The sequence below is a fragment of the Psychrobacillus sp. 05T411 genome (assembly GCF_056396485.1).
This window is the reverse complement of sequence record NZ_JBFTLO010000020.1, coordinates 1-52,755: the sequence shown is the minus strand read 5'-3', so window position 1 is coordinate 52,755 and position 52,755 is coordinate 1. Positions and strand designations below refer to the sequence as shown.

Here is a 52,755-nt window from a genome sequence, read left to right as displayed (position 1 = left end):
AATAGAGAACTTAAAAAGCTCATGTTGTTTTGCTGGCATCATCATTAAATGATGTCAAAATTGTTTTGCTATCAAGTTAACCGAAGTTAATCTTTCAAGCTATATTTCTTAACGTTTTGCATGTTCAGTTTTCAATGTTCATGTTGTCGACTTGTTTTGGCGACTTCTATATAATATCAAGGTTTGTTAAATATGTCAACACTTTATTCATATAAAATAATAAACTCTTTCCTTTTCAATAGAAACAAGGAAAGAGTCCCTATTATATCAATCTAGAATACTCTCTATGTATAAAGCTCTTTTAGCAGTTAGGTCAATTATTTGACCAGTTTCTGTTAAACGAATCATTGGTCTCATTGGTGAATCTCTATGGGTAAATACAACTTCTCCTGTCCTTCCATCAGATAAAAGAACACGGGTGGAAATTGGTAGATCACCTACAAGTGATATTAAGGCATGTACCACTTCGATGTTATACTTGCCAAATTCTTCTTCCCTGATCATTTCTAATACTTTAAATGGAGAACTCTTTGCACGGTATATCCGTTCAGATGTCATTGCGTGGTAAACATCAGCTACAGCAATTATTTGTGAGTAAACAGATATGCTATCCAATTTTTCTCCTTTTGGATAACCACTACCGTCTAAACGTTCATGATGTTGAAAAATAGCTAGTTTAAGTTCAGATTTTAATAAAGGACTATCTTGGATCATTTGCAAACTATAAATAGTATGCTTTTTAATCTCTGAAAAATCTGCTTCAGTTAAATACGACCTTTTCTCTCTAATCTTCCCATCTACTTTTGACATTCCCACATCTGCTAATAAACCAGCCGTTGCTATTTGCTTTATCATTCCAGCAGGATGTCCTAACTTTTGAGTTATTGCACCAGAAATAATTCCTACAGCTATCGAGTGATGGGCAACATAGTTTTCTACAGAAGAAAAACTATTTAAGTGAGAAAATATTTTCTTGTCAGCCATAGCACTTTCAACTAAAGGCATGACTATACTACGTAATTTCCCAACGTCTACCTTCATTCCAGCTTCCCACGAAGTAAATTCTTTATAAAATGTTTTTACTGCATGATCATATAGCTTTACAAAACTAGTTTGGATAGCTGGTTCATTTTTATTTTCAATAATCATTGCTTTGTCTTCATTTAGTTTGCTTATTTCTTCTTCTGTTCTACCAAATACATTTTCCAATACAATTGGTACTTTATTAATATCAAATGCGCGTAATACTTGGATATGTTCCCTGGTTATTTTAGTATCTTTTCGAATAATGGGGTTTTTGGTGTTCACTAAAATATCTTCTGCTAGAATACTTCCTAATCTCAATTCCTCTAAGTTTTCTATAGTTTGGTGCATATTTTGTCCCTCCTTTTACTAAATGTTTCCTTGATTATACTAAATATTCTGGGTTACTGTATATATATGAAAAAAGCACTCTTAAACGATTTTGTTTAAGAGTGCCTTCATTTACTTATTCATTTGTTTCTTCTGTAGACGAAGATTCCGTATCAGTAGGAGAACTTTCTTCTACTTCTATGTCTTCTTCCTCTTCCTCTTTTTCTACTTTTGCGACTGTAGCTATTAACTCATCATCCGCAAGTCTCATTAATCGGACACCTTGTGTACTTCTACCAGTTATAGAAATATCATTTACATCCATTCGAATGAGCATACCATTGATCGTGATTAACATTAAGTCTTCTGTTCCATCTACTGCCTTAACAGCAGATAAAGGACCATTTTTATCGGTAATTTGACATGTTTTCACACCCATACCACCACGACTTTGCAAGCGATACTCGGATTCTGGCGTACGCTTTCCATAACCTTTTTCTGTAACAACCAAAATTTCTTGATCTGGTTCTATAATTTCCATGCCTACTACATAGTCATCGTCTTTTAAACGGATACCTCTTACTCCACCGGCAGTTCTACCCATAGAGCGAATATCGGTTTCTTCGAATCGTACCAGTTTCCCTTGTCTTGTTCCAATGATTATTTGTTTCTTACCATCCGTTAAACGAACAGCAATTAGTTCATCTTCTTCCCGCAACGAAATGGCGATCAAACCATTCGCTCGAATATGCGCAAAACCGGAAACAGGAGTACGTTTTGTTACACCGTGTTTTGTCGTAAAGATAAAATAACTCTCTTCCTCGAATGATGCCATTGGAATCATTGCAGTAACTTGTTCATCTTTTTCAACGCCTAGTAGATTAATAAGTGGTAATCCTTTTGCTGTTCGTCCGTATTCAGGAATTTCAAATCCTCTGGCACGGTACACTTTCCCTTTATTCGTAAAGAATAAAATAGTATCGTGTGTCGATGTGTACAATAGGTGTTCTACGAAGTCATCTTCGTTTGTTCCCATCCCTTGAACTCCTCGACCACCACGTTTTTGACTCTTATACGTATTCGCAGGCAATCGTTTAATATATCCTTTATTTGTCAATGTAAGTACAGAGTTTTCAACAGGTATTAAGTCTTCATCCTCTAAAACTTCTGCTCCTCCAGCGACAATTTCCGTTCTACGTTTATCCGCATATCGATCTTTAATTTCCATAATTTCTTCTCGGATAATTTCAAGTACTCGATATTCATTTGCTAAGATGAATTTTAGCTCTTCAATTAATTTTACTAAAGCTGTATATTCATCTTCAATCTTATCTCGTTCTAATCCAGTTAAACGTTGTAGACGCATATCTAAAATCGCTTGGGCCTGGCGTTCGGACAAGTTGAATTTTTCCATCAACCCATTTTTTGCTTCTTCTCCTGTTCGAGAAGCCCTGATTAATGCAATGATTTCATCGATATGGTCTAAAGCAATTCGTAAACCTTCTAAAATATGTGCTCGATCTTCTGCTTTGTTTAATTCGAATTGTGTACGACGACGGATAACTACTTTTTGATGTTCTAAGTAGTGATAAAGCATTTCTTTTATGTTCAATACTTTTGGTTGGTTATCCACGAGGGCCAGCATATTAACACCAAAGCTAGATTGCAAAGCTGTTTGTTTATATAAGTTATTTAAAAGTACATGGGAGTTTGCATCTTTTCGAACTTCGATAACAATTCGCATTCCATTACGATCTGATTCATCCGCTAAATGGGTAATGCCGTCAATTTTTTTATCGCGAACTAATTCTGCAATTTTTTCTATTAAACGAGCTTTGTTTACTTGATATGGTAGCTCTGTAACAATAATTACTTCTTTACCGCTAGCTTTTTGTTCAATTTCGACTTTTGCACGAATTAGTATAGAACCTCTACCCGTTTCGAATGCACGACGAATACCACTTTTCCCTAAAATAATACCGCCTGTTGGAAAGTCTGGTCCTGGGATTATTCCCATCAATTCTTCTATCGTAATTGCTGGGTTTTCAGACAATGCTAAGACCCCATCAATTACTTCTCCTAAATTATGAGAAGGAATATTCGTTGCCATACCAACTGCAATCCCAGAAGCTCCATTTACAAGTAAGTTAGGAAATCTACTTGGTAATACAACAGGCTCTTTTTCCTGTCCATCATAGTTATCTTTGTAATCTATTGTATTCTTATTAATATCACGTAATAACTCCATCGCAATTTTAGACATTCTCGATTCGGTGTAACGCATTGCAGCTGCTCCATCGCCATCTACCGAACCAAAGTTACCATGACCATCTACTAACATATAGCGGTAGCTCCAATGCTGTGCCATACGTACCATTGCTTCATAAATGGAGGAGTCACCATGTGGATGGTATTTACCCATAACGTCTCCTACAATACGAGCAGACTTTTTATGGGGTTTATCCGGAGTATTTCCTAATTCTTGCATTCCATATAAAATTCGACGATGAACAGGTTTTAACCCGTCTCGAACGTCTGGTAATGCACGGGATACGATTACACTCATCGCGTAGTCAAGAAATGATGTTTTCATTTCCTGACTAATATTGATCCCTTTAACACCTTTATTCGGTATTTCTGACATCCTAAAGACCTCCAGTCACACACATTCTTAAATATCTAAATTTTTCACATAGACAGCATTTTCTTCGATGAATAGACGTCTTGGTTCTACTTCTTCCCCCATTAGTTGCTCAAACACCGCATCTGCTTCCATTGCGTTATCTAAGTTTACTTGAAGTAAAGTACGTGCATCTGGGTCCATTGTTGTTTCCCAAAGTTGCTCTGCATCCATTTCCCCAAGACCTTTATAACGTTGAATATTCGGTTTGGAGGTTTTTGGTAGACGATCTATAATCTCTTTTAATTGTTCATCGTTATAGCAATATTCGACATGTTTTCCTTGTTTCACTTGATATAAAGGTGGTTGTGCGGCGTACACATAACCTGCTTCAATAAGCGGTCTCATGAAACGGAAGAAAAAAGTAAGCAATAAAGTTCGAATATGTGCACCATCAACATCGGCATCTGTCATAATAATAATTTTATGATAACGGGCTTTTTCTAATGTAAATTCTTCTCCAATACCAGTACCAAGTGCCGTAATCATTGCACGGATTTCAGCATTCCCTAAAATTCGATCTAAACGTGCTTTTTCTACGTTTAGAATTTTCCCTCTTAGTGGCAAAATCGCTTGGAAGTGACGATCACGACCTGATTTAGCTGATCCTCCGGCAGAGTCACCTTCTACGATATACAGTTCACTTTCTGCAGGTACACGAGAAGAACAATCTGCAAGTTTACCTGGAAGACTAGAAACTTCTAATGCAGACTTTCTGCGTGTAAATTCACGTGCTTTCTTTGCAGCAACTCGTGCTCTTGCAGCCATGAGTCCCTTTTCGATGACTTTACGTGCAACTTGCGGATTTTCTAGTAAAAACCGATCAAATCCTTCTGAAAACAAGCTATTTGTAATAGTACTTACTTCAGAGTTACCAAGCTTTGTTTTCGTTTGCCCTTCGAATTGAGGATCTGGATGTTTAACTGAAACAATAGCCGTTAATCCTTCACGCACATCGTCTCCGGTTAAATTGGCATCTGCTTCTTTTAACAAACCATTTTTTCTAGCATAGTCATTAATAACACGAGTTAGTGCTGTTTTAAATCCAGACTCATGTGTTCCACCTTCATAGGTATTAATGTTATTTGCAAAGGATAATATATTAGATGCGTAACCAGAGTTGTATTGCATAGCAATTTCAACAGCAATTCCATCTTTTTCTCCTTCTACAAAGATTGCTTCTTCCGTAATTGGCTCTTTTGATTTATTTAAATCTTCAACGTAAGATTTTATTCCGCCCTCATAGACATATTTAACCGATTTCTCCAGGCCTTCTCTTTCGTCAGCGATTGTTATTGATAAGCCACGGTTTAAATAAGCTAGTTCACGTACACGGTGTGCTAAAATATCAAACTCATATTCAGTAGTTTCAGTGAAAATCTCTGCATCTGCTTTAAATCTTGTCGTTGTACCAGTTATTTCAGCATCCCCTATAATTTCTAAAGGAGCACTTACAGCACCACGTTCAAATTTAATACAGTGAATTTTTCCATCACGTTTTACATATACTTCTGTAAACTCGGAAAGGGCATTTACAACCGATGCACCAACCCCGTGTAGTCCACCAGATACTTTATAACCACCGCCACCAAATTTACCGCCGGCGTGTAAAACGGTCATAATAACTTCAACGGCAGGTTTACCCATCTTTTCCTGTGTATCTACTGGGATACCACGTCCGTTATCTTCTACTCGAATCCAATTGTCTTTTTCAATGGTGACAATAATATGATCACAGTATCCAGCAAGTGCTTCGTCAATACTGTTATCAACGATTTCCCATACAAGATGGTGAAGTCCCTTTGAACTGGTAGTACCGATGTACATCCCTGGACGTTTTCTAACGGCTTCTAATCCTTCTAATACTTGTATCTGATCAGCATCATAAGATTTATCTAACTCTTTTTCTTCCATAGCCAACTTGCTCACCTACTCTTTCATCACTTCAATAATGGTGAATCTTGTTTTTTAAAAAAATAAAGGATTTCTAAGTTAATTAATAACTGCTCCTTGTTCCACATGAAACATCTTTGCATGTCGAATTGTGTCATGTGCAATTCCTTCTACACTTGTCGTTGTGACGAATGTTTGTACGTCACCTTGAATCGTATTTAACAAATGAGATTGTCTATAATCATCTAATTCAGATAAAACGTCATCCAGCAATAAAACAGGAGCTTCACCTACCTCCTGTTTTATCAGTTCGATTTCAGCCAACTTTAAAGATAAAGCCGTTGTTCGTTGTTGGCCTTGTGATCCATATGTTTGAACATCATAATCATTAACAAAAAATTGAAGATCATCTCGATGTGGACCCGTTAAGGTGACTCCACGATCCAGTTCTCTTTTTTGACTATCCGCCAGTTTTTTTTCGAGATGTTCTTTCATCTCATTTTCCGTCCAACCTGCTTGAATACCGGAAGTTGAATTATACGAAACAGTCAACTTTTCTAATCCTCTAGAAATACCAAAATGGATTGGTTCGGCCCATTTTTGTAGTAAGTCCATGAACTGAAATCGTTTTTGAATTACTTTCACTGCAGCATCTATATATTGTTCAGTATATACATCAAACATAACGTCCTTAAGAAAAGGTTTCCCTTGATTTTGTTTTAACATATGATTTCGTTGTTTTAATATCTTTTGGAATTGAAGTAAATCATGTAAATAAACAGGGGAAATTTGGCCGATTTCCATATCAAGAAATCGCCTTCTAACTTGTGGACTACCTTTTACTAAATATAAATCTTCGGGTGCAAACATAACCACATTGAGCTGACCAATATAATTACTTAACTTAGTTTGCTCTAAATGATTCACTTTTGCTTTTTTTCCTTTTTTCGACAATGTTAGTTCTAAAGGTAAATGACCATATTTTTTTTGAATAGCTCCTCTTATTTTACCATACTCTGCTTCCCAACGTATCAATTCTTTATCGTTGGAAGTTCTGTGTGATTTTGCCATGGATAGTACATAAAGGGATTCCATCAAATTTGTTTTGCCTTGTGCATTTTCGCCTATAAACACATTAATTTTGGAGGAAAATTCTAATTCAATTGATTCATAATTACGGAAATTTTTTAACTCTAAACGTTCAATATACATGTTAATCCCCGTTCTCTGGTCCAATCAATTGGAATCTTCCTACTCCTGGAATATTTACAACGTCATTATGACGAAGTTTACGACCCCTACGTTCTTCTACTTCGCCATTTACATAAACGGTATGTTCACTTAAAAACCATTTGGCCATTCCACCTGAATCTATTGCATTTGTCATTTTCAATAGTTGACCGAGTGTAATAAATTCTGTGTCAAAACGAATCGCTTCCAACAATAATTCAACCTCTTCTCATTTTCATTATCCCTTCATTTTACTCCAAATAACCGAATAAGTAAAAAAAAGCGTAAATGGCCTTTAAGTGTGTCTACAATTCAGGGTTTTCGATGAAGGATAATTTGTGGAGTATAGGGAAAGTTTTATACCTTAAATTGTTCGAAGAAAGTTATACACATGTTAATAAGCTTTTAATTCCTAAAGAACAAAAAGATAGCCACATGGGTGACTATCTTCTCTTTTTTATGTTTAGTTGATCACAGCTTAATAAGTTCTTACTGGTAAAATAAGTTGCAAAATCGAATCATCGTGAACAGATTTCAATACGAATGGTCGCATCGCTCCAGAAAATAGGATTTTCACTTCTTGTCCATCTATTGCTTTTAAAGCATCCATCATATATTTTGCACTGAAAGATAGTTTCAGTTCTTCCCCATCAATGGATTCTGCTTGAATTTGTTCTTCTACATTTCCTATTTCAGGCGAGTTAGAAGATACTTCCACAAACCCTTGTCCAATAGTCGAGAAACGAACGACATTATTTCTTTCTTCTCTTGCAAGTAAAGAAGCACGATCAATAGCCTGTAACAATGACTTTCCATTTACTAAAATTGTGGTTTTATACTCGTTTGGTATTAACCGAGATGTGTCAGGGTAATTCCCTTCCAATAATCTAGAATAGAACAATACATCTCCTGTTTTAAACAAAATTTGTTGCTGCGTCATGACAATTGCTACTTCAGAAGATGTTTCCTCCAAAATTTTGTTTAATTCATTCAAGCTTTTCCCAGGAATTACAACGCTATATTCTTCTTCTGGCAAATCCTTCAGTGCTGTTTTTCTTTTAGCTAAACGGTGACTATCTGTTGCTACGCAATGAAGTTCTCCTTCTTTGACTTGCCAATTCACACCTGTAAGTACAGGGCGACTTTCAGATGTGGATACAGCAAATACCGTTTCTTTAATAATCGATTTCAATAAGTCAGAAGCAATAAAGAACTGACGATCTTCTTCAATTTGCGGAAGTAAAGGATATTCCGAAGCATCTAATCCAATCAAGTTAAATTCTGATTTTCCTGACCGTATATGCGTTTGAAACTGATTCGTTACTTCGATCTCTACTTCGTTTGTAGGTAGTTTTCGTACGATCTCATTGAATACACGTGCTTGTAAAACAATAGAACCTATTTCGCTTACATTAATAATTTGTTCGCCATTTTTTTCAGTTGGTATATACGTTTGTATAGTGATATCAGAATCACTTCCAGTAATATAAAGTCCTTTTTCTGAAACCTCTAATTTAAGACCAGTTAGAATTGGGACTGTTGTTTTTGAACTTACTGCTTTCATTACATCATTTAATCCCTCTAATAAACTATCTCTCATTACATTGAATTTCATTTTTGTACCTCACTTATATAGTTATTATTTATTTAAAAGATTAATAGATATAGTAATAGGGCCTGTGGATATGTTGATAAGTATATTTTAACCCATTGATACCAATCTATCCACATGTGTACAAGTTGTTCTTAAGTCAAAGGAAAAGAGAACTACTTATCCACAAAGTTTTTATCTTCCTAAAATAGTTTTAATTTGTTTTAAATCATCTTGTAAATTTAAATCATCTTTGAGCATTTTAGAAATTTTCTCATGCGCATGAATAACGGTTGTATGATCTCGACCACCAAACTCTTCGCCAATTTTAGGGAGCGAAAAATCGGTTAACTCACGTGAAAGATACATTGCTATTTGACGGGGAAATGCAATTGATTTTGTCCGCTTTTTAGCTGTGAAATCTTCTAATCTAATGTGAAAATGTTCTCCCACCACTTTTTGAATGTCTAAAATGGTAATTATCCTCGGACGAGCGTTTGGCATAATATCTTTTAATGCCTCTGTTGCTAGTTCAGGGTTTATATCTTTATTTACAAGAGAAGAATAAGCTACTACACGTATTAATGCACCTTCTAATTCTCTAATATTGGAATCAATTTGGTTTGCTATATAGGCCATTACTTCATCTGAAATGTCCAATCCATCAGCTCTTGCCTTTTTGCGTAAAATCGCTATTCTTGTTTCTAAATCTGGGGGAGCAATATCTGTTATTAGTCCCCATTCAAAGCGAGAACGCAAGCGATCTTCCAGTGTTGGAATTTCCTTGGGAGGTCTATCACTAGAAATAACAATTTGTTTAGATTCTTCATGTAATGCATTAAAAGTATGAAAAAATTCTTCTTGAGTTGATTCTTTTCCTGCAAGGAATTGAATATCATCTATTAGCAGGACATCTATATTCCGATACTTATTGCGAAATTCAATGGTTTTATTGTCTCGAATAGAGTTAATGAATTCATTCGTAAACTTTTCAGAAGATAAATAAACCACTTTTGCATTGGGATCGTGTTCTTTAACATAATGACCAATCGCATGCATTAAGTGGGTTTTTCCGAGTCCTACTCCTCCATATATAAATAGAGGATTATATGCTTTTGCAGGTGCTTCAGCCACAGCTAATGATGCAGCATGAGCAAAACGGTTTCCTGAGCCAATAACAAATGTATCAAATGTATATTTGGAATTTAAAATTCCGGGTGAAAAGTCTGATTGATCCCCGTTATTCATAGGGATTTTAGGTTTTGGTATATCAAAGTCTTCTACATCTTGGTTCTTTGGTACAACAAAAGAAATAAGAAGTTCGTTACCAGTCACTTCCGTCAAAATTCCTGCAATTAGATGGACATAATGGTTTTCAAGCCAGTCCCTTGCGAAGGAATTAGGCGCAGCTATTGTAACAGTCTCTCCTTGATATGAAAGTAGCTTCGTCGACTTTAACCAAGTTTCAAAACTAGGTTTCGATGTTTTCTTTTCTACTTCAGAGAGAACCTTTGCCCAAAGTTCTTCTAAATGTTCCAATAATCTAGTCTCCTTTTTTAGAGTAGTAAAACGTTCTAATTTTACAATGTGTAAAAATAATTAATATGCATAAATTAAAGACATATACACAAATCCACCTTCTGTGGATAAATATTGTAAACGTACGTGGAAAAACTTATCCACAGATTACTAACAACTGTGGATAAGAAAAAGTGGTAAAATTTAATTGAAAAAGTAAAACACAAATATCGTAACAAAAATCCATTGCAATTACAAGAGATTTAAGAGTTATCCACATTAATCAAATTATTAACATTTTAAGTTGTCCACAACATATGATTATGTTCAGAACCTGTTCATAAGTTATGTGGATATTTTTTTCTGATGATTTTTTTATACACAGCCAAAAATAGAGAGTGAAATGAATTGTGGATAAGTTAAAGTTGCAAGTGGGACTGGCAACTTTAAAGGGGAATTGACAAACCTCCTTACTTTATATATAATATCGAAGACTGTCTAAAGAAGATTGAAAGATGATCACTCAGGAGGTGTCATATAGATGAAACGTACATTCCAACCAAATACACGTAAACGTGCCAAAAACCACGGTTTCCGCGCACGTATGAGTACGAAAAACGGTCGCCGCGTATTAGCAGCACGCCGTGCAAAAGGAAGAAAAGTATTATCAGCATAAGTAAGTCCACTGACCATTCAGTGGTCTTTTTTTTCTTTTATAACGATTAGTCGGAGCAGGTGAAACGATGAATAAAAGACAACGGATAAAAAGAAATGCGGAATTTCAAGAAATCTTTAAAAAAGGAAAGTCATTTGCTAATAGACAATTCGTTGTTTATTGCTTAACAAAAGAAGAGGATTATTATCGAGTTGGATTATCTGTTAGTAAAAAAGTAGGTAATGCAGTAGTTCGTAATCGTATAAAAAGATATATAAGGCAAACCTTTTTAGAAATACATGATCAAGTATATTCGAAAATGGACTATATTATTATCGCCAGAAATCCGGCGGCCAAGCTAGATTTTCACGAAACAAAAAAAAGTTTAGAGCATGTTCTCAAAATAGCAAAGGTGATCCAAAAGAAAAGCTAGTGTAGACTTTACGAGAAATGGTAAGATGAGATGAAATGAACATATTTAATTAGGGGGAAGAAGGTTGAAAAAAAGACTATCATTAGTACTGTTGCTAATAGTGGCAACTGTACTACTTGCTGGTTGTACTGAATTCAATGAGCCGATCTATTCCGATTCTGAAGGATTTTGGAATCAATACATTGTTTGGCCCTTAGTTTCAGCTATAACATATTTTAAAGATTTACTAGGTACGTATGGTTTAGGAATTATAACGGTAACTATTATTATCCGCTTAATAATTTTACCTTTAATGATTAAACAAACGAAAAGCTCTAAAAGTATGCAAGAAGTACAACCTGAATTAAAAAAGCTAAAAGAAAAGTACAGTTCAAAAGATGCAGTGACTCAACAAAAGTATCAGCAAGAGATGATGGCTCTTTTTAAAGAAAGAGGGATCAATCCAGCTGCCGGATGTTTACCAGTTTTTATTCAAATGCCGATATTAATCGGATTTTATCATGCGATTAGTCGAATGAATAATACCCCAGAAATCAATCTAGGCGACTTTTTAGGATTTGCATTAGCAGAACCAAGTATTATCCTTGCAGTACTTGCCGGTGTCATGCAATTAATCGTTTTACGTACAGGCCCAGCAATGGATAATCCTCAAATGAAAATGATGATGTATATTATGCCGTTTATGATTATAGGATTTGGTATCGTTTTACCAGCGGCTTTAACATTATATTGGGTTATCGGAAATATTATCTCTATTATTCAAAATTTATTCATTTATAAACCTTGGAACAAGAAGGAAAAAGAACCTGTTAAATCGGGAGGGGCCAAAAAATGAATCAGATTACGCAAACTGCACCTACAAAAAAAGAAGCTATAACTATTGCACTAGAAAAGCTAGGAGTTTCCATGCAAGACGTGTCGATTACAGTAGTGGATGAGGGTAAAAAAGGTTTTCTGGGATTTGGAGTAAAACCTGCAGTTGTACAAGTAACTGTTTTAGAAAGAGAAATAGTAGAAGAAGCTCCAATAAAAGAAATAGTTAAGGAAGAGAAACTACAACAAGTGCATGAAGCAGAAGTTAATATGCCAGTTGTGAAAGAAGAAGCACCTTCCAAAGAACAAACAAATGAGTTAGCGGTAGAAGAAACGATTCAATATATTAACGAAATAGCTAAAGAGATGAAAATAGATGATTTAGTAATAACTGAAAAAAAGGATGGAAAGTTTATTCACCTCCATCTAAATAGTGAAAAAGCAGCTGTATTAATAGGAAAGCGCGGACAAACACTGAATGCACTTGAAAATTTAGCTCAGCTTGTCGCAAATAAGTTTTCAAATTCCTTCATCATTATTAAATTGGATGTTGGAAATTACCGAGAGCGTAGAAGAGAATCACTGGAACAGCTTGCAGAAAGAATGGCAGATAAAGCAGTTCGGACGGGTAAAAAAGTAGAATTTGAACCAATGTCATCTTTTGAAAGAAAAGTAATCCATCATGCACTATCTGTTCGTGTAGATATAGAAACCTATTCAGTCGGAACGGATCCAAATCGCTTTTTAGTAATAGAACCGATAAAATAACTAAAAACGGATTTTAGCTTTCAATAGCTGAGATCCGTTTTTAACTTTAATCACCAGAGAGCCTGAGACTCTCTGGTGATTAAAGTTAAAGCTTCTGGCCAATGTCACAGACTTTTCAAGGGATTATTAGAATGATGTTAGTTTAAAATTGTCGCATCCATGCAACAAGGGCTAACTGAACTGCATCATGTGGGTCTAAGCGCAGGTTCAATATCTGGACGCCATTACACCGAGTCGTAATTGATATGGTCAAATTGGTACATTTTGTTCACATGAATAAAAGTATCTATACTTCTGATTTTGGGTATTTTGTGGTATCGTTATATGTTAGATAGTCGTGTTCGGTTACTTATTCACATGTGGATAAGTATTGAAACTGTAAGGAGGTTGACACTTGTGGAATTTGATACAATAGCAGCTATTTCTACACCGCTTGGGGAAGGCGCTATAGCAATAGTAAGAATCAGTGGGACTGATGCAATAACTATAGCAAATAAAATTTTTCGTTCGCCAAACGAAAAAGATTTACTAATACAAGCGTCTCATACGATACATTACGGACATTTAGTTGATCCCAAAACGAATGAGGTAGTAGAAGAGGTAATGCTGTCCTTAATGAAAGGACCAAAAACATTTACGAGAGAAGATGTAATTGAGATAAATTGTCATGGAGGACTTGTATCTGTCAATCGTGTCTTACAACTTATTTTAATAAATGGTGCACGACTTGCTGAGCCAGGCGAGTTTACGAAACGTGCATTTTTAAATGGAAGAATCGACTTATCACAAGCAGAGGCTGTTATGGACTTAATAAGAGCAAAAACAGATAAGGCCATGAATGTTGCTTTAGGACAAATGGACGGACGATTATCTAGACTTATTAACACTTTAAGACAAGCTCTTCTTGAGACATTGGCACAAGTAGAAGTAAATATTGACTATCCAGAATATGATGATGTGGAAGAAATGACGCTACCACTGATGATTGATAAATGCACTTGGGTGAAAGAAGAAATTGATAAATTATTAATAACATCATCTCAAGGGAAAATACTTCGCGAAGGACTTTCAACGGCAATTATCGGAAGACCCAACGTTGGAAAATCTTCTTTATTAAATAGTTTAATACAGGAAAACAAGGCAATTGTTACAGATATAGCGGGAACAACAAGAGATATTATAGAAGAGTATGTTAATGTGCGCGGAGTTCCGTTAAAATTAGTAGATACTGCCGGAATTCGAGAAACAGAAGATATAGTAGAAAGAATTGGTGTAGAAAAATCACGACAAGTATTAAAAGAAGCAGACCTTCTATTACTTGTCCTAAACAATGCGGAACGATTAACAGAAGAAGACCGTAGACTATTTGAAGCAATTGAAGGTATGGATTGCATCATTATTATTAATAAAACAGATTTACCGACCGAAATCGACATGGACGAAGTGAAGCAATTGGCAGGAGATAAACGAATTGTCACAACTTCTTTACTTCAAGAAGAAGGGGTCGATGAATTAGAAGAAGCAATCGCTTCTCTATTTTTTGAAGGGTCGATTGAAGCTTCCGATTTAACTTATGTATCGAATGCACGCCATATATCTTTATTGCATTTAGCAAAAGCAACTGTGACTGACGCAATTGAAGCTGCACATAATGAAGTGCCAGTGGATATGATTCAAATAGATGTGACAAGAACTTGGGAAATATTAGGTGAAATAGTTGGAGATACAGTGGAAGAAAGTTTAATTGACCAGCTATTTGCACAGTTTTGTTTAGGAAAATAAAAAACGAGAGGAAGAAACGAACATGCCAAACTTTGAAGCAGGCAAGTTCGATGTGATTGTTGTTGGAGCAGGACATGCAGGTGTGGAAGCAGCACTAGCAGCTGCTAAAATGGGTGTAAAAACGCTTGTTTTAACAATAAATCTTGATATGATTGCATTTATGCCGTGTAATCCATCCATCGGAGGGCCAGCGAAAGGAATTGTTGTGCGTGAAATTGACGCATTAGGCGGAGCCATGGGAAAAGTAATAGATAAAACACATATTCAAATGAGAATGCTAAACACAGGGAAAGGCCCTGCTGTTAGAGCACTACGAGCACAAGCAGATAAAGTGCTCTATCAACATGAGATGAAACGACTTCTGGAAGAACAAGAAAACTTAACGATTCATCAAGCAGTGGTCGAAGAATTACTTGTAGAAGATGAAAAAATTATTGGACTTGTAACGCAAGTGGGAGCAATATACAGAGCAGAAACAATTGTCATTACTACAGGTACGTTTTTACGTGGAGAAATAATCATTGGAGATTTAAAATACTCTAGTGGACCAAATAATCAGCAACCATCCATTAAGTTAGCGGATAGTATCCGAAATTTAGGGTTTGATTTGGTTCGATTTAAAACTGGTACTCCGCCTCGCGTGAATAGTAAAACAGTGGACTATAGTAAAACAGAAATTCAACCTGGTGATGATGTTCCAAGAGCATTTAGTTTTGAAACAACAGAATTCATCATGGATCAGCTACCATGTTGGTTAACATATACAAGTGCAAAAACGCATCAAATTATTAATGATAATTTACATTTGTCACCAATGTATTCTGGTATGATTAAAGGTACAGGTCCAAGATATTGTCCATCTATTGAAGATAAAGTAGTTCGATTTAATGATAAACCGCGCCATCAGATTTTCTTAGAGCCAGAAGGTAGAAATACAAAAGAAGTGTATGTGCAAGGACTATCAACAAGTCTACCAGAGCATGTCCAACGTCAATTGATCGCTTCAGTTCCGGGACTCGAAAATGCAGAAATGATGCGTGCTGGTTATGCAATTGAATATGATGCAATGGTTCCAACTCAATTATGGCCAACACTCGAAACGAAAAAAATAAAAAACTTATATACAGCAGGTCAAATTAATGGTACATCTGGGTACGAAGAAGCAGCAGGTCAAGGATTAATGGCTGGTATTAACGCTGCACTACGTGTACTTAACAAAGAAGAAAAGGTTTTGAGTAGATCAGATGCGTACATCGGAGTATTAATCGATGATTTAGTAACAAAAGGAACGAATGAGCCATATCGATTACTAACTTCTCGTGCAGAGTATCGATTATTATTGCGCCATGATAATGCCGATTTAAGACTACTTGAAATGGGCTACCAAATTGGTTTAGTTTCGGGGGAAAGATATGATCAGTTTTTAATCAAAAAGAAACGGATAGAAGATGAATTAATTCGTCTCCGTACGCTGATTATTAAGCCAAATGAAGCAACACAGGAGTTAATACGTAGTGTAGAAGGTAGTGAGCTAAAAGACGGTATACGTGCCGCTGACTTACTTAAGCGAACAGAAATGCATTATGATTTAGTTGCCCAACTGGTTCCTTCAGAAGTAGAATTAACATTAGAAGAAAAAGAACAAGTTGAAATTCAAGTAAAATATGAAGGGTATATTGAAAAGTCTCTTCAACAAGTAGAAAAACTTAAAAAAATGGAAGACAAAAAAATTCCTGATCAACTTGATTATGATGCAATCTCTGGAATTGCTTCGGAAGCAAGACAAAAACTAAAGCAAGTACGTCCATTATCTATTGCACAGGCATCCCGTATATCAGGAGTGAATCCAGCGGACATTTCTATCTTACTTATTTATATTGAACAAGGAAAAATAGCTAAAATTTCTGGATAGTCTTAAATGATAAGGAGAACTACATGAACGAAGAACAATTTAAACAAGCCCTTCATGAAAAAGGTATTACGCTAAGTGATGTTCAAGTAGAACAGTTTAGAAAATACTTTGAATTATTAGTTGAGTGGAATGAAAAAATGAATTTAACTGCAATTACAGATGAACCTTCTGTCTATTTAAAACATTTTTTTGATTCAATTAGTGCTTCATTCTACGAAGATTTTAATGGCCCTTTCTCTGTTTGTGATGTAGGAGCAGGGGCTGGATTTCCAAGTATTCCACTCAAAATTTGCTTCCCGGATCTAAAGGTAACAATTGTTGATTCATTGAATAAAAGAATTCAATTTTTAACGAATTTAAGCAAAGAATTGAACTTAACCAATGTTCAATTTGTGCATGCCCGGGCGGAAGAGTTCGGACAAAATAGTGAATACAGAGAAAAATATGATATTGTAACAGCAAGGGCAGTAGCAAGGCTTTCTGTCTTATCTGAATTATGTATTCCTCTTGTAAAAGTAGGAGGCAGATTTATAGCGATGAAAGCTGCTAGTGCTTCCGATGAGCTAAAAGATGCTAAAAAAGCACTCAGTGTACTAGGTTCTGAAAAAAGTGCAGAGTATTCATTTCTTTTACCGATTGAAAATAGTGAAAGAACGTTGTATGTCTTTTCTAAAACAAAAAGCACACCGAAAAGATACCCTCGAAAACCAGGTATTCCAAATAAAACGCCTATTATTTAACCTTGCTCGGCATCTTGCTTCTGTATTTCACCTAGTGGTATTTAATAAACTACTAAAATAGATAATATCTTTAATAAAAGAAAATTCAGAAGCAAGTATGTCAAGGTGCATTAAATTGAGGAACGTTCCACGTGAAACATTTATAGTAGTGTTATTTTTTTCGTGAATATTAAGTGTATAGAGTTTCTAAAAGGTGGTGCTTGTAAGATGAAAAGTCCTTTTTCTCGTTTTTTCGGAAGTTCTGAAAAACAAGGACAAGATGTGGTTGTCGAACCGACACAACATCATTTAGAAGAAGTAATGAATATAGCAATTGATAAAATTATACCCAATAGATATCAGCCGAGAACTGTTTTTGATGAAGCAAAAATAGAAGAACTTGCTCGGACAATTCATACACATGGTGTTATTCAACCTATAGTTATCCGTAAAATGGATGATGAAAAGTATGAAATTATTGCAGGGGAACGACGGTTTCGTGCAATGTCAAAATTGCAGTGGACAGAAGTCCCCGCAATTATTCGTAATTTAAGTGATAAAGAAACTGCTTCTATTGCTTTAATAGAAAACTTACAGCGGGAAGAACTAACCGCGATTGAAGAAGCAGTTGCTTATCAAAAACTGCTTAAATTACATGAACTTACTCAAGAAGCCCTTGCACAGCGACTCGGTAAAGGTCAATCTACAGTTGCCAACAAACTAAGACTGCTAAAACTTCCTGAAGAAGTTCAAGAAGCAATTATGAAAAAAGAATTATCGGAAAGACATGCAAGAGCATTAATGCAAATTAAAGAAAAAGAAATGCAGCTCCAACTAATGAATATGACAATGGAAAACCATTGGAATGTAAAGCAATTGGAGCAAAAGGTGGAGGAAATTTTAAACCCTCCTTTGAAAGAAGACAAAAAAACAGCAAAACCCAMAAGGAAAGCTGTCAGTAAAGATGTACGTATTGCATTGAATACGATCAAGCAATCTTTATCAATGGTTACGAAAAGTGGTATTAATATTAAAACAGAAGAAGAAGATATGGAAGAATTTTATCAAATCACTGTAAGAATACCAAAAAAGAAATCATAATATATTATTTATTTCAAACTCTCGCATTTTTGCAAGAGTTTTTCTTTTGTTACAAGAATATCATCCAATTTTCTTTCGAAGTTTGATAGAATGGAATAGAGTCAAAAAATTATGGCGAAAGTAGGTGCAAGAGTGGGAAGAATTATTGCAATAGCCAATCAAAAAGGTGGTGTAGGTAAGACTACTACATCTGTTAACTTAAGTGCCTGCCTTGCATACTTAGGTAAGAAAGTTTTACTTGTAGATATAGATCCACAAGGAAACGCTTCTAGTGGCGTGGGTGTAAATAAAGGCGATGTAAATCAATGTATTTATGATGTATTAATAGATGACTTGAGCGTTTTAGAAACTATTCAAGAAACAAAGGTGGAAAACTTACATATTGTTCCTGCCACTATTTCATTAGCAGGAGCAGAAATAGAATTAGTTTCTACTATTTCTCGAGAAGTTCGATTAAAAAAGGCCTTACAAGAAGTGGAAAACCGATATGATTATATAATTATCGATTGTCCACCATCACTTGGTTTATTAACAATCAATTCTTTGACTGCATCCGATGCCATTATCATACCGGTTCAATGTGAGTTTTATGCATTAGAAGGTTTAAGTCAGTTATTAAGTACGATCCGTTTAGTGCAAAAACATTTAAATAAGGATTTAGAAATTGATGGCGTTTTATTAACAATGTTTGATGCTAGAACTAATTTAGGTATTCAAGTAATCGAAGAAGTAAAAAAGTATTTTCAAGATAAAGTATATAGAACAATAATTCCTAGAAATGTTCGCTTGAGTGAAGCACCAAGTCATGGAGAACCAATTATTATTTACGATCCCAAGTCTAAAGGAGCAGAAGTATACTTAGAACTAGCGAAGGAAGTGATCCGTAATGGCTAAAGGTTTAGGAAAAGGTATTAATGCACTCTTTCCTGGTGAAGGCTTAGAAAAAACAGAGAAAGTAGAACAAATTAGTTTATTCGAAATTAAGCCCAATCCTTATCAACCTCGAAAAGTTTTTGATGAAGAAGCGATGAACGAACTTACAGAGTCCATTAAAGAACATGGTGTATTACAACCGATAATTCTTCGAAAAAAAGGTTCCAAATATGAAATCGTTGTAGGTGAGAGAAGATATAGAGCATCTCAGCTGGCGAGTTTAGACGTAATACCTGCAGTTATTCGAGAGCTAACCGACCAGCAAATGATGGAGTTGGCTATTTTAGAAAATTTACAGCGTGAAGATTTAACACCGATAGAAGAAGCAGAAGCCTATCAAAACTTAATGGAACATTTAAGTTTAACTCAAGAGCAACTTGCATTTAGATTAGGAAAAAGTAGACCACATATTGCTAATCACGTACGTTTGCTCACCTTGCCAGAAATTGTTAGAAATACAATTTCCGATGGTATTTTAACAATGGGACATGGAAAAGCTTTATTAGGTTTAAAAAAGAAAAAAACAATCCCGATAATTATGCAAAAAACAATTAAAGAAAACTTAAATGTACGCCAATTAGAAGCTTTAGTACAACGTTTAAATGAGAATGTTCCACGTGAAACAAAAAGAGAAGAAAAAGATATTTTTACAAAAGAAAAGGAATCTGAATTGAGGGACTTCTTCGGCACGTCGGTTTCTATTACAAAAGGTAAAGACAAAGGGAAAATTGAAATTGAGTTCTATTCAGAAGATGACTTAGAAAGAATATTAGAACTATTGGAAAATTAAAGTAACCTATTTCTAGGGGAACCTAGAAGTAGGTTATATTTTTAGACGTGAGATGAGGAATTCAGATGGTATTATTGGGGACTTTGGTGAATGCTCTATTAATAATTATAGGAGCTATTGCCGGAAGATTATTAAAAGGAATTCCGGAAAATATGAAGCAAACAGTTATGGGTGCTATTGGTATTACGGTGACCTTATTAGGAATTCAAATGGGCTTAGAAAGTAGTAACTTTGTATTAATCATTATTTGTATCGTATTTGGTGCGGTTATCGGAGAATGGATTGATTTAGATAAGGGCTTAAATAAACTAGGTCAATTTATAGAGAAAAAGTTCGGGTCAAAAGCCTCTCAAGGGGGAAGTATCGCCCAAGGATTTGTTACGAGTACACTTATATTTGTTATTGGCGCAATGGGAGTTTTAGGAGCATTAAATAGTGGACTCCAAAACGATCATGAATTACTCATTAGTAAAGGAATAATTGATGGATTTACTTCCGTTATTTTGTCAGCAACTTTAGGAATAGGCGTATTGTTGTCAGCTTTTCCAGTGGTAATTTATCAAGGATTGATTGCTTTATTTGCAACACAAATTACTAAAGTCATACCAGAAGCTGCACTTGAATTGTTTCTTCAAGAAATGACAGCCACTGGAGGAATCATGATTATCGCAATTGGTTTAAATTTACTTGGGTTAACAAAAATTAGAGTAGCGAATCTCTTACCAAGTTTAGTCATTGTTGGCATTGCGGTCGCTTTCATTTATAACTTTTAAATTGTAACGATGCCATGCTAGGAGAAGAGCTCGTGATATTACTTTACCCATTTCAAAAGTTAGGTTAAGTCGGGTACTTTGTAGAACGTTGTATTCCATAAAACCCCCAATGTTCACCACTGCTTTAATGGAGACTTCTCCAATTGGAGGTAATTCTTTTTTTACTGCTTTTCCTGGATAAAGTGGCCCAGGATGTACGATGATTTGTCCGATATTGTTAGAATTCCCTAAACAAGCATCAATGGCAACAATATAGGGTGAATCAGGTGAGCCTTTTAACTCTTCTATAGTTTCTTCTAAATTTAATGCGTGTAATGGATTATCTAAAGTGCCTACAATTTGAAATGGAAAAGAAAGAAGTTGAGTTAAAAAAGAACCGGTCATTGGTCCAAGGGCATCACCTGTTGAGCGGTCCGTTCCTATACAACAAAAGACTAAGTTTGGATGATCAAAAGGAATATGATTTAAAAAGTAGTTGCTTAATCGCCAAACTACTCCTGTTTCTTTATAATAGATAGAAGAGAGATGTTGAATAGTTGTTGCTTGAGAGTTCATATATTTAACTCGCTTTCTTTTTAACATAGTATATGCATCTAGAAAATTATTTATTCAAGTAGAGGTGACAAACTGCTTTATGAACGCGAAACTACAGAAATTTAAAGATTATTTAATTTCAGAGGAGACATGGCTGGATTTTGGCATTATTTTTGTTAAACTTCTCGTTATCTTATTACTCACTACAATTGTAGTGAGGGTCGGAAAAAGGGTTATCACAAAATTGTTTTTAGTTAGACAGAAGAGTCCCTTAGGCTATTCAGAACGCAGACAAAATACACTAGAAAAGCTTCTTCAAAATATTTTAGCTAACGTTGTATATTTCACAGCGATTATAGCTATATTAAGTACTTTTGGTATAAATGTAGTTGGGCTACTTGCAGGAGCAGGTATTGTCGGACTTGCGGTTGGTTTTGGTGCACAAAGTTTAGTGAAAGATATTATAACAGGATTTTTTATTATATTTGAAGATCAATTTGCAGTTGGTGACCAAGTACAGATCGGTTCGGCAAATGGAATCGTGCAGGAAATTGGCTTACGTACAACTAAAGTGAAAAGCTATACTGGAGAACTTCATATTATTCCCAATGGAACTATTACAGTTGTTATCAATTATTCCATTTATAACTCATTAGCTTTGATCGATGTGAGTGTTGCAGCTGAAACTGATATTCCGACATTAGAGAAGAATATACAAGAATTTCTTAAAGATCTATCTAGTAAATATGAAGAGCTTGTTAAAGTCCCAAGCTTCCTCGGAGTACAAAGTTTTAACGCAACCGAGATAGTTGTTCGAATTACTGCTGAAACAATACCAACGAAACAAGCTGGAATCGCTAGAAAAATACGAAAAGATTTAAAAGAATTTCTGGAACAAAAGGGTATTCAAATTTCCTAATAAAGCTGCAGTTATAGATCAAAGTAAAAGTAGGTGATAAAAATGGAAAATAAGCAGTTTCAACTAAATGATATTGTGGAAATGAAAAAACAGCATCCATGTGGAACGAATGCTTGGAAGATCATTCGAATGGGAGCTGACATTCGAATTAAATGTGAGGGATGTCAACATAGTGTACTGATTCCACGAAAAGAATTTGAAAAAAAGATGAAGCGACTCTTAAAACAAGCAGATACTGAGTAAAGATAGACTTTTAGTATCAAAATCAATATAATGAACAGGTTATAAATAAAAAAAGTGTAAGTTAATATAGAGAAGGGTTGTGACAGATATGGCATTGACGGCAGGAATCGTAGGATTACCAAACGTAGGAAAATCCACACTGTTTAATGCAATAACGAAAGCGGGGGCACTTGCAGCAAACTATCCGTTCGCTACAATTGATCCAAATGTAGGGATTGTTGAAGTTCCAGATGCACGTTTAGATAAGTTAACAGAATTAGTAACACCTAAGAAAACTGTTCCAACGGCATTCGAGTTTACAGATATTGCTGGAATTGTAGAAGGTGCTAGTAAAGGGGAAGGTCTAGGTAACAAGTTTCTAGCCCATATCCGCGAAGTAGATGCAATTTGCCAAGTAGTCCGTTGTTTTAATGATGAAAATATTACACATGTTTCCGGTAAAGTGGACCCAATCTCGGATATAGAAGTCATTAATTTGGAGTTAATTTTAGCGGATTTAGAAAGTGTAGATAAACGTTTAGCTCGCGTTGCCAAAATGGCAAAACAAAAAGATAAAGATGCAATGGTAGAAGAACCAATTCTTACACGCTTAAAAGAGGCTTTTGAAGCTGGAAAATCTGGTCGTTCTGTTGACTTTTCAGAAGAGGAACTTCGAGTAGTAAAAGGGCTTCATTTATTAACGATTAAACCGATGCTATACGTGGCCAATGTATCTGAAGATGATATTATGGCAGACGGTGAAAATGAATACGTACAAAGAGTACGCACATTTGCTGCAGAAGAGGGAGCACAAGTAATTGTTGTTTGTGCGAAGATTGAAGAGGAAATGGCAGCACTAGAGGACGATGAAAAGCAAATGTTCCTAGAAGAATTAGGTATCGAAGAATCTGGATTAGATCAGCTTATTAAAGCTTCCTACTCTTTACTTGGACTTGCTACATATTTCACAGCTGGTGTACAAGAAGTACGTGCATGGACGTTCCGTAAAGGGATGAAGGCTCCTCAATGTGCGGGTGTTATTCACACAGACTTTGAAAAAGGATTTATTCGTGCAGAAACAGTTGCTTATGATGATTTAGTTGCTACAGGATCTATGGCAGCTGCAAAAGAAGCAGGAAAAGTTCGTCTAGAAGGAAAAGAATACGTAGTACAAGATGGCGACGTTATGTTGTTCCGTTTTAATGTTTAATAAAAAAGATTAGCGAATTCTCTCGCTAATCTTTTTTTAGTACATATAGTTTAGGTTTTACAGGATCATCTTTTATTAACACATCTTTAGGGTGTTTTTTTAGTTCTTTGTACATTGCAAAGTCTCCAGCTGCCCCGGCAATTAACCAAACGCCTAAAAGGACTAGCATAGGTGATTGAATGATATATCCTATTAACATAGGAAGAACGCCCGTCGTCCAAAAGGGTAGTAGTAATGCTTTTTTCATCGCATGATTAGGTAAAGGAATATTTGTTGTTGCATAGGCAATACCCATTTTGAGATTAACACCATAATTCATGCTATTCCAAGGGACTTTTCCAAACAAATAAAAACCGATTAAATGAAATGCTTCATGTAAAACAATTAATAGTATATATCCGATAAAAAATAACAGAAGATCAATAAGTGAAAATATTACTTCAAGGCCATTGTATAACCAAGTATAAATAAAGATTCCAAGTAGGGATAACAAAACAGTCATAATAAAGCTAGACCAAGTGACTTTTTTCAAATCAATTTCAATAATCGATAAATAATCTTCATTATTATCCATGAACAATCCCTCCATTAATATAAATATACATGAATAGTAAAAACAATGACAATGAACTTGAAATAATAAAATATTTATGGTACAATTCATTGATGTGAGTAATAGAATTACTTGCTCCTTGTCGATTGTTCATCAATCGACCAAAGACCATAGGGAGGTGTAAATAGATGAGAACGTATGAATTAATGTATATTATTCAACCAGCAATCGAAGAAGATGCGAAAAAAGCTTTAGTTGAGCGTTTCAATGAAATCCTAACTTCAAACGGTGCTGAAATCATCGAAGCGAAGGACTGGGGTAAACGCCGTTTAGCTTATGAAATCAATGACTTACGTGAAGGTTTCTACCAAATCGTTAAAGCAAATGCTGATTCAAAAGCAATCGATGAGTACATTCGTTTAGCTAACATCAATGAGGACATTATCCGTCACATTGCTGTTCGTATCGACGATAAATAATAAAATCGACTTAACAAAAGCTGAATGAGGGAGGTTGTACACTGATGATTAACCGTGTCGTTTTAGTTGGAAGACTAACAAAAGATCCGGAACTTCGCTATACGCCAAGTGGTGTGGCAATGGCAAGATTTACACTAGCTGTCAATCGAACATTTTCTAACCAACAAGGTGAAAGAGAAGCTGATTTTATCAACTGTGTCGTTTGGAGAAAACAAGCGGAAAACACAGCTAACTTCTTGAAAAAAGGAAGTTTAGCAGGTGTTGAAGGGCGTATTCAAACAGGCAGTTATGAAGGACAAGATGGAAAACGTGTTTATACGACGGATGTTGTCGCAGACAGCGTTCAGTTCTTAGAACCACGTAGTAGTTCTGGAGACCGTGGCCAATCGGGACAACCATATGGTGGCGGACAACAGCAACAACAACAAAATTCATATCCGACATATCAGCAAAACCAACCAATGAATCAGCAAAATTATACACGTGTAGATGAAGATCCTTTTGCAAATAGTAGTGGACCAATCGAAGTATCGGATGACGATCTACCATTCTAAGAGGACTTCACGCATGTGACTTTAATCGAAAAGGAGGCAATCTATTATGGCACCACGTCGCGGAGGCAAAAGACGCCGTAAGGTTTGTTACTTCACAGCTAACAACATCACAAACATCGATTATAAAGATGTAGATTTGTTGAAAAAATTCGTGTCAGAACGTGGGAAAATTCTTCCACGTCGTGTGACAGGAACTAGCGCGAAGTACCAACGTAAATTAACACGAGCTATTAAAGTATCTCGTATCATGGCTTTACTTCCATTCTCTTCTGAAGAGAGATAAGTTTATAAATCAAAAGACCGGGAAACCGGTCTTTTTTTGTTGCTTAGGAAACTGTCCACTGGGATTTCCACTTCAAGGTGGACGCTTTCCACGGGGTGAGCGATGAGCCTTCACCGCCGCTACGCGTACGTTGTGAAGTCTCATTTTGCTCACTTAATCCCGTTGGAGTCGCCACCCTGCAGCGAAAATCCATGGGAATTACTATCTAATTTAGTGTCGACACATATCAGAGATCAAAATAACCCAATCTACTACGTAATGTTTATTAAATCTAATTAGAAAATGTGGCCTTCTAATAAAGAGCACGTCTTTTAGGATAAACTTCTTATCTATCAACCACATATCGGAATAATACCTCTTATCCCCAGTACTCACTCCAAGTCGACTTGCTGTTTTAAGAAATGGTTGCTTTCACTGGTAGTTTGGTTGCTCTCGTTCCGATTTGATTGCTTTCCAAGTAGAACTGGTTGCTTTCGATGACTAGTTGGTTGCCCTAATCCATTTATTGGATTCAAACAGTTGAAAAACGGAGGAAATTTTGTTTTTAGCGGGTTAATACTGAATAAGTAAGCAATTACCATTGATTTTCGCTACAGACGTCGACTCCTGCCGGAGGCCAACAGGACGTTGGTCACGAAGGCGTTGCCACACGATGTGGTGCTCTTAGCCTTTGTTCCACATGGGCAAATGAGCCATCTCAGGCATACGCCTAAGGGCGGCGGGGATGGCTCATCGCTCACCCGGCGGAAAGCGTACGGCTGCAGCGAAAATCACGGCGGTCACTACGTCGGAGTATCCCTATAATGTTCCAAATCTCCTTTATAAGGTTATTTTTTATTGCTCTATAAGGAAAGTGGAAAGAGTATGGAGTTTTAGTTGATGTAGTAAATCTGTTACAATGGATAGATGACTAGGATAAAGGAAGGTACTACATGCAAAAAAATCAGTCAAACTATTTAACATATGGGTCTATGATGATTGCACTATTTGCTATTCTTTTAGCAATATCTATCTATATTCCGATAATAAGTGTAATAACTGTGTTTATAGTTCCAATACCTATCGCTTGGTACAGTGCCAAATTTGATCGAAGGCAAGCTATACTTGTAACTATTTTATCCGTAGTAATTTCTTATCTAATCGGTGGGATTTTTGGATTACTAGCAGGACTAATAGCCGCACCTCTAGGATTAATAATAGGGCATTCAATTCAACTGGAAAAGTCAAAGCTCCATATATTAATGAGCTCGGGAATTTTCCTATTAATTATGGCAGCATTGCAATACATATTATCTATTTTAGTATTAAATATGAACGTAATAGAGAACCTTTTGGAGGGCCTTGAAATATCCTACAAACAAGCAGGGAGTATTATGTCTTCCGTAGGACAGCTGCCAAAAGATTATGATGAGCGAGTTTCACAGGCTTTGTTGCTTTTCAAATCAGCTCTGCCTTCTTATTTTATTGGAGCTATGTTTATAACTGCTTTTGTTTACGTAGTTATTAATTTATCAGTATTGAAAAAATTAAAACTAGATGTACCGAAGTTTTCTAAGTTTATGGATTTTAGACTACCAAAAGTGGTGTTATGGTATTATTTAATTGTATCCATTTTCACTTTGTTTGTGGCATTTGAAGTTGGAACTTTTGGTTATTTACTATTTGTGAATGCGTTACTAATTTTAAGAGTCCTTTTGTTCTTACAAGGTATCTCGCTCGTTCACTACTATTTTCATGTGCAAGGATGGCCAAAATGGTCTGTGGTTTTCGCAACAATTCTGGCGATACCACTCTTTACTTTCACCATTATATTAGGTGTATTAGATTTAGGGTTTAATTTGAGAGCGTTTTTAAAAGACAGGTACAAAAAATAAGGAGCTGATCAAGTGGCATCTTTTTTTAGGAAACGACCAATTCGATATCCACTCGTTTTGTTCATGTTGCTCGGTGGAGTAGCATCTTATTTATTGTTGTCTAACAATTTATTAGTTGGATTATTATTTGCTCTATTAATAATTGGAGTATCTATATATGCATGGATTTTAGAACAGCGTGTATATGAGGAAACAGAAAGACATATAGAAACCCTTTCTTATCGAATGAAGAAAGTAGGGGAAGAAGCGTTATTAGAAATGCCTATTGGTATTTTATTGATAAATGATCAATATGTCATTGAATGGGCAAATCCGTATATGATGCAAAAGTTACCATTTGATACAATCATAGGTGAAGAGTTATTTTCTATATCAACAGATTTTAAACAGCTTTTGAAACAGGAAGATTTAAAAGAAATGGTTATCTCATTTGATGACAATAACTATAAAGTGCTGTATAAAGCAGAAGAAAAATTATTGTATTTCTTTGATATAACGGAACAAGTCGAAATGGAATCCTTATATTATGGGGATCGTACAGTTATTGGTGTGTTATTTATCGATAACTATGACGAAATTGCACAAGGGATGGATGATCAAACCCGAGGACAGTTAAATAGTATTGTTACCTCCTGTGTGAATAGCTGGGGTGCCAATTATGGGATTTATGTGAAAAGAATTTCGTCAGATCGTTTTCTAGCAATATTTAACGAATCCATTTTAGTGGAATTAGAKAAAAATAAATTTTCGATTTTAGATGATATTCGAGAGACTACTGCTAAATTCGGATTTTCATTGACCTTGAGTGTTGGTGTGGGTGCAGGATCGATTTCCCTTGTAGAGCTAGGTGAATTAGCACAGTCTAGTTTGGATTTGGTTTTAGGGCGTGGTGGGGATCAAGTTGCGATCAAACATCCAAGTGGAAAAGTGAAGTTTTACGGTGGTAAAACAAACCCAGTAGAAAAAAGAACTCGTGTTAGAGCTAGGGTTATATCACATGCCCTGCGAGACTTAATACAGGACAGTGATCAAGTATTTGTAATGGGACATCGTATGCCCGATATGGATGCTATCGGTTCTGCTGTCGGAGTGAGAAAAATGGCCGAGATGAATAAAATAAATGGCTACGTCGTGATAGAATTTAATGAGCTAGACAATAGCGTGACACGGTTAATGGATGAAATAAAAGAAAAACCGGAACTGTATGATCGATTTATTAGTCCAGAAGATGCGATGAATAAAATGACGGATAAAACGTTGCTAGTTGTAGTAGATACACATAAACCAAGTCTTGTCATTGATGAGAAACTACTTCAAAAAGCAGAAAAAATTGTCGTTATCGATCATCACCGCAGAGGGGAAGAATTTATCACCAATACGATGCTCGTTTATATGGAACCTTACGCATCTTCCACGTCTGAGCTCGTTACTGAATTGATCGAATATCAACCGAAACACGAAAAAATCACAAGTTTAGAAGCTACATCAATGCTTGCGGGAATAATTGTAGATACAAAAAGCTTTACACTTCGTACGGGAGCTAGAACATTTGAAGCAGCTTCTTATCTTCGCACAAATGGAGCAGATACGGTACTTGTACAACGTTTACTGAAAGAAGATATTGATACGTATATTGAACGTTCGAAAATCGTACAAACAGTTGAATTTTTTGGGGAAGGCATTGCCGTTGCACATGGCGCAGAAAATGTTGCCTATAGTCAGGTATTGCTTGCCCAAACGGCCGATATTTTATTAACGATGAATAACATTACTGCTTCGTTTGTTATTGGACGTAAAAGTGATTCTAAAATAGGCATAAGCGCAAGATCACTTGGAGATGTAAATGTACAGTTAATAATGGAAAGACTGAACGGCGGCGGGCATTTAACAAATGCTGCATGCCAGCTAGAAGATATAACGATAGAAGAAGCAATCACATTATTAAAAGATGCTATTACGGAAACAATTAAAGGAGGAACTACAGAATGAAAGTCGTATTCTTAAAAGATGTTAAAGGTAAAGGGAAAAAAGGAGAAATAAAAAACGTAGCAGATGGCTATGCACATAACTTTTTATTGAAAAATAATCTTGCAGCGGAAGCAAATACTGCTGCCATTAGTGCATTAGAAGGTCAAAAGAAAAAGTCAGAAAAAGAAGCTGCTGAAGAGTTAGCAGAAGCAAAAAAATTAAAAGAAGTATTAGAGCAACTTACAGTTGAATTGAAGGCGAAATCAGGTAGTGATGGTCGTTTATTTGGTTCTGTAACAACAAAACAAATTGCTGCACAATTAGAAAAGTCACATAGTATTAAACTAGATAAACGCAAAATGGAACTGGACGATGCTATTCGTGCGTTGGGATATACGAGTGTTCCAGTTAAACTACATCATGAAGTAGTAGCAACATTAAAAGTACATGTAACAGAAGAAGCGTAAGGAGAGAGATTTATGAGCGATCCATTGTTGGACCGTGTACCCCCGCATAACCAAGAAGCTGAACAGTCTGTCATCGGAGCAATATTTTTAGAACCACAAGCATTAATAACTGCCGCAGAAATTGTGATGCCGGAAGACTTCTACCGGGTTGCGCATCAAAAGATATTTCAAACGATGCTACGGTTAAGTGATCAAGGAAAAGCAATAGATGTCGTTACTGTAACCGAGGAACTTTCAACTAAAAAAGAGTTGGAAGACGTCGGAGGTATTTCATATATTAGTGAGATTGCAAATAGCGTTCCTACTGCTGCTAATATCGGTCACTATGCAAAGATAGTAGAAGAAAAGTCTATTTTACGTCGGCTTATTCGTGTAGCCACTACAATTGTTGAGGATGGATTTACGAGAGAAGATGAAGTAGAAGCTTTACTATCAGAAGCAGAAAGAAAAATGATGGAAGTCGCCAATCGAAAGAACGCTGGTGACTTTAAACATATTAAAGATGTGTTAGTGGAAACATACGACAACATCGAAAAACTTCATTCACAAAAAGGCGATGTTACGGGAATACCTACAGGATTTCGGGATTTGGATCGTATTACAGCCGGTTTCCAACGAAATGACTTAATCATTGTAGCGGCGCGTCCTTCGGTAGGGAAAACGGCATTTGCACTCAATGTAGCACAGAACGTAGCAACAAAGACGGATGAGAATGTAGCCATTTTTAGTTTGGAGATGGGCGCAGAACAATTAGTAATGCGTATCCTCTGTGCAGAGGGGAATATAGATGCACAAGTTCTTCGTACCGGAGCACTTACAACGGAAGATTGGCGTAAGCTGACAATGGCCATGGGAAGCTTATCGAATGCTGGTATTTATATTGACGATACGCCTGGTATTCGAGTAAATGAAATCCGAGCAAAGTGCCGTCGTTTAAAACAAGAATCTGGTCTTGGAATGATTTTGATTGATTATTTACAACTTATTCAAGGAAGTGGCGGAAGTCAAGCAAATCGTCAACAAGAGGTTTCCGAAATTTCCCGTTCTTTAAAAGGTTTGGCTCGTGAGCTACAAGTACCAGTCATTGCACTATCACAGCTATCTCGTGGTGTGGAACAGCGACAAGACAAAAGACCGATGATGTCCGATTTACGTGAGTCTGGTTCAATTGAGCAAGATGCGGATATCGTATCCTTCTTATACCGGGAGGATTACTACGACAAAGAAACAGAAAATCAAAATATGATTGAAATTATTATTGCGAAACAACGTAACGGTCCCACAGGCACAGTAACGCTCGCCTTTGTGAAAGAGTTTAATAAATTCGTTAATATTGATTGGAGCCAGCATCAAGCTCCACCAGCATAAATTCAACACGAACGTATTAATGTATACTTCATTAATCGTTCGTGTTTTTTTAATGAAACTAGTTGACGAAGATATAGTTGATTGGTACAATTACACTGATTTTATTCAGGACATACAAATGTCTATCGGAGGTGTCGGCAATGCCATCAGTAGTAGTTGTTGGAACACAATGGGGAGATGAAGGAAAAGGAAAAATCACAGACTTTCTCTCTGAAAACTCGGAAGTAATTGCAAGGTACCAAGGCGGTAATAACGCAGGACACACCATTATTTTCGGAGGTGAGACATACAAACTCCATCTCATTCCTTCCGGTATTTTTTATAAGGACAAAGTTTCTGTTATTGGAAACGGCATGGTAGTAGACCCAAGAGCTCTAGTGAAAGAAATAAAGGGACTTCATGAACGTGGCGTACAAACGGATAATTTACGTATTTCTAATCGGGCACACGTCATTCTTCCTTATCATATTAAACAAGATGAAGTAGAAGAAGCACGTAGAGGTGCAAATAAAATTGGTACTACTGGCAAAGGGATTGGACCAGCCTACATGGACAAGGCGGCACGTGTCGGTATACGTATCGCAGATCTTCTCGATTATGAAGTATTTAAAGAAAAGTTAGAACATAATTTAGCTGAAAAAAACAGAATGTTCGAGAAGTTTTATGAAACAAAAGGATTTACCGTAGAAGAGATTTTAGAAGAATTTTATGGTTATGGGAAACAAATAGAGAAATACGTAACAGATACTTCAAAAGTTCTAAACGACGCATTAGACGAAGGTCGTCGTGTACTTTTTGAAGGGGCTCAAGGGGTCATGTTGGATATTGACCAAGGAACATATCCATTTGTGACTTCTTCTAATCCTGTGGCCGGTGGAGTAACCATTGGTGCTGGAGTAGGACCGACTAAAATATCTCATGTAGTAGGAGTATGTAAAGCTTATACTTCTCGTGTAGGAGATGGACCGTTTCCTACAGAATTATTTGATGAAGTTGGCAGCCAAATTCGTGAAGTTGGGAAAGAGTATGGAACGACAACTGGTAGACCCCGTCGAATCGGTTGGTTTGATACTGTAGTAATCAGACATGCAGCACGCGTGAGTGGATTAACGGATTTAACGGTCAACTCCATTGATGTTTTAACTGGATTAGATACGGTGAAAATATGTACTGCCTATAAATACAAAGATGAGTTAATCACGGAATATCCAGCAAATCTTCGTATGCTTGCGGAATGTGAACCGGTATATGAAGAATTGCAAGGTTGGAACGAAGATATTACGAAATGCAAAACGCTTGATKAACTACCAGCAAATGCTCGTCATTACTTAGAACGAATCGCACAACTAACCGGTGTTCAAATCTCCATCTTTTCAGTAGGTCCAGATCGTACACAAACGAACATTATCTCCAGCGTTTGGAGATAGTAAAATAAGTCCGCAATTCATAAAAGCTGTCAAAAAGTGAACACTTTTTGACAGCTTTTTGTCGATTCATTCAAAAAGTATCGGAAAGCCAATGATTTACATCTTCTAATATGACAAATATAACAAAGAAACGAGTAAACTACTGTATAAAATATAGATATTTTAGCAAAAAACAAGGCAAAAGAGTCAAAAATATAGAAAAATAGATTATTTTATTACCTTTTTTAGTAAGCTAATAGAATATATTGGAACCAATACTACAGTTTCTTTACAACTAGCGTAATTAGTTCACTTCCTTATTTCAAGTATGTTAAATTAAAGTAGTGTGAAAAATAGAGTAGATTGTTTTGAAATAGTTTGGAAGGGGCTTTACCATGTTTTTGAAAAGAAAGAGTAAGGAGCAGCAGATTCAACAAGCTGTTCTGGCAAACAGAAAATCAAGTATAGTGAAAAAAGCAACCGTATCAATTTTGCTCATTTCCAGTTTAACCTTTAATATCGCATTTGCAAATGAAGAAGACAGTCAGTCGTTGAAAGAAATATATCATATATATTCAAATGGACAATACGTAGGGGCATTATCTGATCAGACAGAGATGGAAAAAATAATGGATCAAAAAGTACAAGATTCGAGCTCCCAGTACAAGAATCTCTCTTTAAATGCTGGGTCTAATTTGTCCGTTGTATCAGAACAAGTTTTTACAGCCTCTACAAATGATGAAGCAACACTTCAAAAACTAGATGAGTTAATAGAAGTAAAAGCAAAAGCATTTGCATTATCTGTAAATGACGAGATGGCAGTCTACGTCAAAGACTTGAATGCTTACCAAGAAGCAGTACATAAACTGAAGTTACATTTTGTTTCGGAAGAAGAGTTACAAGCATTGGAAGCACGAAAAGATTCTACTGAAAATTTACCCCAATTGAAAGAAAATGAAACACGTATTAAGGATATAATCTTAAAAGAAAAAGTATCAGGTGTTACAGTTGAAATCAGTCCAGAAAAAGTTGTTTCTGCTGATGATGCAGTTAATCTTTTATTAGAAGGAACGTTAGAAAAAGAAACCTATAAAGTAGCTGCAGGGGATGTATTAGGAACAATAGCTAGTAAACATAATTTATCATCCGCTGAACTGATGGCTATAAATCCCGGAATTACAGAATCTACATTATTACAAATAGACCAAGAGTTAAATGTAACCGTATTAAAACCACTTATTAATGTAGAAGTTCAATATGAGAAAAAAGCTGAAGAAGTTATTAAACATACGAAAAAAGTAGAAGAAACAGATGAAATGTATAAAGGCGATACAAAAGTAAAACAAGAAGGTTCGGATGGAAAGAAAATAACTACTTATTTAGTGCGTAAAGAAAATGGCGTGGAAGTAGGTCAATCTGTAATAGAAGAGACAATTCTTGAAGAACCAAAGGATCATATCGTCTTAAAAGGAACAAAAGTGATTCCTTCCCGTGGTTCTGGTCAATTTGCTTGGCCGGCAGAAGGTGGATATATTTCTAGTAAAATGGGCTATCGTTGGGGTCGTCAGCATGAAGGTATAGATATTGCACGTCCTAGTGGTTATACGATAAAAGCATCGGATAATGGTGTCGTAGAAGCGGCAGGCAAGGATGGGACATATGGAAACCGAGTAATTGTGAATCACCAAAACGGTTATAAAACGACATATGCTCATCTTTCTTCTATTAGTGTAAGTGTAGGAGATGTTGTGCCCCAAGGTTCCAAATTAGGTGTAATGGGTAGCACTGGTCGTTCAACAGGTACGCATTTGCATTTCGAAGTGAAGAAAAATGGTGTAACGATTAATCCATTATCTGTGTTAAACTAAAAAAAGGTAGAGACGGTCACTAGTTTGGCTGTCTCTTTTATTATAACCAAATTTGTATAGCATGTTTGTCTTTGTTTCCGCTTAAGTAACTATAGAATTCTATATATGTAGATAACTATTTACACGAAACATAAGTAAGTTAAGGCATTTTTAAAATTTGAACACAGTATAGGGAAACTGCGCCGTAGTGAAGCGAATAGAGTGTCCGCTGTGATTTTCGCTACAGTCGTACGGCTTTCCGCCGGGTGAGCGATGAGCCATCCCCGCCGCCCTTAGGCGTACGCCTGAGATGTCTCATTAGCCCACTCATCCGGCAGGAGTCGACGTCTGTAGCGAAAATCAATGGAAATTGCCCAATTATCAATACCATTCCATTAAAAAACAAAATTTCAACCAGTTTTTCCATTGGATTCATCCAATAAATTGCTTAGGGCAATCAACCGATCACCGGGAGCAACCAGTTCTACTACGAAAGCAACTAAATCAGCACGAGAGCAACCAAATTACTCGTGAAAGCAACCAATTCTCAACATGGCTCTTTACTTGATGTGAGACAACTATAATTCCGACGTATTATAGCAATTATATGTCTTAAAGCCCGCCGAACACGCCTAGCCGGTATCTACTCGACTAGTTTGTCGTGTTCAGCTATCTTATTGTCGCGTTCGCAGTGGATATTGTCTCGTTCAACCATTTATTGTTAATATGGGATCTCAATAATTTAGCAATTTATATTGATTTTCGCTGCAGGTGGCGACTCCAACGGGATTAAGTGAGCATGATGAGACTTCACAACGTACGCGCAAGCGGCGGTGAAGGCTCATCGCTCCCCCCGTGGAAAGCGTCCAACCTGCAGCGAAAATCCCAGCGGACACCTTATTCAACGCACTACGGCACAGTATCCTATTATGTACACCATCCAACAGAGGTTTTACCTTATCTCGCTTTTTGTTGAATAAAGTTATGATTTCCTGGGAAATAATTCGACAAATATCGACTGTAGACATCTCATACCAACTACTTCCTTTAAGGATGCGAAGAGTGTAAAAGCATGTTAGAGTAAATACATTAAGAAAAAATTTATTTCTACAAAATATAGAGAAAAGAATGAAAGGGGTACTATAAATGAGTAAAAAGATATTAGTAGTAGACGACGAAAAACCGATTGCAGATATACTGCAATTTAATCTAAAAAAAGAAGGTTATCAAGTATTTTGCGCCTATGATGGCGATGAAGCATTAAAAAAGGTGGAAGAGGTACAACCGGATTTAATGCTATTAGATATTATGCTTCCAAATAGAGACGGTATGGAAGTTTGTCGAGAAGTAAGGAAAAAATATGATTTTCCAATCATCATGTTAACCGCAAAAGATTCAGAGATCGATAAAGTGCTCGGTTTGGAACTAGGAGCAGATGACTATGTTACTAAACCATTTAGCACAAGAGAGTTAATAGCAAGAGTGAAAGCAAATATGCGAAGACATCAAACGACACATGGCGATACAGAAGTTGCGACAAACGATATTGTAATAGGGCCATTAACGATACAACCAGACGCATATTTAGCGTTAAAAAGAGATATAACAATTGAACTGACACATCGTGAATTTGAGTTATTACACTATTTAGCTAAACATATTGGACAAGTGATGACCCGTGAACATTTATTACAAACCGTATGGGGATATGATTATTTTGGAGATGTTCGAACAGTAGACGTAACCATTCGTCGTCTGCGTGAGAAAATCGAGGATAATCCTAGTCATCCTGCATGGATTGTAACTAGAAGAGGCGTCGGTTACTATTTACGAAATCCTGAACAGGAGTAAACAAATGCAAAAGGTTGGTTATTTCAAATCAATTCATATGAAGATTGTTTTTATCTATATACTACTAATAATTATTGCCATGCAAATTATTGGTTTATATTTTGTTCGAGAGTTGGAAAAAACGTTAAGAGAAAATTTTCAGGATTCTATATCAGACCGTGTAAGCTTACTAGAGTTTAGTGCTCGAGAAGAAATCATTAAAATAAGAAATGAAGAAGACCTAACTAAAGAGCAAAGCCTGCGTTCGATCTTGTCAGGTTTAAATTCATACGACATTAAAGAAGTGCGTGTCATTGATGCGAGATATCAAATTTTAGCGACATCGGATGACAGTAACCAGTCGATCGTTGGACAAAGATCCATGGATGAATTAGTGAAGCTATCCATAACTACCGCAAATGAACAAAACAAGATTTCACTAGATAAGGAAAAGCGAATTTGGATTTTAGCAACGCCAATCATCTATCAGGGAGATGTAGTTGGTTCTTTATATATCGAATCGAATATTGAAAATGTTTTTGGTCAGATGAATGAGATAAACCAAATTCTTGCAGGGGGTACGGCCGTTGCACTTGCCATTACGATTGTTCTCGGAATATTAATCGCACAAACGATTACTAGACCAATATCCGATATGAGAAAACAAGCGCAAGCTATGGCGAAAGGTAATTTTTCTCGCAAAGTACGTGTATACGGCAATGATGAGATCGGTCAACTAGCTATTGCATTTAACCATTTAACAAATCGTTTGCAAGAAGCGCAATCGACAACAGAGGCAGAGCGTCGAAAGCTTGCATCGGTTCTTGCCAATATGACGGATGGCGTTATTGCGACAGATCGTAAAGGACGAGTTATTCTTATTAATGATCCGGCTATCCGATTATTGCGTATTCCGAGAGAGATGGTTTTAAATCGTCCGATTATATCTGTTCTTGGTATTGATTCTGCTTATTCATTTGAGGATTTAATTCACTTAAAGGAATCCATGAATTTAGATTTAAGTACGCAAGAGCGCCCATTTATATTGCGCACGAACTTTTCCGTCATTCAAAAAGAAACAGGTTTTGTGAATGGATTAATCGCCGTGCTACATGATAATACTGAACAGGAAAAAATAGACATGGAACGAAGAGAGTTTGTTGCAAACGTGTCACATGAGTTACGGACTCCACTAACGACGATGAGCAGTTATTTAGAAGCACTGGCAGAAGGTGCATGGAGAGATGACGAGATTGCACCAACATTTTTACAAGTGACACAAACGGAAACACATCGGATGATTCGTCTTGTAAATGATTTGCTGCAATTATCTAAAATGGATAGTAGGGACTATGATTTGAACCGAGAGATTGTTAATTTCAATCAATTTTTTAATCGAATAATAGATCGATTTGAACTTTCTAAATCTCAACATGTTACTTTTCAACGGATGCTGTCTGATAAAGCGTATTATGTAGATATCGACACGGATAAATTGACACAAGTAATGGATAATATTATTTCCAATGCAATGAAATACTCACCGGATGGAGGAAATATCCGATTTGGAGTTGCTGTGCAAGAAAATATATTAACTGTGATGATTTCAGATGAAGGTATGGGGATACCTCCTGAAAATGTTAATCGAATTTTTGATCGTTTTTATCGCGTGGATCGTGCAAGAGCAAGGTCAATGGGTGGAACGGGTCTTGGACTCGCTATTGCCCGGGAAATGATAGAAGCACATGGTGGTAGCATTTGGGCAGAAAGTGAAGAAGGACAAGGCACGACAATATTTTTCACATTAAAAGTTGAAATGGACGAGGAAGGTGAGTGGGATTGAAGTATATTGAACAAGTAAAATCAGTTATTTTACTCTTACTCATCCTACTTAGTTTAACCCTAACTTTTACGATATGGACGTATTCACCTTCGTATAATACAAACGATACACCAGTAGTTGATATTGCAATTGCAGAAAAAAAGAGAATGGAAGATGTAGTGAAGCCTTATCGACTACTGTTCAGTCAAGAAGAGTCATTAAATGGTTCCGAAAATACGCAAGTAATCGAAGATGTATTAAATTCAATGAAAAATTGGGAAATACAAACGGTAGAGCTTTTGAATAATCAAGCAAGTGATCAGCAAATAAATGAGTATACAAAAATACCGAATCGGATGACCTTCTTTTTTCCAGCGGAAGTTCCATTTAAAATATACGACAATATTTTAAACTTTACTGATTATAGTTTACCTAACGCCTCGTTCAATCGATTAATCGTTGAATGGGATGATAACCCTAGTGAAAAAATGAATCTATACTTCATTAGCACGACAACACAAAAAGTCTATGCAGCAAACATCAGCAATGCCAATCAAGAAAATTTTGTCAAACGCTTGAAAAAACAAACGATCGATCTGCCGGTGTATAATGAGATAGAAAGAGTAAATCGACTTTCGCTATATGTAACTGCAAGCCCTAAATCAATGTCCAGCTACTCGTATTTTGTAGAAAAAATTGCACCGGACAAGTTTAAAAATGCTTTGTTTACGAATCCGAGCCTCGTTCGCAGTAATCCATTAGGAGTAAGTGGGCAGGAGTATACGGATGATAGTGCACTCATGAACGTCGACTATTTATATAAAAAGTTAAGTTATGTGCACCCAGCTTCGGAAAGTGATACCGTCGGTAAACCGGATGAGCTTATTCAACAAAGTTTGAACTTCATTAATGAGCATAATGGATGGACAGATGATTATCGATATAGTCGTTTGAATTCTTCTACAAAACAAGTAAGTTATCAACTCTATTTTCTTGGAATGCCAGTTTTCAGTGATGATACAGCAACCGAGATTACACAATACTGGGGAACAAATCGTGTATATCGGTATATTAGGCCATATTATACGTTGGATGCCCCTACACCTGAGAAAAAAAGAGAAGTCCCGTTACAATCTGGACAAGATATATATGACTTGATTCACTCCCTTTCTGATAAAAAAGTGTCATCCATCGATGATATTGTACTTGGATACAATTTGTCTCAGGACGATGAGCAGGAGATTATAAATCTAGAGCCTTCGTGGTATTATTTAGCGAATGGTTCTTGGATTCGAGTTACTCCGGAACTATTAGGGGGTGACAAATTTGGATTGGAATAAAACGAAAACGATATTTATTATCGTATTTTCTATTTTAAATGTGTTTTTATTATCTCTTTACTCGACTAGGTACAATGATGCGCTGAATGTAGTGGAGCCAATGGATACTCCTATTGAGGAAAGACTACTGTCGGAAAATATTAAAGTCCCGAAAACAGAATCATATATCCAAGAGGCATCGTACGTCTCTGGAAATGTACATCTTTTTAGTGAGGAAGAGTTAAATGAATTAACAAACCAGACGTTAGAAGTAAAGGATGGTTATCAATTAATTGGTACATTTAAAGAACCACTTCCCATAACAACAGAAAGTTCTTTAGAAAAGCTAGTTAAAGAAAATATTATAAATGGTGATTCCTACGGATTGTGGAAAATAGATGAAGAGGAACAATCGGCTACATTTTTTCAAAAAGTAAATGATCGACTCGTTTACCACAATAAAAATGCGCAAGTAATTGTCTATTGGAATGATGAAGAAGAAATCATTCGATACGAACAAACAGTATTGAATAATCTAGAAGATTACGATGAATTGAAAAAGTTAGTGTCGCCTATGTTAGTAATTAAAGTTTTGTACTCCAGCTCATTATTAAAAGCAGATTCGACTGTTAAAGATATTAGACTAGGGTATTCAACATTAGCCCAACTAACCGAGACACAAGTATTTGCACCAACTTGGTATGTACCAGTCGAACTTGCAGACGGGACGATGGAGGGGTATTTTGTCAATGCAGTAGAAGGAACAATTAGTGAAATTCCTAAAAAGACGGAACAACCAGAAGTAAAGTAAGGAGTTTTAGCAATGAAGTTTAGTGTTTTAGCAAGTGGGAGTAGTGGGAATGCGATTTATGTGGAAAACGAAGATCATTCTTTTTTAGTCGACGTGGGCTTAAGTGGGAAGAAAATGGAACAGCTTTTTAGTGAAATAGGTCGAGATATTAAAAAGCTATCAGGCATTTTTATAACACATGAGCATAGTGACCATATTAAGGGATTAGGTGTCGTTGCTAGAAAACATGGTATACCAATTTATGCAAACGAAAAAACATGGCTAGCAATGGATCCCCTAATCGGCAAAGTGCCCGTTGAACAACGATTCCAATTTGATATGGAGACTGTAAAATCATTTGGAACGCTGGATATCCAGTCTTTTGCTGTCTCGCACGATGCGGTGGATCCAATGTTTTATATATTTCATGAAAATGGACGTAAGCTTGTTTTAATTACGGACACTGGGTACGTTAGCGACCGGATGAAAGGACATATTAAAGGAGCAGATTCCTTTGTTTTTGAAAGTAACCATGATGTGAGTATGCTTCAAATGGGACGATATCCTTGGTCGATAAAAAGAAGAATATTAAGCGATGTAGGACATGTTTCCAACGAAGATGCAGCGGTTGCGATGAGTGAAGTGGTAGATACTAAAAACACGCATATTTATTTATCTCATTTAAGTAAAGATAATAATATGAAAGATCTTGCACGAATGAGTGTTGCACAAACACTTCAGTCTTGCGGTATTGTTACGGGTGAATATGTACATCTTCATGATACAGATGCAAACGTACCAACTGAATTAGTAACCGTTTAAATAGCAAAAGTTCCAAAGCAAATGCTTTGGGACTTTTTTTATTTATCTTTAAATGTATTTTCATCTTATTTTAATGTGAGTTGGGTAAAGTAACAATACAAACAGTTATATAAAAAGAAAGGAAGATGAACGATGGAACCAAATAATCCATACGGACCACAAGAGGAACCAAGAATAGAAGAGACAATAGTAGAAAAAAGAGCACCAAAAAAAGAAAAAAAGCGAGGTGTAGCTGGCTTTTTTTTCAGTGGATTAGCAGGTGTACTAGTTGGAGCTTTACTTGTATGGTTTTTAATACCTTCTGTCGTAACAAATTTACCAGCCGACAATACGGCTAACATAACTAATACTCCCGGCAAAACACAGCAACTTTCTGTAGACATAACAACTGACGTAACAGGCGCAGTTGAAAAAGCCTCAGGAGCAGTTGTAGGTGTTTCCAATATCCAATCGGTAACAAACTTTTGGAGTCAATCCCAATCGGAGCAAGAAGCTGGGACGGGTTCAGGCGTTATTTATAAAAAAGAAAATGGAAAAGCATATGTGATTACGAATCATCATGTAATCGAAGGTGCAAAGGCAGTAGAAGTAACATTAGCAGATGGCGCAAAAGTGGAAGCTAAATTAGTTGGAAGTGACGTATGGACAGACTTGGCTGTTTTAGAAATTGACGATAAAGGTGTAGATACAGTTATCGAATTTGGAGATTCTGATGCCTTAAAGCAAGGGGAATCTGTTATTGCTATTGGTAATCCGTTAGGCTTAGACTTCTACGGTTCCGTTACAACTGGTGTTGTATCTGGTAAAGACCGTGCTGTACCAACAGATATAAACGGGGATGGAATAGAAGACTGGCAGGCAGAAGTTTTACAAACAGATGCAGCGATTAACCCAGGGAACAGTGGTGGAGCATTGATCAATCTGGCAGGACAATTAATCGGAATAAATTCGATGAAAATTTCCGAATCTACCGTAGAGGGTATGGGACTTGCAATACCAGTTAACTCCGCGATTCCAATTATTGAAGATTTAGAGGCAAATGGAAAAGTAAATCGTCCATCTATGGGCATCACTTTGGTCGATGTAACAAATGTACCTGCAATTCATCAGCGTGATACGTTAAAACTACCAGCTGAAGTGACAACAGGAGTTGTAGTAGATCAAGTTATTGAAAATACACCAGCTGCTTTAGCAGGTATGAAACCATATGATGTCATTGTAGAAATGGACGGAGAAAAAATTGAAAACACCATTGAGTTGAGAAAACATTTATACAATGAAAAAGAAATTGGTGATGAATTGAAAGTAAAAGTATACCGTCAAGGTGAATTAGTAGAACTGACGATTGCATTAAAAGAAACGGATACATTATAAATATGTGGATAACTCCAAAATGTAAATAAAAGATGTACACAACGAGTAGGAAAAGAAAAGCTGTTCTTTCCTACTCGTTTTTCTTTTGATAAAATAGATTGTGGATAAGAGTTGGTCGTTTGTGTATAACTAATTAAATTATTCGGAAAACGAAAGGAAGTTAAAAATTGAGAATATTCAGCTGTGAAACCCATATAAATCAAGCATTAGACATGTTCGTTGCGGAACAAAAAACGTTTCCAATGCTAGAGAAATTAAATGGAGAAGAAAAGTTATCCACAAAGTGCACATACTGTAATGTCGCTGCAGTATATGTTGTAGAAAAAGAAGAATAAGACACAATATATAGAACTTGGTTGTGGATATGTGCATAAGTGTTGTTGATAACTTGTTTGTAAACAAAATGTAAAGGTGGATAACCTGTGAATATACAAATTGTCTCGGTTGGAAAGTTGAAAGAAAAATATTTGAAAATGGGGATTGAGGAATACACCAAACGTCTAGGTAGCTATGCAAAAATTGATTTAGTAGAAGTACCTGATGAAAAAGCACCAGAAAATTTAAGTGATGCCGACATGGAAATCGTAAAGAAAAAAGAAGGAGACCGCATTTTAGCAAAAATCGGAGCAGATACTTATGTCGTTGCGTTAGCAATTGAAGGAAAGATGAAAACATCCGAGCAACTTGCTAGTGATTTAGAGACGTTAATGACCTATGGTCGCAGCAAAATTGCCTTTGTGATTGGTGGATCTCTCGGTTTACATGATGATGTGATGAAACGTTCGGATGAAAAATTGTCTTTTAGTAAAATGACTTTGCCCCATCAATTGATGAAGTTGGTATTAGTGGAGCAGATTTACCGTAGTTTTAGGATAATGAAGGGTGAACCTTATCATAAATAAGTGCGATTATAAGTAATAGATGATTATATAAGAACCTACAGTATTAATTTATCATTAGAGCTGTAGGTTTTATTTATAGAGGAATGGGGGTGGTAATTTGGAAGAATATAAATATAGACAGCTTCCTATAACTCCAATGATTATAGAAGAGCTGATTTTAAAGTTATTTAACGGAAAATTAATAAAAAGAGACGAGATTGTAAACAAAGTATTAGAACATCATTTAATGAATGAAGGTAAAGAACCTGAAATACTAGATTTTCCGAGATCTGTTAAGACAACTTTATCACAAATGTCGAAAAAGGGAATCGTAGAAAATGTTGCGTATGGATATTGGAAAATACATGATGAGACAAGTACTTTTAATGAGGATACAAACGTAGAAGTTATAGAGGAAACAGAAGATGAAATACCTCATGATTTTCTGGAATATGAAGAATTAGGAGAAGGAAACTCATCGGTTTATGTATACTATTTTGAAAGTTATAAAGAGTTGTCTATGTTAAAAGGTGAGGAATCTTGGCCGTGTAAAATAGGTATGTCGGAAAGAGATCCGAAAATAAGAATTCTTTCACAGGTATCTACAGCATTACCTGAACTGCCTAAAATAGCATTTATAATAAAAACAGATAAACCATCTCTTTTAGAAATAGCAATTCATTCAATTTTAAAATTGAGAGATAAACAAATCGAATATGCTCCTGGAACAGAATGGTTTAATACTAATCCCGAAGAAATATTAGAAATTATAAAATTTATAAATGTAAAAACTATATAAATTAAATGACTAGGTAATACATTAACAATTAACGTAATAAAAGTTGTACTTAAAGGTATTACGCTTGTTATATATAAAAAGTATTAAAAACCCCCAGTTAATATGGTGCGGAGAACCATAAAGGTTTTAAGGGTGATTATTCAGCAAAAATTATTGAAAATTCTAGTGAAGAAGATGTAGATTTTGTTGAAGTAGAGAATTTAAAACGCAAATTACATTCAAGGGATAAAGACTCAACATTATACAATCTAGATGATTTGAGTTTCCTAAAAGATCTTGAATTGATTAAAGTTATAGAAGATGAAATTAAATTGACTGTAGCAGGTGTTTTACTTGTAGGAACAGAAGCTGCAATTGTAAAATATTTACCGCAAGCAGAAATACTAGTTTTAAGTTATAAAGAAGGAAAAACGGAGTATCATAAGAGATTAGATTTAAAAGTACCATTAGTGAGAGCAATAGATAGAATTCACCAAGTATTTGAGGACCGTAATAGTATTGAAAATATTCAAGTTGGTTTATTTAAATTAGAAGTTCAAGACTATCCAATCAATGTTTTCCAAGAAGCTTTATTAAATGCCATGACACATAGAGATTATGAAAATACATCTTCAATTATTATTAAATTTTATCCGACTGAAATTGTTATAGAAAACCCTGGATCTTTCCCTGAAGGTATAGATAGTAATAATATTATTAGCCATCCTTCTACACCAAGGAATAAGTTAATAGCTGAGATATTTCAGAAGTTAAAATATGTTCAGAGATCTGGTCAAGGTGTAGATATTATTTTTAAGGATATGCTAGCTTTAGGCAAATCTGCTCCAGATTATACTTTATATAATAATGCTGTAAAATTAATTTTACGCAGTAGTTTATAGGACGTTGAGTTTCTAAAGTTCATTACTAAGGAAGAAGAACTTTTAGGCGAATTTACAGTTCAGGAAATCTGTATTTTAAAATATATCAAAGAAAATAAAACAATTACACTTTCAAAAGCTGCTGAAGTTGCACAAATTAATAAGCAATCAGTAACTACAGTGCTGAATAACCTATGTCAAAGGAAAAATATACTCCAGAGAGAAAAAAGAAATAGCTATATGTTTACTCATCGTGTGTATGCTGAATTTGAGGATCAAATTGAATATATAAAAGATAAAGATTTTGATGAGATTCAGGCTGAAGTGATGATTGTTGACTATTTGAAGAAAAACGATTATATAACAAGGTCTGATGTAGAAATTTTATGTGGTTTTTCATCAACTAGTAGTAAAAGGGTTTTGCAAAAGCTAAGAGCTCAAGAACAAATAGAATTGGTAGGGAAGGGGAATGCTAGTAAATATATATTAAAGTAATTGATGGACCGAATCCCAAGTTTTTGGACCGATTGGTGGACCGAATCCCAAGTTTTTGGACCGATTGTGGACCGAATCGAGAATTAAAAACCGCATTTAGACCAGTCAAGGAGAACCGTATCGTAAGTAAATGAAGTATTTTTAAGAATACATATTCAAAGTCGATTTTTTAGAGCAAAGATCGACTTTGAATAAATTATTAGTGATTTTTAATTAAACCTTATCTCTTTTCAACCATTAAAATAAAGGGCTAGTAATTTCCTTGAACTTGATTAACCATTCTATTAATGAGATTTGCATGATTTCTTCATAAGTTAGTTACTGTGTCCGACCTTCTTTTAATGTAACGACTGCTTTGTCAATCCGAAGCTGTCGAGTCTCCGCTGTCTTAGCTCCCTCAATAGAAAGGATGAATCTCCGTTTATTGCTATAGGATAACCCGTCGAAAAATTGTTTTGCTTCAGTCTCATGCTCAAGTACTTCTAAGAAATCGGCAGGCACAGTAAGTTCCCGAGGCTTAGTGTCTAATTCAATGTCAACATCTTCTCTTTTATTATTACCCTGAAGTTGATTCAAATAATCGTTCAAGCGATTGAATCTCTTGCCCCAAATGCTTAGAATGGACTTTAGCTAGCCATCTAGTTCATCGAATGGTTGAGATATGAGTTTGTAGATTCCACGATTTGCGAGAGCTTGTACCTAAACGGGCCCAGCATCACTAAGAACTCGGAGATGTTTGGAATTTTGTGGTTGACGGAGTTCAAGCCTCTCGGATATTTCTCCTACAGTAAGGGACCCATTACATAAGAGTTCGACAATATGTAGACGATTAGGTTCGGCAAGGGTACTAAAAGTTAATAGCTTCTCCACTATAATTCCTATCTCCATTCATTAATAATTTATAACTGAAAATGTCGGATTTTGTAGGATTCGATAAGTTTCCCCTAAAATATTAGAATAGAACTACCTCCACTCGATGAAAGCGCTTACCTGCTGGAGAAGAAAATTTATTGATGTAGAAAAAATTAAAATTTACTAAGGCATATGAAATTTTTACCGTGCTAATACTAGGATTAATTGTTGGAGTATGAGGATGGTTTCCKTGTGTATCGCCATTAATGTAGGTGAATCTTTTGCATTATGAGCAAATGACAAAAGGACAAGCTTTAACATATCCGAGGTTAACCAAGATATTGATGAAAACGGCTGAACAGTTCGGCTTGGGGAACTTCTACAATCAAGCGGTAAAGCTTTTTAGAAAGGTGAAGATATATGATTGAACTAAATCAAATTACAACTTTGTTCCTTGCAGTAGCTCTCTATTTGTTGGGAATGGCACTTGTCAACCGAATCGGATTGCTTAATCGGTTCCTGATCCCTGCGCCTGTCGTCGGCGGTTTGATATTCGCGATTTTAGCGCTCGTATTGAAAACTACGGGGATTGTCGAGGTTACATTGGATACATCGCTACAGACGCTGTTCATGATCGCCTTCTTTACGACGGTCGGCCTTGGGGCAAGCTTCAAACTCATCAAATTGGGTGGGAAGCTCTTAGTCATCTACTTGCTCTTGTGCGGCGTCACGGTGTTCATGCAGAACGTCATCGGTGTTTCGTTTGCTCAATTGTTTGGAATTGACCCATTGTTGGGTGTCATGGCTGGAGCAGTTTCGATGAACGGAGGACATGGTGGTGCTGCAGCATACGGACAGACCATTGAGGACTTGGGCATTTCCTCAGCCTTGACGATTGGCATGGCCGCTGCCACACTTGGCCTGATTTGCGGTAGCCTTACTGGTGGACCGGTTGCGCGGTACCTGATTAAGAAACACGACTTAAAGCCGGCATCGGGTGAAATAGAAAAGTATGTAGAGAAAGATGAGAAGCCGATTCGAGAATGGTCGTTCATGGTCCAGGTCGCCCTCCTCACGTTTTCCATGGCAGTGGGTACGTATCTTGGTGATTTGTTTACGAATGTGACCGGCTTCGTGCTACCGTCCTATATCGGAGCGATGTTTGTGGCGGTCATTGTCCGGAATCTTGCTGATCGCTTTGTAAAGGGCACGGTGAACATGAAGGAAATTAACTTCATCGGTGACATTTCGCTTGCGATTTTTCTTTCGATGGCATTGATGAGCATCAAGTTATGGGAAGTCGCAGATCTCGCACTACCACTCATCGGCATTATACTCATCCAGGTTATCTTCCTCGTCTTGTATACGATATTTGTGATGTTCCGCATGCTTGGAAAAGATTACGATGCGGCTGTTATGATATCTGGATTCTTAGGCCACGGGCTGGGTGCAACACCGAATGCAATGGCGAACATGTCCGCTACCGTGAGCAAGTATGGTCCTTCTCGCACGGCGTTCCTGGTCGTGCCAATTGTAGGTGCATTCCTGATCGATGTTGTATTTAGTGCGCCGATCATAATCACGACCATTAACTTGTTCAAGTGAGTTATTGGAACGACTGCTTTCAGATTAACAATCTCTGATTTAATAAAAAATATAAATCAGAGTAAGTAGAAACTAGAAACTTCTAAAAAAGTGATATAAACACAAGAGACTGTCAACAACAGACGGTCTCTTGTGTTTTTTACAACCATTTTTTTCTAATCACTATCTCTGCAATAAAAAGATAAAGTATCCAACATAACTAGATTACAATCGTATTGCTGTAAAAAGCCGATTTGGATCTGGGTGAGAAGGTAGGCGTTTGAGTACCTAATTTCGAATAATGGTATACTTTTGGTAGCATACATTACCTTAGGAGGCGTAATATGAAGCAACTTTATATAAAGCAAAAGGTATTCAGTCTAGGTGGAAAGTTTACCGTAAAGAATGAGCAGGAGCAGGATGTTTATTACGTGGAAGGAAGTTTTATGCAAATTCCAAAGACGTTCTCCATTTTAAATACAACAAGAGATGAAATCGCACTCATTACAAAAAAAGTGTTCAGTTTTTTACCGAAGTTTTTTGTGGAGGTCAATGGTGTTGAGGTGTTAACGATAAAGAAGGAGTTTTCCTTCTTTAAAGCACGCTATACGATTGATGCGGCAGGCATTGAGGTAAATGGGAACTGGTGGGATATGGATTTCCAAGTGCTGCGACATGGTGAAATCGTCGGTAAAGTAAACAAAGAGTGGTTCACTTGGGGAGATAGCTACAAAGTTCAAATAGTGGATGAAGAGATGGAGGGCGTAATCATTGCACTTGTTGTGGCAATTGATTGTGTTAAGGCTGACCAAGCAGCTGCTTCCTCAGCAGCGACGATGTAAAATAACGTCAAAAAAGCAGGAAATCACAGATGGATTTCCTGCTTTGTGTGTTTTCTAACTTTAAAAATAGTACTATCTAGTTCATTAAATGTGAATATTAAGTGAGGAATGGGATAAATAACGAAAAAATGGGGAATTTTTTTATGGTAACTTTTTCCTTTGTCGTTTATATGACAAATATATTACCAAAAATTTTTGGAAGAAACCTTGTATCCCAATTAATCTAAAATTGTTTATTTCACCTGTAATGAAATTGTAAAAATCCTTCCATATATTAAGTGGTGAATAACTTTACGAAACTACTTACCATGAATATATACTAAACTGGAAGGATTGATTGGATGTTTAAAAAAGTAGGGAAAGCGGCCATTGCTTCTGCTTTATCTATATCGTTGTTATTACCAATGAGCGCTTTGGCAGATAGTTCATATTCAGTCGTTAAAGGAGACACGCTTTGGAAAATTGCGATGAAAACACAAACAGGGGTTCAGGAATTAATCGACGTAAATCCAGGGCTAGCGAATCCGAATCTTATCTATCCTGGACAAAAGATTAATGTTCCAACAAAAGAACAAGCTAGTGTAGAGCAAGAAGTGATTAAACTTATAAATGTGGAAAGAGCAAATGCTGGACTTCCAGCTCTTAAAAGTAACTGGGAGCTTGCAAGAGTAGCAGAATCCAAGTCCCAGGATATGCATGATAAGCAATATTTCGATCACACAAGCCCGACATATGGTTCACCATTTGATATGATGAAAAGCTATGGTATTACATACAAATCAGCTGGAGAAAACATTGCACAAGGTCAAAAATCTGCAGCTGAAGTAGTGAAAGCTTGGATGAACAGCGAAGGGCATAGAGCCAATATCCTTAATAAAAACTTTACGCATATTGGAGTAGGGTATGTGCAGGATGGTAATTATTGGACACAAATGTTTATACAAAAATAAAGGAAGATGAAGATAGTCAATTTAAAAAAGGACCTGTTGTAGGTCCTTTTTTAAATGCCCTTTTTCATGATAAAACTCATATGTCTACCACTTTGTCTATCTTGTCGGTAAGAGAATCCATCTGGGCTCAAAAACGTACAAGTGGTATCTATTTTAATTTGCTCAGACGGAATTCCCACTAATTCACATTGCTTTTTCACGGTTAGCTGGTTATCGATATGATATTTATTCGTTTCTTCATTGTAATAAATAAAGTCATCTGCGTAACCTAGGTCTCTAAATTTTACATATACATCTTCATCCACTTCAAATTTCTCTTGGCTAAGGGCTGCACCAAGTTGGACGTGTAAATCGCTTGGATTACATCGCTCTATTTGCGTTAAATGTTGAAAAAGTTTCAAGGTAATTTCTTTTACGGTACCTTGCCAGCCAGAATGGATTACCCCAATGAGACCAGTCTTTTCATTAAAAAAAATGACAGGAACACAATCGGCAGTGAAGCTGCATAATAAGAGATCCGGCTCATATGTATATAAGGCATCTGTATCTGCAATGGCGGTATCTATTCGGTCTGCACCTCGACCTTTGTCATCTAACGTTACCCGGTGGAAATTAGCACTATGTGTTTGATTGGCACAGACGAAGGTCTTTAAATCACAATGTAAGGATGCGGCTAGTGTTTTACGGTTTTCCAATATATTATTTGGGTTTTCACATACATGAAGGGCCATGTTGTTGTTCTCATATTCGGCACTATCTTTCAAACTCATTCCTGCTACGAACTTTTCATTGTTTACATATATTTTTGTATTCATCTCATCACCTAGTTTAAATATATAGTAGAAACGAATGAAAGTTAATTAAAAAAACCTATTTGTATGTCAGGTTTTAATTTATGATTTATTTTACATATACCCTCTGGAATTTCTCCCATCATTTCTCTTAGATTCCATGACTTAATACTACAATATACGACATAGAATGAGATAGAGATGTTTTAATCTTAAAATAACTATGATACACTAATAAAAGGATATAAATAATACAGAAAAGGTGTGTTCCTAGGTCGCGTCTTGTTTTGCTATAACGACTAAGAAGGAGCGTCTACATCCTTTCTGCAAAACTTAAGATATAAGGATATGGTAAAAATGAGTAACAGACAAACTAACACAGATGTTATCTTAATTGGTGCCGGCATCATGAGTGCGACTTTGGGAACACTGCTGAAAGAACTAGCGCCAGACTTGAAAATTACGGTATTCGAAAAGCTTGATCAAGCAGGGGAAGAAAGCTCCAATGAATGGAATAATGCAGGAACAGGACATTCCGCACTGTGTGAGCTTAACTATACGAGTGAAAAACCAGACGGTACTGTAGATATTAGTAAAGCACTCAAGATTAATGAACAGTTCCAACTTTCTAGACAGTTTTGGTCGTACCTTGTAGATAGCGGTCGAATCAGTAATCCGCAAGACTTTATTATGCCTTTGCCACATATTAGCTATGTACATGGGGAGCAAAACGTTAAATTTTTGAAAAATCGTTTTGAAGCGCTTTCAAATAGTCCTTTATTTGAAGGAATGGAGTTTTCCGACAATCCAGAAAAATTGAAGGAATGGATTCCGCTTATGTTGAAAGACCGAACTTTGGATAAGCCAATAGCGGCAACAAAAATCGACTCTGGAACAGATGTCAACTTCGGTGCTTTAACGCGCATGTTGTTTGATCACTTAGAAAATGAAAATGTAGATGTTAGATACAATCATCAAGTAAATGATATTAAACGTACGAGCGATGACTTATGGGAATTGAAAGTGCAGAGCAATGATGGCAAACTTGAATATGTTAATGCAAAATTTGTCTTTATCGGCGGCGGTGGCGGAAGCTTACCTTTACTGCAAAAAACAGGTATACCTGAAAGTAAACATGTAGGTGGGTTCCCGGTTAGTGGTCTATTCCTAGTGTGTAAAAATCCAGAAATAGTAGCGCAACATCATGCAAAAGTATATGGTAAGGCTGCGGTTGGAGCTCCACCAATGTCCGTTCCCCATCTGGATACTCGATATATCAACAATGAAAAATCATTATTATTTGGACCATTCGCCGGCTTTTCACCAAAGTTCTTAAAAACCGGTTCAAATATGGATTTATTAGGTTCTGTAAAACCGARTAATGTATTCACGATGTTATCGGCAGGTGCGAAAAACATGTCGTTAACGAAATACTTAGTTCAACAACTTATGTTATCGAAAGAACAACGTATCGAGGAGTTACGGGAGTTTGTTCCTAATGCTAAAAGTGAAGATTGGGATATCGTAGTAGCGGGACAACGTGTACAAGTGATTAAAGACACCGAAGCAGGAGGCAAAGGCACACTGCAATTTGGTACGGAAGTTATTACTGGAGCGGATGGTTCTGTTGCAGCCTTGCTAGGTGCTTCTCCAGGCGCTTCTACTGCGGTTCATGTTATGCTTCAAATAATTAATAGATGCTTCCCGCAATATGTAAAAGAGTGGGAGCCAAAAATCAAAGAAATGATTCCTTCTTATGGTATCTCTTTAGTGGAAAATCCTGAACTTTTCCGCGAACTTCATACTTCTACAGCGAAGACGCTTGGTTTAAGTGAGGACATACCGAACGAAGATAATTCTTCTGAGGAAGAGACACAGGAATTAGAAAGAGTTTAATAAAAAAAGAATCGCCCATCCTTCTAATAGATGGGCGATTCTTTTTTTATGTCATGCGGTTGTCAAAATAACGGTTCTATAATATTTGTTGGGGTTTTCCTACAATTGTGCATAAAAAAATGCACGTAACTTCTGTTTCTTTTATACTTGAATTGTCGAGAAACAAGTATGAAAAGGAGCTACGTACAAATGCATTTTAACATGAATATCCCAGGATTAA

At 36.2% G+C, this 52,755-nt stretch carries 49 protein-coding genes and 1 pseudogene; 38 read left to right on the top strand and 12 right to left on the bottom strand.

The genetic code is table 11. From position 1 onward, the window contains the following. Positions 1-267 precede the first annotated feature (267 nt). The 7 genes from AC1DFT_RS15115 to dnaA form a co-directional block, all read right to left on the bottom strand. On the bottom strand, positions 268-1,374 hold the full coding sequence (locus tag AC1DFT_RS15115) for an HD-GYP domain-containing protein (protein WP_478159555.1): 1,107 nt from the start codon (positions 1,372-1,374) through the stop codon (positions 268-270). 115 nt (positions 1,375-1,489) lie between these two features. Beyond that, on the bottom strand, positions 1,490-3,997 hold the full coding sequence (gyrA, locus tag AC1DFT_RS15110; RefSeq protein WP_478159554.1) for a DNA gyrase subunit A: 2,508 nt from the start codon (positions 3,995-3,997) through the stop codon (positions 1,490-1,492). Between the two features lie 27 nt (positions 3,998-4,024). Continuing rightward, positions 4,025-5,947 (bottom strand): DNA topoisomerase (ATP-hydrolyzing) subunit B, encoded by a 1,923-nt coding sequence (gyrB, locus tag AC1DFT_RS15105; RefSeq protein ID WP_478159560.1) that lies wholly within the window; start codon positions 5,945-5,947, stop codon positions 4,025-4,027. Positions 5,948-6,025: 78 nt separating this feature from the next. Further along, positions 6,026-7,138: a DNA replication/repair protein RecF gene (gene recF / locus AC1DFT_RS15100; RefSeq protein WP_478159553.1), complete on the bottom strand. Its 1,113-nt coding sequence runs from the start codon at positions 7,136-7,138 to the stop codon at positions 6,026-6,028. A gap of 1 nt (position 7,139) precedes the next feature. Next, positions 7,140-7,367: a S4 domain-containing protein YaaA gene (gene yaaA / locus AC1DFT_RS15095; RefSeq protein ID WP_478159559.1), complete on the bottom strand. Its 228-nt coding sequence runs from the start codon at positions 7,365-7,367 to the stop codon at positions 7,140-7,142. 267 nt (positions 7,368-7,634) lie between these two features. Beyond that, positions 7,635-8,771 (bottom strand): DNA polymerase III subunit beta, encoded by a 1,137-nt coding sequence (gene dnaN, locus AC1DFT_RS15090; protein ID WP_478159552.1) that lies wholly within the window; start codon positions 8,769-8,771, stop codon positions 7,635-7,637. 171 nt (positions 8,772-8,942) lie between these two features. Further along, complete coding sequence (gene dnaA, locus AC1DFT_RS15085; protein WP_478159551.1) at positions 8,943-10,286, bottom strand: chromosomal replication initiator protein DnaA; 1,344 nt, start codon at positions 10,284-10,286, stop codon at positions 8,943-8,945. Positions 10,287-10,806: 520 nt separating this feature from the next. Between dnaA and rpmH the strand changes: the two genes are divergently transcribed. The 11 genes from rpmH to AC1DFT_RS15030 all read left to right on the top strand — a co-directional run bounded on the left by rpmH (position 10,807) and on the right by AC1DFT_RS15030 (position 20,944). Beyond that, on the top strand, positions 10,807-10,941 hold the full coding sequence (gene rpmH, locus AC1DFT_RS15080; protein ID WP_053591131.1) for a 50S ribosomal protein L34: 135 nt from the start codon (positions 10,807-10,809) through the stop codon (positions 10,939-10,941). 67 nt (positions 10,942-11,008) lie between these two features. Then, positions 11,009-11,353: a ribonuclease P protein component gene (rnpA, locus tag AC1DFT_RS15075; protein WP_478159550.1), complete on the top strand. Its 345-nt coding sequence runs from the start codon at positions 11,009-11,011 to the stop codon at positions 11,351-11,353. Between the two features lie 64 nt (positions 11,354-11,417). Further along, positions 11,418-12,188, top strand: coding sequence for a membrane protein insertase YidC (gene yidC, locus AC1DFT_RS15070; protein WP_478159549.1), 771 nt, complete (start codon positions 11,418-11,420; stop codon positions 12,186-12,188). Then, entirely contained in the window at positions 12,185-12,934 is a 750-nt protein-coding gene (jag, locus tag AC1DFT_RS15065) for an RNA-binding cell elongation regulator Jag/EloR (RefSeq protein WP_478159548.1), read from the top strand. Before yidC ends, jag begins: the two co-directional genes overlap by 4 nt. A 396-nt stretch (positions 12,935-13,330) precedes the next feature. Continuing rightward, positions 13,331-14,716 carry a tRNA uridine-5-carboxymethylaminomethyl(34) synthesis GTPase MnmE gene (gene mnmE, locus AC1DFT_RS15060; RefSeq protein WP_478159547.1) on the top strand — a complete coding sequence of 462 codons (1,386 nt, stop codon included), beginning with the start codon at positions 13,331-13,333 and terminating at the stop codon, positions 14,714-14,716. A gap of 22 nt (positions 14,717-14,738) precedes the next feature. Next, positions 14,739-16,628 carry a tRNA uridine-5-carboxymethylaminomethyl(34) synthesis enzyme MnmG gene (gene mnmG / locus AC1DFT_RS15055; RefSeq protein WP_478159546.1) on the top strand — a complete coding sequence of 630 codons (1,890 nt, stop codon included), beginning with the start codon at positions 14,739-14,741 and terminating at the stop codon, positions 16,626-16,628. Between the two features lie 23 nt (positions 16,629-16,651). Beyond that, positions 16,652-17,368 carry a 16S rRNA (guanine(527)-N(7))-methyltransferase RsmG gene (gene rsmG / locus AC1DFT_RS15050; protein ID WP_478159545.1) on the top strand — a complete coding sequence of 239 codons (717 nt, stop codon included), beginning with the start codon at positions 16,652-16,654 and terminating at the stop codon, positions 17,366-17,368. Between the two features lie 207 nt (positions 17,369-17,575). Further along, a complete protein-coding gene (gene noc, locus AC1DFT_RS15045; protein WP_478159544.1) occupies positions 17,576-18,448 on the top strand; it encodes a nucleoid occlusion protein in 873 nt (290 codons plus the stop codon). Between the two features lie 132 nt (positions 18,449-18,580). Continuing rightward, positions 18,581-19,342 carry a ParA family protein gene (locus AC1DFT_RS15040; protein WP_478159558.1) on the top strand — a complete coding sequence of 254 codons (762 nt, stop codon included), beginning with the start codon at positions 18,581-18,583 and terminating at the stop codon, positions 19,340-19,342. Continuing rightward, on the top strand, positions 19,335-20,171 hold the full coding sequence (locus AC1DFT_RS15035; RefSeq protein WP_478159543.1) for a ParB/RepB/Spo0J family partition protein: 837 nt from the start codon (positions 19,335-19,337) through the stop codon (positions 20,169-20,171). Before AC1DFT_RS15040 ends, AC1DFT_RS15035 begins: the two co-directional genes overlap by 8 nt. A 65-nt stretch (positions 20,172-20,236) precedes the next feature. Continuing rightward, on the top strand, positions 20,237-20,944 hold the full coding sequence (locus AC1DFT_RS15030; RefSeq protein WP_478159542.1) for a DUF554 domain-containing protein: 708 nt from the start codon (positions 20,237-20,239) through the stop codon (positions 20,942-20,944). Here AC1DFT_RS15030 and yyaC read toward each other — a convergent pair. Then, on the bottom strand, positions 20,900-21,526 hold the full coding sequence (yyaC, locus tag AC1DFT_RS15025; protein ID WP_478159541.1) for a spore protease YyaC: 627 nt from the start codon (positions 21,524-21,526) through the stop codon (positions 20,900-20,902). The genes AC1DFT_RS15030 and yyaC overlap by 45 nt on opposite strands. A gap of 52 nt (positions 21,527-21,578) precedes the next feature. On the opposite strand from yyaC, the gene AC1DFT_RS15020 reads away from it, so the two are divergent. The 3 genes from AC1DFT_RS15020 (at position 21,579) to ychF (ending at position 23,829) form a co-directional block, all read left to right on the top strand. Further along, positions 21,579-22,397, top strand: a complete 819-nt coding sequence (locus AC1DFT_RS15020; protein ID WP_478159540.1) for a mechanosensitive ion channel family protein — start codon at positions 21,579-21,581, stop codon at positions 22,395-22,397. A gap of 42 nt (positions 22,398-22,439) precedes the next feature. After that, positions 22,440-22,640 carry a DUF951 domain-containing protein gene (locus AC1DFT_RS15015; protein ID WP_142608046.1) on the top strand — a complete coding sequence of 67 codons (201 nt, stop codon included), beginning with the start codon at positions 22,440-22,442 and terminating at the stop codon, positions 22,638-22,640. A gap of 88 nt (positions 22,641-22,728) precedes the next feature. Continuing rightward, positions 22,729-23,829 carry a redox-regulated ATPase YchF gene (ychF, locus tag AC1DFT_RS15010; protein WP_478159557.1) on the top strand — a complete coding sequence of 367 codons (1,101 nt, stop codon included), beginning with the start codon at positions 22,729-22,731 and terminating at the stop codon, positions 23,827-23,829. 25 nt (positions 23,830-23,854) lie between these two features. Here the strand turns inward: ychF and AC1DFT_RS15005 are convergent, their stop codons facing one another. Beyond that, positions 23,855-24,403, bottom strand: coding sequence for a DUF3267 domain-containing protein (locus tag AC1DFT_RS15005; protein WP_478159539.1), 549 nt, complete (start codon positions 24,401-24,403; stop codon positions 23,855-23,857). A 167-nt stretch (positions 24,404-24,570) separates the two neighbouring features. Here AC1DFT_RS15005 and rpsF point away from each other — a divergent pair, with 167 nt between their 5' ends. The 20 genes from rpsF to AC1DFT_RS14905 all read left to right on the top strand — a co-directional run bounded on the left by rpsF (position 24,571) and on the right by AC1DFT_RS14905 (position 45,620). After that, positions 24,571-24,861, top strand: a complete 291-nt coding sequence (rpsF, locus tag AC1DFT_RS15000; protein WP_402825290.1) for a 30S ribosomal protein S6 — start codon at positions 24,571-24,573, stop codon at positions 24,859-24,861. Between the two features lie 44 nt (positions 24,862-24,905). Next, a complete protein-coding gene (gene ssb / locus AC1DFT_RS14995) occupies positions 24,906-25,415 on the top strand; it encodes a single-stranded DNA-binding protein (RefSeq protein WP_478159538.1) in 510 nt (169 codons plus the stop codon). 46 nt (positions 25,416-25,461) lie between these two features. Then, the gene (rpsR, locus tag AC1DFT_RS14990) at positions 25,462-25,698 is read left to right on the top strand and encodes a 30S ribosomal protein S18 (RefSeq protein WP_142608051.1); all 237 of its coding nucleotides are present in this window, start codon (positions 25,462-25,464) and stop codon (positions 25,696-25,698) included. 932 nt (positions 25,699-26,630) lie between these two features. Next, on the top strand, positions 26,631-27,572 hold the full coding sequence (locus AC1DFT_RS14985; RefSeq protein ID WP_478159537.1) for a YybS family protein: 942 nt from the start codon (positions 26,631-26,633) through the stop codon (positions 27,570-27,572). A gap of 12 nt (positions 27,573-27,584) precedes the next feature. Then, positions 27,585-29,561 carry a DHH family phosphoesterase gene (locus AC1DFT_RS14980; RefSeq protein WP_478159536.1) on the top strand — a complete coding sequence of 659 codons (1,977 nt, stop codon included), beginning with the start codon at positions 27,585-27,587 and terminating at the stop codon, positions 29,559-29,561. Next, entirely contained in the window at positions 29,558-30,007 is a 450-nt protein-coding gene (rplI, locus tag AC1DFT_RS14975) for a 50S ribosomal protein L9 (protein ID WP_478159535.1), read from the top strand. Before AC1DFT_RS14980 ends, rplI begins: the two co-directional genes overlap by 4 nt. A 12-nt stretch (positions 30,008-30,019) precedes the next feature. After that, the gene (gene dnaB, locus AC1DFT_RS14970; protein WP_478159534.1) at positions 30,020-31,375 is read left to right on the top strand and encodes a replicative DNA helicase; all 1,356 of its coding nucleotides are present in this window, start codon (positions 30,020-30,022) and stop codon (positions 31,373-31,375) included. 140 nt (positions 31,376-31,515) lie between these two features. Next, entirely contained in the window at positions 31,516-32,802 is a 1,287-nt protein-coding gene (locus tag AC1DFT_RS14965) for an adenylosuccinate synthase (RefSeq protein ID WP_478159533.1), read from the top strand. A 374-nt stretch (positions 32,803-33,176) separates the two neighbouring features. Beyond that, positions 33,177-34,649: a peptidoglycan DD-metalloendopeptidase family protein gene (locus AC1DFT_RS14960; protein ID WP_478159532.1), complete on the top strand. Its 1,473-nt coding sequence runs from the start codon at positions 33,177-33,179 to the stop codon at positions 34,647-34,649. A 1,125-nt stretch (positions 34,650-35,774) separates the two neighbouring features. Then, complete coding sequence (yycF, locus tag AC1DFT_RS14955) at positions 35,775-36,479, top strand: response regulator YycF (RefSeq protein WP_478159531.1); 705 nt, start codon at positions 35,775-35,777, stop codon at positions 36,477-36,479. A gap of 4 nt (positions 36,480-36,483) precedes the next feature. Continuing rightward, positions 36,484-38,301, top strand: a complete 1,818-nt coding sequence (gene walK / locus AC1DFT_RS14950) for a cell wall metabolism sensor histidine kinase WalK (RefSeq protein ID WP_478159530.1) — start codon at positions 36,484-36,486, stop codon at positions 38,299-38,301. Next, positions 38,298-39,620, top strand: coding sequence for a YycH family regulatory protein (locus AC1DFT_RS14945; protein ID WP_478159529.1), 1,323 nt, complete (start codon positions 38,298-38,300; stop codon positions 39,618-39,620). Before walK ends, AC1DFT_RS14945 begins: the two co-directional genes overlap by 4 nt. Next, positions 39,607-40,410 carry a two-component system regulatory protein YycI gene (locus AC1DFT_RS14940; protein ID WP_478159528.1) on the top strand — a complete coding sequence of 268 codons (804 nt, stop codon included), beginning with the start codon at positions 39,607-39,609 and terminating at the stop codon, positions 40,408-40,410. Before AC1DFT_RS14945 ends, AC1DFT_RS14940 begins: the two co-directional genes overlap by 14 nt. A gap of 12 nt (positions 40,411-40,422) precedes the next feature. Further along, positions 40,423-41,211 (top strand): MBL fold metallo-hydrolase, encoded by a 789-nt coding sequence (locus AC1DFT_RS14935; protein ID WP_478159527.1) that lies wholly within the window; start codon positions 40,423-40,425, stop codon positions 41,209-41,211. 132 nt (positions 41,212-41,343) lie between these two features. Then, positions 41,344-42,585 (top strand): S1C family serine protease, encoded by a 1,242-nt coding sequence (locus AC1DFT_RS14930; RefSeq protein ID WP_478159526.1) that lies wholly within the window; start codon positions 41,344-41,346, stop codon positions 42,583-42,585. A gap of 167 nt (positions 42,586-42,752) precedes the next feature. Next, a complete protein-coding gene (locus AC1DFT_RS14925; protein ID WP_478159525.1) occupies positions 42,753-42,920 on the top strand; it encodes a CxxH/CxxC protein in 168 nt (55 codons plus the stop codon). 87 nt (positions 42,921-43,007) lie between these two features. Further along, positions 43,008-43,487, top strand: a complete 480-nt coding sequence (rlmH, locus tag AC1DFT_RS14920) for a 23S rRNA (pseudouridine(1915)-N(3))-methyltransferase RlmH (protein ID WP_478159524.1) — start codon at positions 43,008-43,010, stop codon at positions 43,485-43,487. 97 nt (positions 43,488-43,584) lie between these two features. After that, the gene (locus AC1DFT_RS14915) at positions 43,585-44,265 is read left to right on the top strand and encodes a GIY-YIG nuclease family protein (RefSeq protein WP_478159523.1); all 681 of its coding nucleotides are present in this window, start codon (positions 43,585-43,587) and stop codon (positions 44,263-44,265) included. A 281-nt stretch (positions 44,266-44,546) separates the two neighbouring features. Further along, complete coding sequence (locus tag AC1DFT_RS14910; RefSeq protein WP_478159522.1) at positions 44,547-45,146, top strand: ATP-binding protein; 600 nt, start codon at positions 44,547-44,549, stop codon at positions 45,144-45,146. 219 nt (positions 45,147-45,365) lie between these two features. Continuing rightward, entirely contained in the window at positions 45,366-45,620 is a 255-nt protein-coding gene (locus AC1DFT_RS14905; RefSeq protein WP_478159521.1) for a hypothetical protein, read from the top strand. Positions 45,621-45,938: 318 nt separating this feature from the next. On the opposite strand, the gene AC1DFT_RS14900 is transcribed toward AC1DFT_RS14905, so the two are convergent. After that, the gene (locus tag AC1DFT_RS14900; protein WP_478159556.1) at positions 45,939-46,121 is read right to left on the bottom strand and encodes a YdeI/OmpD-associated family protein; all 183 of its coding nucleotides are present in this window, start codon (positions 46,119-46,121) and stop codon (positions 45,939-45,941) included. Between the two features lie 48 nt (positions 46,122-46,169). Then, a pseudogene (locus AC1DFT_RS14895) lies at positions 46,170-46,508 on the bottom strand (ArsR/SmtB family transcription factor); the annotation flags it as partial. 384 nt (positions 46,509-46,892) lie between these two features. Here AC1DFT_RS14895 and gltS point away from each other — a divergent pair. From gltS to safA, 3 genes are all read left to right on the top strand, one after another. Further along, positions 46,893-48,077, top strand: coding sequence for a sodium/glutamate symporter (gene gltS, locus AC1DFT_RS14890; RefSeq protein WP_478159520.1), 1,185 nt, complete (start codon positions 46,893-46,895; stop codon positions 48,075-48,077). 323 nt (positions 48,078-48,400) lie between these two features. Beyond that, on the top strand, positions 48,401-48,898 hold the full coding sequence (locus AC1DFT_RS14885) for an LURP-one-related/scramblase family protein (RefSeq protein WP_478159519.1): 498 nt from the start codon (positions 48,401-48,403) through the stop codon (positions 48,896-48,898). Positions 48,899-49,239: 341 nt separating this feature from the next. Then, entirely contained in the window at positions 49,240-49,848 is a 609-nt protein-coding gene (gene safA / locus AC1DFT_RS14880) for a SafA/ExsA family spore coat assembly protein (protein WP_478159518.1), read from the top strand. A gap of 50 nt (positions 49,849-49,898) precedes the next feature. Here safA and pgeF read toward each other — a convergent pair whose 3' ends face one another. Further along, the gene (gene pgeF, locus AC1DFT_RS14875) at positions 49,899-50,663 is read right to left on the bottom strand and encodes a peptidoglycan editing factor PgeF (protein ID WP_478159517.1); all 765 of its coding nucleotides are present in this window, start codon (positions 50,661-50,663) and stop codon (positions 49,899-49,901) included. Between the two features lie 333 nt (positions 50,664-50,996). On the opposite strand from pgeF, the gene AC1DFT_RS14870 reads away from it, so the two are divergent. Continuing rightward, positions 50,997-52,535 carry a malate:quinone oxidoreductase gene (locus AC1DFT_RS14870; protein WP_478159516.1) on the top strand — a complete coding sequence of 513 codons (1,539 nt, stop codon included), beginning with the start codon at positions 50,997-50,999 and terminating at the stop codon, positions 52,533-52,535. The last annotated feature ends 220 nt before the right edge of the window (positions 52,536-52,755 follow it).

Excerpts from the sequence above, each read along its gene's own strand:
- safA (WP_478159518.1), top strand. The coding sequence starts at position 49,240 with ATGTTTAAAAAAGTAGGGAAAGCGGCCATTGCTTCTGCTTTATCTATA.
- gyrA (WP_478159554.1), bottom strand. The coding sequence starts at position 3,997 with ATGTCAGAAATACCGAATAAAGGTGTTAAAGGGATCAATATTAGTCAG.
- AC1DFT_RS14885 (WP_478159519.1), top strand. The coding sequence starts at position 48,401 with ATGAAGCAACTTTATATAAAGCAAAAGGTATTCAGTCTAGGTGGAAAG.
- AC1DFT_RS15015 (WP_142608046.1), top strand. The coding sequence starts at position 22,440 with ATGGAAAATAAGCAGTTTCAACTAAATGATATTGTGGAAATGAAAAAA.
- AC1DFT_RS14960 (WP_478159532.1), top strand. The coding sequence starts at position 33,177 with ATGTTTTTGAAAAGAAAGAGTAAGGAGCAGCAGATTCAACAAGCTGTT.
- AC1DFT_RS14985 (WP_478159537.1), top strand. The coding sequence starts at position 26,631 with ATGCAAAAAAATCAGTCAAACTATTTAACATATGGGTCTATGATGATT.
- rpsF (WP_402825290.1), top strand. The coding sequence starts at position 24,571 with ATGAGAACGTATGAATTAATGTATATTATTCAACCAGCAATCGAAGAA.
- AC1DFT_RS15115 (WP_478159555.1), bottom strand. The coding sequence starts at position 1,374 with ATGCACCAAACTATAGAAAACTTAGAGGAATTGAGATTAGGAAGTATT.
- yycF (WP_478159531.1), top strand. The coding sequence starts at position 35,775 with ATGAGTAAAAAGATATTAGTAGTAGACGACGAAAAACCGATTGCAGAT.
- rplI (WP_478159535.1), top strand. The coding sequence starts at position 29,558 with ATGAAAGTCGTATTCTTAAAAGATGTTAAAGGTAAAGGGAAAAAAGGA.
- rnpA (WP_478159550.1), top strand. The coding sequence starts at position 11,009 with ATGAATAAAAGACAACGGATAAAAAGAAATGCGGAATTTCAAGAAATC.
- yyaC (WP_478159541.1), bottom strand. The coding sequence starts at position 21,526 with ATGTTAAAAAGAAAGCGAGTTAAATATATGAACTCTCAAGCAACAACT.
- ychF (WP_478159557.1), top strand. The coding sequence starts at position 22,729 with ATGGCATTGACGGCAGGAATCGTAGGATTACCAAACGTAGGAAAATCC.
- AC1DFT_RS15035 (WP_478159543.1), top strand. The coding sequence starts at position 19,335 with ATGGCTAAAGGTTTAGGAAAAGGTATTAATGCACTCTTTCCTGGTGAA.
- jag (WP_478159548.1), top strand. The coding sequence starts at position 12,185 with ATGAATCAGATTACGCAAACTGCACCTACAAAAAAAGAAGCTATAACT.
- AC1DFT_RS15020 (WP_478159540.1), top strand. The coding sequence starts at position 21,579 with ATGAACGCGAAACTACAGAAATTTAAAGATTATTTAATTTCAGAGGAG.
- gltS (WP_478159520.1), top strand. The coding sequence starts at position 46,893 with ATGATTGAACTAAATCAAATTACAACTTTGTTCCTTGCAGTAGCTCTC.
- AC1DFT_RS14930 (WP_478159526.1), top strand. The coding sequence starts at position 41,344 with ATGGAACCAAATAATCCATACGGACCACAAGAGGAACCAAGAATAGAA.
- pgeF (WP_478159517.1), bottom strand. The coding sequence starts at position 50,663 with ATGAATACAAAAATATATGTAAACAATGAAAAGTTCGTAGCAGGAATG.
- rpmH (WP_053591131.1), top strand. The coding sequence starts at position 10,807 with ATGAAACGTACATTCCAACCAAATACACGTAAACGTGCCAAAAACCAC.
- AC1DFT_RS14935 (WP_478159527.1), top strand. The coding sequence starts at position 40,423 with ATGAAGTTTAGTGTTTTAGCAAGTGGGAGTAGTGGGAATGCGATTTAT.
- AC1DFT_RS15005 (WP_478159539.1), bottom strand. The coding sequence starts at position 24,403 with ATGGATAATAATGAAGATTATTTATCGATTATTGAAATTGATTTGAAA.
- AC1DFT_RS14905 (WP_478159521.1), top strand. The coding sequence starts at position 45,366 with ATGTTTACTCATCGTGTGTATGCTGAATTTGAGGATCAAATTGAATAT.
- mnmG (WP_478159546.1), top strand. The coding sequence starts at position 14,739 with ATGCCAAACTTTGAAGCAGGCAAGTTCGATGTGATTGTTGTTGGAGCA.
- ssb (WP_478159538.1), top strand. The coding sequence starts at position 24,906 with ATGATTAACCGTGTCGTTTTAGTTGGAAGACTAACAAAAGATCCGGAA.
- dnaN (WP_478159552.1), bottom strand. The coding sequence starts at position 8,771 with ATGAAATTCAATGTAATGAGAGATAGTTTATTAGAGGGATTAAATGAT.
- dnaB (WP_478159534.1), top strand. The coding sequence starts at position 30,020 with ATGAGCGATCCATTGTTGGACCGTGTACCCCCGCATAACCAAGAAGCT.
- walK (WP_478159530.1), top strand. The coding sequence starts at position 36,484 with ATGCAAAAGGTTGGTTATTTCAAATCAATTCATATGAAGATTGTTTTT.
- rsmG (WP_478159545.1), top strand. The coding sequence starts at position 16,652 with ATGAACGAAGAACAATTTAAACAAGCCCTTCATGAAAAAGGTATTACG.
- AC1DFT_RS15030 (WP_478159542.1), top strand. The coding sequence starts at position 20,237 with ATGGTATTATTGGGGACTTTGGTGAATGCTCTATTAATAATTATAGGA.
- recF (WP_478159553.1), bottom strand. The coding sequence starts at position 7,138 with ATGTATATTGAACGTTTAGAGTTAAAAAATTTCCGTAATTATGAATCA.
- gyrB (WP_478159560.1), bottom strand. The coding sequence starts at position 5,947 with ATGGAAGAAAAAGAGTTAGATAAATCTTATGATGCTGATCAGATACAA.
- rpsR (WP_142608051.1), top strand. The coding sequence starts at position 25,462 with ATGGCACCACGTCGCGGAGGCAAAAGACGCCGTAAGGTTTGTTACTTC.